Source organism: Nostoc sp., from assembly GCF_036916655.1.
In the GTDB taxonomy this organism is placed as follows: Bacteria; Cyanobacteriota; Cyanobacteriia; order Cyanobacteriales; family Nostocaceae; genus Nostoc.
Genome location: NZ_JBALFY010000107.1, coordinates 1 through 57671, shown reverse-complemented (window position 1 = coordinate 57671; position 57671 = coordinate 1). Strand labels below are relative to the sequence as shown.

Here is a 57671-nt window from a genome sequence, read left to right as displayed (position 1 = left end):
CGTAATGTTTGTGGGTGATTGGGGTTAGCGCGTACCCAAGTTTGAATTTGAGGAGTTGTAGCAACTTGGTTTTTAATTGCCAGTATCGCCGCATAAAGTGCTTGGCTTGCGTCCTGGACACATGAGGTAGCAGGTGATACCATTGCGCCACCAGTTCCATCACCAACCCGATAACGTGCCATTGTTACCTGTAATTGTTGCTGGAATTCTTCTAAAGGCGAAAGTTTAATCCCATCAAAATCATAATCTTGCGTTACCGGGTCGAATTTGATCAGAATATCTGATACTGGACGTGTTGCCAGCCAACCACGTTGTAAATTACCCATATAATCAGCCCATGTATGCGTTCCGGCAATAATTCCATCAGGGTTATGGGCATAAATTTGGTGGTATTTAGTCTCGAAGCGTAATTCTTTAGTAAACTCGTCACGGATAACTTCTGCGATTCCAAAAGCAAAATGTCCGGTGATAGTATAAGGTACTCCAACTGGTTCAGCTTTACGTCCGCCAATTCCACCAAATAGGTGTAAGACAATAGCTTTATTGCCTTTTTGCCATTTTGAAACAGATTGATTATGTGAATTTTGTGTTTCTACAGGTTTTAATAATACGGTATTGAATTTACCTTTATTTTTCTCGGTATTTCGCCAATTTACTTCTTGGATGTGATTTAGCCCTAATTTCTCACCAGTAATAATTTGAAGGGGTTCTATTTGAAATAGAGAACGAGGTGCCAGGGCGCTGACTGTAAATATGCCCTTTGCATCGGCAGCGCCATAAATATACCATCCAGCTTCACCCACAGGCGATTGTTCGATTTGCTGCGAACTTGAAGGAGCAAAATTTCGTGTATCTATTACTTGTTGGGGAATACGAATAGTTTCTTCAAGACCATCAAACTTATTGGAATTAGGGTTATAATGCTTTGTCAAAAAATAATCACTATACTGCTTTTCTTTGGGAATTAAAAGAGTTTTGGAGCTAGATTGTACTGGTTTAATTATTTTTACTAGCCCATAAAATCTACCAGTTGCTAAAATAGGTTCGCGTTCAATTTGCAAAATAGATTTTTCTTGACTTGCATCAATGATTGTACTTGCATCTAAAGCAACGATTGTTTCATCAACAGGATTTGCACCAGCCAAAGAGCGTAAAATACCTACTTTACGAACTCCATTTAGTCGAAAAGGATGAATGTTTCCTTGTTTTTGACTTTTAATCACTTCTGAAGTGAAATTTATATCTCGCGTTACCGCTCGATCCAAAGCAAGTAAATCTTTATTTTTTTTCCACTCCAAACGTACAATTTTACCTAACAAATTTTGTGCTGTAGGTGGTACATATTGTACTTCCATCCATACCCAATCTAAACCATCTTGTAATTGCTGTTTGGTTGGTAAAATTAACCTTCCTACCCAATTGCTAATAGGTTTATAAAGATTTGTAGATGGAGTTTTGGTAATGGGATAAAAACCAGATTGATTAAAATTTTGTCGAATATGAATTGCGTAATTGCTTTCTTGCTGTACTAGCTGGGGTTGTTTTGAGGAAAGTTGCCATATCACAATTACTGCGATGAACGCTAGCGGTAATAATATCGTAAATAGTAGCTTTGCTTTTCGACTCAATCCACGAAAAATCATATATTATCAACAAGTTTTAGTTGCTGATAATCTTACTCCAAATATATTGTTTTGAGTCTATGCCGTAAAGGACTGACAAATAAAAAGATTCAACTAATTCTTGTGGAGTGGGCGATACGAGAGCCATACAGACTGGGCGGGCAAGATGCCCACCCCACAAGATTGGATAATTTATTTCTTGGAAGTCTCTAATCCAGGACTATTTGATCCTAAATGTAGGCGATATATCAATACGCTTGGGTTTTCGAGACGCGATAAATCGCCGTCTCTACAAGTGTTTTGGGCGATATATGAGAATACGCTTGGGTTAAAGGTTATTGGTGTAGAGAATTGGTCTTTGAAGACGCGATTTATCGCGTCTCTACATTCTTTTTCACCAAATGAATGACAAACAGAAAGTTCTGAGCGCCGATTTCCGACGCTCAGAACTTTGGAGACAAACTTGGCGTGTGAACATGCAGTGTTTATTTGCCTAACAGCTTAAAAGCGATAGTTGCGATCGCGCACCCACATACTAACTGGCACTGCTTTACCTTGTGGATCGACTTTCGCCTTGACCACAATGGGCGGTACTTGTCCTCTGCGGGCGCGTTGGGCTTGTAAGTCGTTCCGAATCTGCTGGCGTTGGTTTTCGGGGATGTAATATGTTTCCAAGCCGTAGTTAATAGAGCCATCCTGATAAACACCTTTTAAGGCTGCCTGATTGGCTCTAAGAGTTGTGGGGCGATCGCTACTTACTCTTAACGGTCTCCAAGCTCTCGGAACACCACTACCAGAGGATAGCTGCTCTTGCAAAGTCACGTAGATATTGGTTCCGTCAGGCAATCTTCTGCCACTTCCACGACCTTTGCTGACTAGTGTTTGCCAGCCAGGTAGTCTACTTAAAGTTGATGTACGGGATATGTTGTAATCTAAGGCTAAGGTGTTACCTTCTAACACATTGTTAGGGTCTACAGGTACGGTTTGCAAAATCACCGTCTTACCTGTTACGTCTGTATAAACCGCTTGGGCTGGTACTGCCATAATTAACCCTGTTTGCAGCGCCAGGGGAGCTAGTAACCGCCAAAAAGGTAAGGGCTTATTCGATTTTTGTTCAGTTGCAATCAAGTAATCCCGAAAAGTCACCTTATTAGAGAATTCGGCTTCGGGAGACAAGGGCTTATTCTTAGATTCAGAAGAGGTATTCGTCATGAGCGTAGTCCTAAAAAGCAGAGGTGTTGAGGAGTTCAAAAGTAACGAGATTAGGACTGACGCAGAGAAACTTTAAAAATTTTGACGCACAGAGATTTCAGAATTTTGGATTTTAGATTTTAGATTTTTATTCAATCCAAAATTTAAAATTCAAAATCTAAAATTTGCCCTACTTTTTACTTGTAGAGCTACCACCAGGTAGGCGGCGTTCAAACCAGAGTCCAGCGCTAATTAAAGCAGAACCGCACAGGATATAGACTAGCGACTTAAAAAGTAAGTCGGTGTCGTACTCTTGCACGCGACTGATAATTTGCAGTGTTACTAACAGCATACCGCCCCAAAAGGAACTTCTGTTGCTTAATTTCAATCCTTCTTGAATTAGTCCCCAGGCTAATGTTGCAAGAAGTACATTGAAAATGAAAATGCCAAGTTCATCAATCCGGCTGATAGTTTGATGCCAAAAAGGTACTATTACAATGAAGACCAGAAATGTACTAATGACAGCAGTCGTGAAAATCACTTCGCGGCGCGGAGGGTTATTTCTTTGGCGCAGTAGAAACAACCATTGCAATACCGCCAAGCCGCTGAGAATCCCCAAATCGATAATCGGCAGAGACTCGAATAAGTTTGTCAAATTCGTTGGCTGATTAAAACTATAATCAGGAGATTCCCAGACCCAACGAAAAGACAGAACATAAAAGACGATGCCGAAGCTTACCAACGCTAAATTACGGGCTAGAGATTGAAACAATCTATAATTTATGGTTGGAAACAGTAAATCATCATAACTCCAGAATAATGCAGATGGGAGTGCAAAAGCAAAAGATGCCACCCAAGGGGCTATATCAGCATAATTTAGCAGTGGCAGAGGATTAAGGTTGGCTTGTAAGGAACTAGCAAAAACAAAGGCTGCTAGACCAAAAATCCAACGCGATCGACAGAAGTAGGCTAAAGGTACAAATACTAGCCATGCTAACAAAGGTAGATGCTGTACTACTAGCCGCGACCAAGTTAACTCACCTGAAGCGTACCATAAGTCTTCTAGTCCAGTCCAGTAGCCAATTTCTACGAGGACAATTGACAGAATTCCTAAAGAATTTAAGGACAAACTGAAGGCCATGACTACAACACCGAATCCCCAGGCGAGAAACAGTTGGGAAGCTGAACCGATGATGTTGAACATCTGGGCCATCAGAAGTAAATTTGCACCGAAGATGAAGGCGCTTAAAATTAGCAACCCCTCTCCCAGTAGGCGTTTGCTTCGCTCTGGTTTCTTTCCTTCAGGTGGTCTCCAACTGTAAAATCCAGTAATTGCGATCGCAAAAAACAAACTCATCATCAAAATAAATTTGATTTCTCGCGATCCTCCCTGCCAGTTTCCTGATACAAAGGTAATTATGCCTAAGCATAATAGTATGCTGCCGATAGCAATTGCGATCGCTTTGTTGCGATCGCGTGCAGCAGCTTCCAGGTTTTTAAATTGATAACGTTCTGCTATCTGTTCATACTGCGAAGAACTAATTAATCCTTCATCCCTCCATAATTGTGCTTGTTTGCGTAATTTTTCCTGAAAACTATCTAAGAACATGACCTTCTCCGGTGCAGTGGGGTAGCTTGGCCATTGCGATCCCAATGGCGGTCATTATATGAATGAGTATGAAGCCAAAAGCCTTAATTACATTGTTCTTGTGTAACAGTTTGATTTTGATTCAGATACAACGTACTAATTCGTAATTCGTAATTCGTAATTCGTAATTTATATGGAAAAACCTTCTAATTTATTACTTAAAGTCTCGCGGCGTTTGTTCGCCAATGTAGACGATCAAGAAAAATTTATTGAGGCTTTAATGAATCCTCAGCCTTTTTCACCCAGTATTCTTTGGTGTCAAGAAAAGCCAGAAATCTCGCCTTTGGCAGTAGAAACACCAACCTCTTGGCAACCACAATTTATAGACCGCTTATCTCTGGGAGAAAAACCTGGTAAGCATCCCTTACATGAAAAAGGATATTTCTATTGTTTAGATTTTTCTTCGGTGTTTGCAGCTACTACTTTCTTAGCTATTTCTCAGTCAGTGTATGTAGTTTTTGATATGTGTGCCGCACCAGGAGGTAAAAGTATCTTTGCTTGGAGAGCTTTAGAACCTGAATTACTCATCAGTAATGAAGTTATTGGCAAACGTCTGGGAATGCTAATTTCTAATTTGAAGCGTTGCCAAATTAATCCTAGTGCAGTGGTTAATAGAGATTCGAGTATATTTGCCCAAATGTTCCCTGACTCTAGCAATTTAGTAATTGTAGATGCTCCTTGCACCGGACAATCTTTACTTGCTAAAGGCGAAAAAGCACCTGGATGTTTTCACCCAACTGCTATTAACAAGAGTGCAAATCGACAAAAGCGGATTATAGCTAACTCTGCTAAACTGGTTTCACCTCAAGGCTATCTTGCGTATATGACTTGTACATATTCTCCCGAAGAAAATGAGCAGGTTTGTGAATGGTTTTTAGAACGCTTCCCCCATTTTCAAGCGATAGAAATTAGCCTTTTAGCTCAATATCAATCGCATTTAACTACGATGCCTTGTTATCGGATGTTTCCTCAAGATAGGTTAGGTGCTGGTGCATTTACAGTTTTGTTTAAAAATACTAATGAGGATGAGGATGAGCCGAAAAAAATAGATTTGGATACAATATCTTCGCTGTATATCTACCAAAATATTAAAAATTCAAGTTAGGTATAAAAATCCTTGCCCCTCAACGCGCTCAGATACCCACTCAAAATCTGCTACACTATCTTTCAGTTGGCGCTGTCGCAAAATCTCAACTCCCGCGACTGTCGCCACTCCAAAAATTCTCTTGATAAACCCAATACCTAAAGTTGCGATCGCCTTTTCAATTTCATCATTCCATCTCAGAACCGAGTTAAGAGCCTGATAACTCTAAACTTTGTCGAAAAGAGACGATCGCTTTATTCAACGCTACCATATCAATTAAAAATGCATCATGCCCGTGGGTTGACTTCAGCCACGCCAGTTGAGCATTAGGAATTAGATTTGCTAATTCTTGTTGTTCCACTGGGGGATAGAGGATGTCAGAATCAATGGCGACAACTAAAGTTGGTTGCTGGATGCTTTGCAAAACAGATTCATAATTTGATAAATTAGCAACTGTGCGATCGCGTGCAATATCGTGGCGATCCATAATCTGGGTGAGAGTAATGTAAGTATTGGCATCAAATCGTTCTGTGAGCTTTTGACCTTGATGCTGTAAATAACTGGCTATAGCAAACTGCTCAGATGCATCATACTCCCGTCCAAAGCGGTTTGTAAAACTATCCCAAGAACGGTAAGTAGACATCGCCATCATCCGCGCCACTGCTAATCCCTGATTTGGGGGCGCATCCAGGGTATAGTTGCCTCCTTGCCAGTTTGGATCGGCATAAATTGCCTGTCTTTGGGCTTCACTTAATCCAATACACCAAGCTGAGTGCCTGCCAGAAACAGCAATAGGTGCGATCGCTTTCACCTTTTGGGGATATAATAATGCCCACTCTAATGCTTGCATTCCACCGAGCGAACCGCCAATTACAAACCGCAGAGATTGAACACCCAAGTATTCTAGTAGTACAGCTTGCAGGTGAACTATATCTCGGATTGTAATCTCAGGGAAGGATACACCATAAGGGTTCCCGGTTATGGGGTTGATAGTAGTTGGCCCAGTTGTACCGTAACAGCTTCCCAAGATATTGCTGCACACAATAAAATCGCGTTCGGGATTAAAAGCCTTCCCTGAACCAAACAAAGATTCCCACCAATCATCAGCGTCAGCCGAACCAGTTAAAGCATGACAAATCAGTACTCCATTATCGCCTTGAGCATTTAACTGTCCCCAGGTGCGATAAGCAACCTGAACCCCAGTCAATGTTTCGCCCCCTTCTAGTTGAAATGGCATCGTCAACTGATAAAACTGGGTTTGCGGTGAGATGAAGTCTGAGTAGATCATATCTATCGGTGAGTGGGGAGAAATCAATTCAAAATTCAAAATTCAAAATTGAATAAAAAGACTGGGGGAGATGGGCGAGTAGGGAGAAGAATTTTCCCCTCCGCCCCCCGCACCCTGCCCCTCTGCCTCTTTTCAAGGTCCAATTCTTTATTGAAAACTAAATCCTAACTTGTTGGAATGCCTGCTGAAAATCTTCTTTGATATCGTCGATATGTTCAATTCCTACTGATACTCGCACTAAATCGGGTGTCACTCCTGCTGAAAGCTGTTCGTCATCATTTAGCTGTTGATGGGTTGTAGAAGCAGGATGAATAACGAGAGTTTTCGCATCACCAACATTTGCTAAATGACTCGCCAGTTTTACATGATTAATAAAAGTTTTACCTGCCTCCAGTCCACCTTTGATGCCAAAATTTAAAACTCCCCCAAAGCCATGCCTGAGATATTTTTTCGCTCGTTCATAATACGGATGATTAGGAAGTCCGGGATAATTAACCCAAGAGACTTGCTCTTGTTGCTCTAACCACCGAGCCAATTCTAAAGCATTACTCACATGACGATCTACACGTAGGGAAAGAGTCTCTAATCCTTGCAGTAACAAAAAGGCGTTAAATGGACTCAAGGATGGGCCAAAATCTCGCAACCCTTCAACTCTGGCACGAATAATAAAGGCAATGTTGCCAAATGTTCCATTAGGGCCAAACACTTCTTGAAAATTTAGCCCATGATAGCCGGGTGCTGGCTCAGTAAATAGAGGGAATTTGCCGTTCCCCCAGTCAAATTTACCCGAATCAACAATTACGCCACCAATGGAAGTACCATGCCCACCAATCCATTTAGTTGCAGATTCCACTACAATGTCTGCACCATATTCAATTGGTCGAGCTAAATACCCACCAGCCCCGAAGGTATTATCCACAATTAAAGGTATGCCGTTTTCGTGGGCAATGTGAGCTAAAGCTGCAAAGTCGGGGATGTTGAATTGAGGATTGCCAATGGTTTCAACATATAACGCTTTCGTGCGATCGTCGATCGCCTGACGGAAACTTTCTGGCTCATCTCCATCAACGAATTTGACATTAATACCCAAACGTGGTAAAGATACTTTAAACTGGTTGTATGTTCCCCCATACAAGAAACTAGTGGAAACAATATTATCCCCAGCCTGAGCGATGGTACTGATTGCCAAGAATTGTGCCGCCTGACCACTGGCGGTTGCTAATGCTGCTACTCCTCCTTCTAAGGCAGCAATCCGCTTTTCAAATACATCCGTCGTCGGGTTCATGATTCGGGTGTAAATGTTACCAAATTCCTGGAGAGCAAATAACCGCGCTCCGTGGTCAGCGTCGTCAAAAACGTAGGAAGTCGTTTGGTAAATCGGTACAGCACGAGCATTCGTTCCAGGAGCCGGCTCTTGTCCAGCATGAACTTGCAGAGTTTCAAAACGATATTGTTCAGACATAAGCAGTTATTTGAGTTTCCAATTATACGTATTGAAGGAGGTAGGACGCAGGGGGCAGGGGGCAGGAGGAAATCAGTTGGGGATTTACCTCGACGACTGATTTGGCAGCCCTGAACTACCGTACCCTGCGGGAAGCTAACACACCAGTGGGGGTCTTAAACCCTTGCGCTATCTGTTTCCTGCCTTCCTAGATAATACTAATTGAGTGTCGGGTTGGATTAATCAACGGTAATTTACAAGGCTTACCGTATTTTAACTGGTCACGCTCAGGATTCCCCGTCTTTACAGCAGTTTTCATGTATTTGAACCACATCTGTCATAGGGGGAATTCATGAATTGCCCCTACTGTGTGGTCTATTTAGGGACTTCCAAATAAAAAAATATCCAATTAACTCTTGTGGGGTGGGCGTCTCGCCCGCCATACAGACTGGGCGGGCAGGATGCCCACCCCACAATATTGGATAATTTCTTTCAACGATGTGAGACAAGCCATTCGGCTTTTCTTAGTGCCGAATGGCACTGCTACGTTATATTTGAATCTAAAACTTTTTGTTAAAGAGCAAATCTGGGCGGTAACTTTATCTGGAAAGAGAAAATATTGATCTCTGCTTTAGATGACATTTTCAGCTTTCAGCTAAGATTGATGGTTAGTTTTTCACTCTCACTATCTATGCCTCGAAACCACAACAGCAATTCCCGAAGATTGCCCAAAATTAAAACCACGATTGTCTACATCTTTGGCATCATTACTGTTTTAGTCCTAGCCTTTCCTTGGCTGTACGAAATTAAAACCAAGGCTGGGATTGACATATCACCTGGACGCCACGCTGGAACCTTTTTTGAAAAACATACTTACGGACTTTTCAAGTGTGAGTGGCTTTATCCTTATCATTGTGAGCGCCCCAAAGGTTAACTAAACCTCATCTATGTTGAAACCTAGAGTTTTTTAAAAGATATATTTATGTAGGTTGGGTGGAGTGAAACGCAACCCAACATTACCATCAAATTTTATGTTGGGTTACGCTATCGCTGCACCCAACCTACAAAACTACGGTTCTCAAGGTAGACAAGGTTTAAAGGAATTTAACTTTGCATACCAAGCAAGAGTATTAATTAATACTTCATAAGCATTATCTTAGCTTTCATTGATGCTTTGCTTCCGCAAGACTAGCCAAACTGAGAGCAGAGCGATCGCTACACCAGCGCTAATAAAACAATAAATGTAGCCGAAGTTATCTACAATTCTACCGAATACTGCTGCACCGATTCCTTGTCCGACAAACAGGTTGAAGGCGAACAACGAAACAGCAGTACCTCGTGCTTCGGGGGCTAGCTCAGTGGCTTGGGTTTGGAGGGTGCTGTGCATCATATAAAAGCCCAATCCCATTAAAAGAGTCGAGGGGATAAAAAGTATCCAATTCTGGAATAATGCGATCGCTAAGAAGCTGATGCACATTAAACCTCCTCCCACCCCCACTAAACCAATTTCACCCAGTCGCCTGACTAACCATTTGACTGAGCGACTGTAAATTAGTCCACCTAATCCAAAACTACTGAGCATAAACCCGATCGTTACATAACTGAGACTATAGTGATCGCGCAGAAATGCCCCAGCGTAAGCAAATGCCCCAAATAGGCAAAAGCCTTCCACAAACACCCCGACAATCACAGTCTGGGCAATTGGTTGAATCAGTAGTTGGTAATAAGGTCGAAATGTTATCCTACTCTGACCTTGGGAAGGTTGGCTATCAGGCAGATGGCGCGTCTCACGCCATAGAAGTCCAGCAATGATAAGGGAGACGATCCCAAATAAGAGAAAGATATCACGCCAGCCGATATATTCTCCAAAGATGCCGCCCAAACTACCACCGAGAATTTGACCTAGTACTAAGGCACTTAAATACTTGCCGATGGCAGCTTGACGTTCTTCATAAGGAAAATTGTCACCGATATAAGCTAGGGTGACAGGGATTACCCCAGCAGCCGCCATCCCGGTGAGAAACCGCAGCAAGGTAAGTAAGAAGATATTTGACACAAAAGCACAAACAGCCGTGCCTACAGCAAATGCCGCCAATGCGACTGTAATTACCTGAAGTTTGCCAATGCGATCGCCTAGTGGCCCATAAACTAATTGAAATAGCCCGTAGGGAATCGTATATGCCGAGATAATCACCGCAGCAACGCCAACACCGACATTAAAATTGTCAGCAATGATGTGCAACAGCGGGTCAATTACCCGTGCATCGGCAATCACCATAAAGGCAGCAGCGCCCAACAGTCCTAATGAGACAGGTGTTTTTCCTGCTATATCCTTTGCTGATCTATCCACTTTTTATAAAGACTTTGTTTTAGGGATTTATTGTATGTCATTTGTGCTTGAAGACAAAATAAGATATAGCGAATGCTTAACTGAACCGTATTGCATTAAAGCCAACTATATCTTAATAATTATTATGGGCTAACCACACCTTCCAAGTAATTATGTTCTATTTTCCAACCATAGAACTGTTATAGTACCTATTCCATAAGCAATGATATCTTTCCAATCAAATACACTTCCTAAGGCAACAGCCAAAATCTTATATTTTTGCAATCCTAAAGTATTTACAAAATTAAAATATTGAAGAATTTCTATAGTACAAGAAAATGCAAAAACTGATAAGGCAACGATGGATGATTGTATATTTGAAAAGGTTCTGACGAAGCAATAAATTAGGATAACTACTAAAAAATCACCAATAAAAGGACGGATAAAACTCTCATTGACAAAAACTGCAATACATACCTCTATTAAAAATAGTATAGCCGTCAAGTAGAAATATTTTTTATTGAAAATCAACATAGCATCGCCTTTAGGCGTGGGGAGTGTCAATGATACAAAGGTAGGGGTTGACTTCTTGTTCAACCCCAGAATGCTCAAAGCTGAATAGTTTTCGCCGACTGGTTAAATAACAAATCTCGTGATTTATCTGGATCGAGCGCTTGAGTTTTTAAAGCTTCGGCTTTCTCGTAGGCGCGAATTGTTGCCGGACGGGCTTTAATTGTCTCAAACCAGCGCTTGACGTGAGGAAAATCCTCTAGATTTTGACTTTGGCGTTCGTGGGACACAATCCACGGATAGGCGGCAATATCGGCAATGGAATAATCGCCAGCTACAAATTCTCTATCTGCTAATTGCTTATTCAATACTGCATATAAGCGTCCTGTCTCATTTACGTAGCGGTTAATGGCATATTCAATCTTTTCGGGAGCATAGCCGCTAAAGTGATGATTTTGTCCCGCCATTGGCCCTAGTCCTGCCATTTGCCAGAACAACCATTCTAAAACTTGAGTGCGATGACGTATATCTTGGGCAATTAATTTGCCAGTTTTGTCTGCCAAATATAGCAAGATTGCGCCCGACTCAAATACCGAAATTGGCGCACCTCCATTTGCTGGTTCGTGGTCAACGATCGCCGGAATACGATTGTTAGGAGAAACCTTCAAAAATTCGGGCTTAAATTGATCCCCAGCCCCAATATTCACCGGAATTATGGTATAAGGTAAGCCGACTTCTTCCAAAAAAATCGTAATTTTATGACCGTTGGGGGTTGTCCAATAGTAAAGTTCAATCATGATTATTTCTCCTAAAATTATCCAATTTTTTTGTAGGTTAATAGTGCCTTACAGACATCTCTTCATTAGGAATTAGATTGCGGTGATTTAGCGATCGCAGCCCAAACTCTATGATGAACTTCAAGAATTTGCGTAGGATATCTTGTTTCGAGTAATGTCGCAAATTCTTGGTCAAATATTTCTACCTTTTCTGGTGTCAAGCTGGCTCCCACACCGGCACTAGCACGAATTCTTCCCCGCCAAGCCTCGTGTGTATAAGGTGCAAATACATCGTAAGAAAATGTGCGGATTTCTCGAAATCCTCCTTCGCCAATATCTTGTAACCATAGGGGATGCAAGCCATTACCGCCGCCCATATTCCAGGCGGGATTATGAGCCTCGATCAGTTGTTCTGTGGCTTCAACGACATTACCTTTTAAAGGTATCCAATCAAAATGTGCGATCGCGATCGAGCCATTTCTTCTCAATATGCGAGTAATTTCCTGGACGGCACGCGGACGATCAAACCAATGCCAACACTGTCCAGCCGTGACTACATCAGCACTGGCATCTGGTAACTCGGTATTCTCAGCAGTTGCGACTCGATAATCTACTTGGAGTTGGGCAGATTCGCTTAACTGTCTGGCTTGTTCTAAAAGTGACACTGATGGATCGATGCCGATTACATAAGCACCTCTATCAGCAAAGCCCCGCGCTAGCGTTCCTGTTCCTGTACCCAGGTCAACAATGTTTTGCCCTGGTAAACCTATACCATATTCAGACAGTCTGTTAAATAATGAACTAGGAAAGCCTGCGCGGTGTTTTGCATAATCAGTAGCAGTTGCACCAAAATCAATTTTCATACCTACAAAACTATTTTTGTAACAATTGTCTGGGCTAGAAGTTCTCTACCCACGGACGTAGTTCTACTTCATAAGTCCAAGCACTGCGGGGTTGGTTGAGGATATTGAGATAAGTTTGAGCGATCGCATCTGGGTCAAGAGTACTATCAGGATTATCTGCTGGATCTTGGCGAACTGCTGAACGGATTCCACCATCAATCACGAAATGCGCTACGTGGATATTCTTTGGTGCTAATTCTCTAGCAATACTTTGAGCCAAACCGCGCAGTGCAAATTTACCCATTGCAAAGGGAGCAGACAGCGGATAACCCTTAACACTCGCTGAGGCTCCAGTAAAAAATATCGCCCCGCCGCCAAGTTGCAAAAACCTTTTGGTAGCAGCTTGGGCTACAAGAAAGCCACCATAAGCAGTAACATCTAGGGTTTTTGCCACTTCACCAGGGTCTAGATCGACCAGAGGCCCCCGCACCCGAAAACTGGGATTGTAAACGACAACATTCGGGGAACCGACTTTTTGCTCGACATCAATAAATAACTGTTCTACTTCATCCGGCTTGGAGGCATCAGCAGCGAAACTAACCGCCCCAATTTCACTGCTCAATTGAGTGAGTTTTTCAATTTGGCGAGCTGCTAAAGCTACGGTAAATCCTTCTTTGGCAAATAGGCGAGCTAAAGAAGCGCTCAATCCATTACCTGCACCGACAATTAAAGCTGTTGTTGCCATAAATTTAATTCTCCATAACTGAAGATAAGTGTGAATTGCCCTTAGTGGGACTTTGACCAATTTGCAGTACACCAACTGCGGCAATCAGACAGAGAACGCCTGATAAAATAAACGCTTGTAAATAACTACCCGTCCAGGTTCTCAAGACTCCGGCTCCGAATGCTGCTGTGGCTGCACCAAGCTGGTGTCCGGCGACAATCCAACCGAACATCACGCCGACATTTTCTTTACCGAAGATGTTGGCAACCAGACGGACTGTTGGTGGTACGGTAGCAATCCAATCAAGTCCGTAGAAGACGGCGAAAATGGAAAGTCCATAGAAGGAAAAGTTGAAACTGAAGGGCAAGAAAATCAAAGATAAACCCCGCAGTCCGTAGTACCAACACAATAAGTAGCGATTGTTCCATCGGTCAGATAGCCAACCGGACATAGTAGTTCCGAAAAAATCGAATAGTCCCATGATTGCTAAAAGACCCGCCGCCTTGACTTCTGGGATACCGTGGTCAATACAAGCAGGAATCAGATGAGTACCAATTAACCCATTTGTGCTTGCGCCACAGATAAAAAAGCTACCAAATAACAGCCAGAAGTCGCGATTACGCATTCCCAGCCAGAGGGCGTTAAGGGTGGAGGCGATGGAATTGACTTTGGGCTGTAACACTTCCACAGTTTCGCTGTTGTCGCCAAAGGGTCGCAAACCAACATCCGCCGGACGATCGCGCATAAAGACTGCGATCGCTGGAATAATTAAAAGTGCTACACCACTAAGACCTAGAGCCGCAGTTCGCCAGCCAAAGCGATCGGCGACTGAAGCCAGCATGGGTAAAAACACTAGTTGCCCCGTAGCTGTACTGGCAGTTAAAATACCTAGAACTAGACCCCGCTTTTCCAAAAACCAGCGATTGACAACAATAGCACCCAAAACCAGGGCGATAACTCCGCTACCAGAACCGACTACTACACCCCACAGCAAGACTAGCTGCCAAGGCGCTGACATCAAAGTGGTTAAACCGACACCAAGGGCAATGACAGCAAGCGAAAATACCATCATCCGCCGAATGCCGATCCGCTCCATAACGGTGGCAGCAAAAGGGCCAATTAATCCGTAGAGTACCAAGTTAATGGAGATTGCTAAAGATATAGTTGCTCGACTCCAACCGAACTCTTGTTCGAGAGGCACTATAAAAACTCCAGGAGCAGAGCGAATTCCGGCTGCTACCAGCAAGGCTAAGAATGTTAAACCTGCAACGATCCAGCCATAGTGGAACGAACGACGCGCGAGGAAGGAAGCTAGGGACATGAGTGGGGGTGGGGAGTGGGGAGTGGGGAGTGGGGGGCAGGGAGCAGGGGAGCAGAGGAGCAGGGGAGCAGAGGAGCAGTAATACCAATTGGAAAAAAGAATGCGACAAATAGACCATTTGTAGAGACGCGATAAATCGCGTCTTTACTTTACCCAAGGATGTGTTGCAATCATTAATTGAATTGGTATAAGTTTTAGTTTTTCCCCTCTACCCCTCTGCCTTTTTCCAATGCCCCATTCCCAATTTAGGAAAATTTACCCTGCATAAGGGTTGCCAATTCTGTCTACAGAGACATTAGAGGAGAATGGCAAACGACCGGGATTTAAGCGTGGCTCGGCTGCATAGCCAACAGGGACTAAAACAGCGATCGCTAAATCTGGATTATCCCCAGCACCAATTACTTGCTTTACCTGATCCTCAATCCAACCGTTCATAAAACAAGTCGATAATCCCAAACTTTCTGCTGCTAACACCAAATGGGTAGCAGCAATAATCGCATCTTTGATGGCATACTCCCGTTGCTTGTCTCCTAGCCCCTGTTGAAATTGCGGAATAGCAGTTTTAAAATAATTTGCCGTACCTTCATTCCAGGCCCCAGTTGCAAGAGCCTGTTCAATGATCGGGTTCAAGTTTGTTTCAGATGCAGTTGCATCAGCAGCAAACACAAAGGTAACTGGTGCTTGGACAATTTGCTGTTGATTCCACGATGCTGCTGATAAGGCTGCTTTTTGTGCTTCATCTTGCACGAGAATAATTTGCCAGTCCTGAATATTGAAGCTGCTGGGTGCTGCCACGGTCAACTCTACTAGTTGCTTGAGTAGTTCTGGGGCGATGGGGTCTGTTTTAAAAGTTTTGATAGAACGACGTTTAGCGATCGCACTTGGTACATCTAAAGGTTGGGTTTGGATGACGGTACTCATGAGATTCTCCTGATAGTTGGATTATGACCAAACAATTCGTAATTAGCATACAAGCGAATGTATTTATTCATGAAACAAAAATAAAAATTATTCCTTGTTTCCGAATAAACAACTTAGGGAACTCCAAGAAATAAATTATCCAATATTGTGGGGTGGGCATCTTGCCCGCCCTATGGACTGGGCGGGCAAGATGCCCACCCCACAAGAGTTAATTGAATATTTTTTTATTGGTCAGTCTCTTACCTACAGTACGCCCAAGGGACAATTACGAATTACGAATTACACGTTAGCTACAGGTTCATTAGCAGGCGACCAAAATGGATAGTCTGTATATCCCTGTTCACCACCACCATAAAAGCTTGCTTGATTTGGTTGATTTAGTGGTGCATTCAAAGCCAAGCGTCGGGGTAAATCGGGATTTGATATAAATAATGTGCCAAAGGCAACTAAATCTGCGGCTTTGTTTGCCAGTACAGCATCGCCTTTTTCACGAGTATAACCACCATTGACGATGAGTGTACCTGTAAAGCGATCGCGTATATGACTGGTGGGTACAATTATTCCGCCATGTCTGATGTCTGCCTCTGTTGCTTCATAAATATGTAGATATGCCAAATTAAACTGGTTCAATGCTTGAGCCGCATAACCAAATGTCTCCAAAGGATTGGAGTCACGGATATCGTTAAAAGTCCCACTGGGAGAAAAACGTACCCCAACTCGGTTAGAATCCCACACACTAGTTACCGCCTCTGTCACTTCCAACAGGAATCGGGCACGATTTTCAATGGAACCGCCATATTTATCTGTACGTTGATTAGTACCATCCCGAAGAAACTGATCTATTAAATAACCATTAGCTGAGTGAATTTCCACCCCATCAAACCCAGCCGCTAGAGCATTTGCCGCTCCCTGACGGTACTGTTCGACGATCTGTGGTATTTCCGATGTTTCTAAAGCACGGGGAGTAACAAAAGGTTTTGGCCCCTCAAAAGTTGAAGCTTCACCTTTAGGAGCGATCGCAGAAGGTGCTACAGGTAAAACTCCATTCGGTTGTAAGTCAGGATGAGAAATTCTGCCGACATGCCATAGTTGCAAGAAAATTCTTCCTCCCTGCTGATGTACGGCATCGGTTACTAACTTCCATCCCTCCACCTGTTCTGATGAATGAATTCCTGGTGTCGCGGGATAGCCTTGTCCTTCAGGAGTTACCTGTGTTGCTTCAGAAATAATCAGTCCAGCAGAAGCACGTTGAGCATAGTAAGTAGCATTAAGTTCGTATGGGACGTTTCCCTTAGCTGCCCTATTTCGGGTTAAGGGTGCCATTACGATCCGATTAGGTAATTCCAGATTCCCTAATTGGTAGGAAGAGAATAAGTTTATATCAGTTGTCATTGGTTATATCTCCAAATTATTTTACATTGGCCATTGCCTCGTTCCCAGTCTCCGACTGGGAATGCTCGTCGTTGAGGCTCCGCCTCCCTTCTTGGCGGCAGAGCCGCTTTTGAGTTGCATTTCCAGTCTCCGACTGGAAACGAGATTTAAAAAGGGTTTGGTCTATTGCTGTGCCCCTACGACAGATATACTTCAAATACTAAACAATCGACCGAATAACGCCACCATCTACCCGCAAAGCTGCACCATTAGTTGCTGATGCTACGGGACTAGAAAGATAAACTACGATCGCTGCTACTTCTTCATTAGTTGCAAAGCGTTTAATTAAGGAACTTGGACGCACATTCTGAAAAAATTCCGCCTCAACTTCCGTTGGACTAATGCCACGTTCCTGCGCCAGCTTGCTGATAAACTCTTCAACGCCTTCGGAGCGAGTTGGCCCTGGTAGGACTGAGTTTACTGTGACTCCAGTGCCGACAGTGATTTCTGCTAGTCCTCTGGCAATTGCTAGTTGCGCTGTCTTGGTTGTGCCGTAGTGAATCATTTCCACTGGGATCTGAATAGCAGATTCGCTGGAGATAAAAATTATCCGTCCCCAGTTTTGCTCTAGCTGCTTTTGCAGATATTGCCGACTCAAGCGGACTCCACTGAGGACGTTAACCTCAAATATGTTTAACCAATCTTTATCAGTAATATCAAAGAAAGTTTTTGGCTCATAAATACCTAAATTGTTGATGAGAATATCAACGTGAGGAACTTTTTCAAAAAGTTGTTCTACCCCTGATGCCGTGCCGGTGTCAGCAACAACACCAGAAACTTTCGCATTGGGTGTACTTTGCTGAATTTTAGCGATCGCTTGAGCTACTCTTTCTTCAGACCGACCATTGATAATTACTGATGCACCCTCTTGAGCCAACCCAAGAGCGATCGCCAAACCAATGCCTGCGGTTGAGCCACTCACCAACGCGGATTTACCATGCAGTTTCAAGTCCATTTCGCTCTTTCCCCGTTAGTTGAAACAGAATGATCTGGGTACTGGGGACTTGGAGAAAAGTCTGAGCGCCAAAAGTCAGCGCTCATAACTTTGGAGGGATAAGGGGGACAAAGAATATTGAACAAGTCTCTTCCTAATCCCCAGTCCCCAATCCCCACCCCTCAAATTAAAGATGCTGTGCTAAGGTCTTATTCAAGGTAGTTTTTGGGACTGCCCCGACGACAGTATCAACCTGCCGACCTCCCTTAAAAACCATCAGCGTCGGAATGCTGCGAATTCCGTAATGGCTAGCGACAGTAGGGTTTTGATCTGTGTTCAGCTTCACAAATTTCACCTGTCCTTCGTATTCAGCAGCAACTTCATCGACGACTGGGCCCACCATCCGACAAGGGCCGCACCACGGGGCCCAAAAGTCCACTAATACCGGAATTTCACTTTCCAAGACTTCTTGCTTGAATGTGGCTTCTGTGACATTTGTAATGGATGACATAAATTGCCTTCCTAATTAATTCTATTATTCGATATTATCGAATAATAAAAATATATGCCACCTGATGAGATAATGCAACTATGAGATTTCTTTATCATCCAGATAGAAAAAATATTTCTTTACCAGGCGTATTGTATGCATTGGGCGATCCGGTGCGGCTAGAGATTGTGCGGCTGCTGGCGACTGAGGGGGAACAATGCTGTGCGAGGTTTGATTTTGCGATCGCTAAGTCTACTATGTCCAACCACTTCAAGATTTTGCGGGAGTCGGGGATAGTCTTGACACGCAAAGAAGGGACACATCATATTAACATACTACGGCGTGAAGATTTAGAGATGTTGTTTCCAGGGTTGCTGGATGCAGTATTGAAAGCCGCTCAACCATTGCCTGTTAGCCCTGTTAGTACTAAACAAACAGCTTCAAGGGTTTAGGGGCATAGGCTGTTTAAGAATCTGCTCGTTTTTCAATTTGTGTTTCTAAATCAGCAAAGATATCATGTTGTTCTCGAAAAGTCCTTGGAGTCTGAGATAAACCTAAATCTGTAGAGAGTAAATCAATACCATCGATAATTTTGGGTATCTGAGCTTGATCGACTTGCAGACTCAGAAAGCATTTCTCTCTGTAATCTGGTCTTTCTTGAAAGAGTGCGATGTCTACGACGGGCTACGCCTACGCTCTTTTCAAAGGGCGCATAACGTGATAAGCCTTTTCAGCCTTATCAATTGATACTTGAGGGATTGGCGATCGCAGTCTGAGAACTGCTAAATCAATTAAATCTCTTGCCTCAACGCTGTCATCGGCGTAACGGTCAGAATTTGACAGCAGCTTAGAGGTAAAGCAGTCATTAAAGCTTAAGCAGGGAACAAGTGACCACTTTGGATATCTTGGTGGATCTAGTTGAAAACGAGTTTCGGCAATAATTTCCGTTTTAATCGGCACATCATCCACAAAAACGATCATCCGAATTCCATATTGGTCAGTTGTACTACGTCCAATTTGGATTTTACTTAAATCACTAAATAATGCTTCATGCCCACCATCAAATACCACTGTACGTAAATATTTGTACCCTTCTGTACCAACAGAAGCGATAAAATCAACGTCCTTACTCCAGCGATATTCTTCAAACTCAAATGCAAGAAGGGTTCCACCACCGAAGTAAGCAGAACCCTTCCTAAGTATGTCAGAATCTAAGCATTCAAGAACTGTGAGAATTTGATTATGGTGTTCTAACCTGAAGGTCATAAAGAAACTTGCAACCGGGATTTATAGCGTCTAGCGAGTTGCTTAAGGAAATTGAGTTCTTCACCCTCAAGATTATTAAATAGGTTGTGATATTGCCAACCACGCTCGTAGCGACTCAGCATTTCTTCTGAAGTGAACCGATATACATCGGCGGTCTGCCAACAAATAGATTCCAGAAAAGGTAGCTTTTTGGGGACAATAACAGGATTAATTGTTGGTGTTGCGGTTGTCATAACTCTTTTAATCAACCACTTTAGGCTTGCTTTTATTTTAGATTAGCATTATTAATTTGGAAATTAAATTATATCACAACTACAAATTATATGGGTTGGGATAAACTCTTCCTTTCCAAGCGCCGCCGCGCCCTTGCCAGTGACGTAATGCTGAGTCTAGAGTCATCAAAGTATAAAGAAAAGCGATCGCAGGTAAACTCAACGCAAACCAGGGAGAACATTTATAAAAGCGGATCGTCGGATAGTAAGCGAAAGTCATTAACAGCCATCCGAATAAACCTGTAAGTGCGATCGCCCAATTGCTCCAAATTGCACCCAGAATCACACATATAGGTGGAGCTAAATAAATCAGAGGCATTCCTACTAAAGTTCCCAATAGTAGTAATGGCGAATAATTTAGTTGGGTATAGGCAGTACGAGCAACCATATCCCAAATCGTCGCCAGGGAATCATAGGGACGCAAACTGCGAGTCAAGCTACTCAACCCCAGCCAGATACGTCCAATGGGGATTGGGTACTGGGTATTGGGTACTGGGGATTGGGAAAACTCTTCCCTAGTTCCTCTCTTAACAGCCTGAGCTAGGGCGCAATCGTCTATTAAAGCTTGGCGAATGACTTGAATACCGCCGATTCGTTCTAAAGCTTCACGGGCGATCAGAATAGATCCCCCGGCGGCGGCGGCTGTGGGATTGTTGGGATTATTCACCCAGCGAAAAGGATAGAGTTTTTGGAAGAAAAAGACGAAGGCTGGAATCAAAAGTTTTTCCCAAAAGCTTTCACACCTGAGTCGTACCATTACCGAAACCATATCTAAATCTTCCTGTACAGCTTTCGCAACGAGTCGGCGGAGATTACCAGGATCGTGTTCGATATCTGCGTCGGTCAGCAAAAAATAGTCAGGTGTAAGTTTACTCGCGCTCTTTATACCTTGCTCAACTGCCCAAAGTTTGCCCGACCAACCGGGAGGCAGTGATTCACCTGAGATAATATGCAGTTGTTGGGGTTTACCGACAGCGTGTGCAACCCCTTCGGCAAAATTTGCTGTCCGGTCTGTGCTGCGATCGTCTACCAAAAATACGTTGAAAGAACCAGGATAATCTTGGAGTAGGAGCGATCGCAAACTAGTTGGTATTAACTCAGCTTCGTTACGCGCCGGAACGATGGCACAAACCACAGGTAACGATTGTAGCTGAGTTTCTGTAACCTCTAATTGCTGGTCTGTCCGCCAAAATTGTCCCCAAAAACATACTAATCCTAACCAAATTGTCAAGGATAACAGCATCAATCCTAATACAATTACATCCATGACTGTCGCTTCGCTCCAATTCAAAATTCAAAAAAAGAATGACCTATTGCAAATTTTCAGTGACTCAGACACAATACTATGTCTACTGATATAGGAAAAATTTTTATCGGATTGCCGGATTCAAAACTAGTTTTGGGTGTTGAGGTTAAATAGGATTTGATGCAAACACAAGACAGGGTAAAAGTCAATCAAGTCGCAACAGCGATCGCAGCTAGCCAAGAATATCTGCTTTCGATTCAAAATCCGGCAGGTTACTGGTGGGCAGAGTTAGAATCTAATGTCACCATAACTGCTGAAGTCGTTCTCCTGCATAAAATTTGGGGAACAGACCAAACCAGAGCTTTACACAAAGTTGCAGCATATTTGCGTCAAGAGCAACGGCAGCACGGCGGCTGGGAACTTTTCTACGGTGATGGTGGAGAACTCAGCACCTCGGTTGAAGCTTACATGGCGTTAAGACTTCTAGGTGTACCAGCAACCGATCCGGCGATGCTTCGGGCGAAAACTTTTATTCTTCAACGGGGTGGAATCAGCAAAACTCGGATTTTTACCAAGTTACACTTAGCCTTGATTGGCTGCTACAACTGGCGTGGTATTCCCTCGCTACCAGCTTGGGTGATGCTGTTGCCAAAAGCTTTCCCTGTCAATATCTACGAGATGTCTAGCTGGGCACGTTCCAGTACAGTACCATTGCTGATTGTATGCGATCGCAAACCTGTTTTTCTCATCGACCCAACTTTCAACCTAGATGAGCTATACGCTGAAGGTGTCGATCGAGTCCGGTGGGGATTACCTGAAAGTGGCGATTGGACAGATTTATTTCTCACCCTCGATCGGGGTTTCAAGTTGGCAGAAAGCCTTAATTTAGTACCCTTTCGCCAAGAAGGCATCAAAGCCGCCGAAAAATGGATTTTAGAGCGCCAAGAGGCTACAGGTGACTGGGGCGGAATTATTCCGGCGATGCTGAATTCAATGCTGGCTTTGCGGTGTCTGGATTATGACCGAAACGATCCTATTGTGGAACGAGGTTTGCAAGCAATTGATAACTTTGCCATTGAAACAGACAATAGCTATCGGGTACAGCCTTGTGTTTCACCTGTTTGGGATACAGCTTGGGTGATGCGTGCTTTAGTAGAATCTGGCTTTGCACCAGATCATCCGGCTGTAGTCAAAGCTGGAGAATGGTTGCTGCAAAAACAAATTTTAGATTATGGAGATTGGGCTGTCAAAAATCGCCAAGGAAAACCGGGGGCTTGGGCGTTTGAGTTTGACAATCGCTTTTATCCCGATGTAGACGACTCGGCTGTAGTGGTGATGGCGCTACATTTAGCGAAACTCCCGAATGAGAAAATTAAGCAAGCTGCGATCGCTCGGGCCTTAAACTGGATTGCATCTATGCAATGTAAACCGGGTGGATGGGCTGCTTTTGATTTGGATAACGATCAAGATTGGCTCAACTCGATTCCTTATGGCGACTTAAAAGCCATGATCGATCCAAACACCGCAGATGTTACGGCTAGAGTGCTAGAAATGCTCGGTGCTTGTGATTTGTCAATTGATAGTGATAATTTAGAGCGATCGCTAATTTATCTTCTGCACGAACAAGAAACAGAAGGCTGTTGGTTTGGTCGTTGGGGTGTAAATTATATCTACGGTACTAGTGGCGTTTTATCAGCCTTGGCGTTAATCGATCCTCAAAGGCATAAACTCAGTATAGAACGGGGAGCCGGTTGGTTAGTTGGCTGTCAAAACCCAGATGGGGGTTGGGGTGAGACTTGCCGCAGCTACGACGATCCTAGTCTCAAAGGAAAAGGAAATAGTACTGCATCTCAAACTGCTTGGGCAATAATAGGGTTGATAGCAGCAGGTGAAGCCACTGGTAAATTAGCTCTTGAGGTGATTGAGCGGGGAATTAGCTATCTAGTAGCAATTCAAAAGCCTGATGGTACTTGGTTTGAGGCAGACTTTACAGGTACGGGTTTCCCTTGCCATTTTTATCTCAAGTATCATCTGTATCAACAATACTTTCCTTTAATTGCGCTAGGTCGTTATCAAGCAGTGATTCAAAAAGGTTAGTTAAGGGACTTCAAAATAAAAAAATACGCAATTAACTCTTGTGGGGTGGGCGTCTCGCCCGCCATATCAAGTGTGCGGGCAAGATGCCCACCCCACAATATTGGACAATACGGTTCAGTTAAAGCTGAAAGCATTAGAGACCTCCACAAAAATGTCATTGCGTTCGCCCCTGGCGTTCCCGAAGGGTATGAAGCGAAGCGAAATGAAGCAACCGCAAAATCTTGGGATTGCTTTGCTACACTCCGTTTCACTCGCAATGACAGCTTTTGGATCAATCATTCTGTGGAGTTCTCTTATTGATGATATGGAAATTAGGAGCCTCAACTCGCTGTCCATGTTTAGATGGTGCAGTAGCGAGAATTTGAATTTATAGAAATGGCAATAATAGAAACCCGTGGTATCTGGCTGACCACTACTGATAGTAAAGTTCTCAGATCGAAGGAACGCATTGCTGAGGCAATGGATTTCTTGGCCGAGACAGGATTTAATGTGGTGTTTCCCGTTGTTTGGAACAAGGCAGTAACTTTGTATCCTAGTCAAATAATGGGGCAGACTTTTGGAGTTGAAATTGACCCTTTATCTGTAGGTCGCGACCCCTTAGAAGAAGTAGTGGTTGAGGCGCGGCGAGTTGGGTTGAAAGTTATTCCTTGGTTTGAATACGGTTTTGCTAGTTCCTACAATTTGAATGGTGGTGTACTTTTACAGAAAAAACCGGAATGGGCGGCGCGTGATTATAACGGCAATTTACTGAAGAAAAACGGCTTTGAGTGGTTGAATGCCCTCGATCTTCAGGTACAGGAATTTTTATTGAATTTGGTACTGGAAGTTGTAAATAATTATGATGTGGATGGTGTTCAAGGTGATGATCGCTTCCCGGCATTACCCTCTGAAGGTGGGTATGATGAGGTAACTATCAATCACTATCGCCAGGAATTTGATCGCAATCCGCCACAGAATCCTAAGGATAGGCAATGGTTACAGTGGCGTGCAGATATTCTCACTGAGTTTTTGGCGCGTCTCTACCGGGAGGTGAAAGCGGTGAATCCTAATTTATTAGTAGCGATCGCACCTAATATCCATGATTGGGCATTCCAGGAATATCTGCAAGACTCGCCCGCATGGCTGAAGCGGGGAATAGTTGATATGATTCAGCCGCAGATTTATCGCCGTGACTTTAGGAGTTATTGTGCGATCGCTGATAAACTGGTAGACCAGCAGTTCACAGATGCGACACTGCCCAAGTTAGCGCCGGGAATATTGATGAAACTTGGCAGTTATTCTATTAGTCCAGAATATCTGGTGCAGGCAATTGAATACAATCGCCAACTTGGTATTCAAGGAGAGGTATTCTTTTTTTACGAGGGTTTGCGCGAAAATAATAATACCCTAGCTAAAGTTTTGCGAAATGGCCCTTATGCTAAATCTGCATCATTTCCCACTCTGTTAGATTTGAGTGCGGGTAGCGTGATTAATAAGAGTACATCTTCAATTTGGCAACGGTTGTTAAAAAAGATTTTTTAAGGGAAAATGCGCGTGGAATCTCAATTATCGGTGGAACAGGTAATTAAAACTTTAAAAAATGATTTACCAACACTTTTTGAAAAAGATATTTATTATGAAATTTATACACAGGATATTTACTTTAAAGACCCAGTAAATACATTCAAATACAAATTTAACTATCGCATTATATTTTGGACTTTGCGATTTCACGCTCGGCTATTTTTTACCCAAATTTACTTTGATGTACATGAGGTTTATCAGTTAGCCGAAGACACGATTTTAGCAAAGTGGACAGTGCGGGGAGTGTTGCGCGTTCCTTGGAAAGCACGTTTACTTTTTAATGGGTATTCAACGTATAAACTCAACCAATATAACTTGATATACGAGCATATCGACACCTGGGATAGAAAACCAGGTGAGATTTTACGGCAGTTTTGGCAAAGAGGAGACATGGCTAATTAAGTGTTAGGTATTCATTCTTTAGATGAAGAACAATTAAGATTGAAATAGGTTGTTAAATTTAGTTTAAATAACCTCTTACTCTTAACTAAAAGAATGATAAGCTAGCAAATCTTACAGATGAAGTTGTTACAACATTGGCAACAATACCACGAGATAGTGTTCCTGATATGCCTGACAGAATTATTGCAGCCACGGCTAAATATTTGGGTTTACCCCTAATTAGTAGAGACACTAGAATGCCTTTATCTGGGGTAGCTATAATCTGGTAGGATAAAAATCTTGGTAATTTGGCATTGCAAAGATTACTGAAAAAATGACCCTTACTTTTAACTCAGATATTTACAGCCAATTGCTATCTCAACATCAAACTCGGATTATCAAGACAGAAGAGGAAAACGAGAAGTTCTTAGAAACTGTAGAAGAACTGCTTTCTCGTTCCAATCTGACTCCTGAAGAAGATGCTTTGTTGTTGGTATTACCTCATTGTTTAGATTGGATGTTTAGTTTTATATAATACAATACAGTTCAGAATGAGCAACAAAATACTTGTAGAGACGGCGATTTATCGCGTCTTGAAAACCCAAAATTGTTGCCAGTAGCCCTTAACCTAAGTGTATTGTTATATAATCAACCCTACTTGCAAAAGACTAAGATTTCGTAGCCGGATACTGCTTCAAAACCTGCTTTAAATATTGCCCAGTATAAGACCTGGGATTTTTTGCAACTTCCTCCGGTGTACCCACAGCAATCAATTCTCCGCCTTTGTCGCCACCTTCTGGCCCTAAATCTATCACCCAGTCAGAACAACGAATTACATCTAAGTTGTGTTCAATTACTAATATTGAATTGCCTTTATCTACCAATCGTTGCAACACATCTAACAACTTGTGGACATCGTAAAAAGATAACCCTGTTGTCGGTTCATCGATTAAATAAAGTGTCTTCCCGGTGGCGCGTCGAGATAGTTCTGTTGCTAATTTTACCCGTTGCGCTTCACCACCTGATAAGGTAGTTGCAGGTTGTCCGAGTTGGACGTAACCCAAGCCGACATCAAATAAAGTTTGCAAACGCGCGATCGCTTTGGGTATATTCTGGAAAAAGTCTAAACTTTCCTCAACTGTCATTCTCAGTACATCAGAGATCGACTTATCTTTATACTTCACTTGCAAAGTTTCGCGGTTGTATCTTGCACCCTTACAAATTTCGCATTGCACGTAAACATCCGGGAGAAAGTTCATTTCAATCACATTCACACCCTGTCCGCTACAAGCTTCGCAACGTCCACCTTTAACGTTGAAAGAAAATTGTCCAGGTTTGTAACCCCTAGCTTTGGCTTCGACTGTTTGAGAAAATACATCTCGAATCGCATCGAAAATTCCTGTGTAAGTTGCAGGGTTAGAACGTGGTGTACGTCCAATTGGGGATTGATCGATCACGATCGCTTTATCAATCGCGTTTAATCCCTGAATTTTATCCAAATGTCTCGGTAAGGGAACTTTCTTAGTTAAATGATGTTGCAGAGATGGGTACAGTAATTCGTTAATCAGGGTAGATTTGCCAGAACCAGACACACCGGTGATGGAGACGAGTTTACCTAATGGAATGTCTACATCTATATTTTGTAAATTGTTGCGATGGGCATTTTTAATTCCCAAACTGCGCCCATTTCCTTCTCGGCGTTCTGCTGGTGTGGTAATTACTCGTCTTCCTGATAAATATGCACCCGTCAAAGAATCTTCTGCTGCTAATAACGCCTGAAAATCACCTTGGGCGATAATATTTCCGCCGTGAATTCCTGCACCAGGGCCAATATCAACTATGTAATTAGCTGCACGAATTGTTTCTTCATCGTGTTCAACAACAATTAATGTATTACCCAAATCGCGCAATTTAGTTAAGGTTTTGAGCAATCTGCCATTATCTCGTTGGTGCAAACCAATACTCGGTTCATCTAAAACGTAGAGAACTCCCGTTAATCCAGAACCAATTTGCGTTGCTAGACGAATTCGCTGCGCTTCGCCACCGGAAAGGGTCATGGCGGGACGATCGAGGGTGAGGTAATCCAAACCGACATCTAACAAAAATTGCAATCTAGCTTTGATTTCTCTCAATACTAAATCAGCAATTTGTAACTGGCGATCGCTCAACTTAAATTGCTCAATTCTCTCTCGACAATCCCGAATTGATACGGTAGTCAATTCTAAAATTCCATATTGTCCCAATTTCACCGCCAAGGCTTCCGGTTTTAACCGTTTTCCTTTACAAACTTCACACGGTTGGTCGATTAAATACTGCTCTAATTTTTGTTTAACTAATTCCGAACCGCCCTCATACTGCCGTTGCAAAATTGGAATAGCACCTTTAAAACTCTGCTTTCTTTTTGCCTCTGCGGCTCGTTCATCTTTCTCGCCATAGAGAAGAATTTGCTGCTGTTCTTCTGTCAGCTTGCCCCAATTTGTCTGTAACTCAAATCCATATATCTGTCCCACACTATAGAGTAATTCCAGATAATAAGAATTATCTTTTTCTGACCAAGGCGCGATCGCAGCATAAACTGGCGCTTCCCAGTCAGGTACGATTAAATCAGGCGCAAATCTCCTTAAAGTCCCAATTCCGTGACAGTGCGGACAAGCACCATAAGGTGAGTTAAAGGAGAACAATCGCGGCGATAATTCCTCCATCACTGCCCCATGTTCTGGACAAGCAAAGTTTTCCGAAAATACTAATTCTTCTTCTTTTTCTTGGCCGTCGTCACCAAGCACACTCACCAGAATGGCTGCAATCCCACCCGATTGCTTGAGACACGTAGACAGAGAATCAACCAAACGCTCTTGGATATCAGCCTTTTTCACCAAGCGGTCAATTACCACTTCTATGGTGTGGGTAAAATTTTTATCCAATTCAATGGAATCTGACAGTTCGCGGATCTCGCCATTGATCCGCACGCGGACAAAACCTTGAGATGCCAGACTTGACAAAAGCTTACGGTGTGTGCCCTTCTTACCCCGGACAACGGGTGCAAGAATTTGAAAACGGGTGCGATCTGGTAATTCCATGATGCGATCGCACATCTCATCGATTGTCTGGGGTGCAATACAGCGATCGCATATCGGACAATGGGGTTCGCCAGCCCGACCAAATAACAGCCGCAAATAGTCGTAAATCTCTGTCACCGTACCCACAGTGGAACGCGGGTTATGAGACGTTGATTTTTGGTCAATGGAAATTGCTGGGCTTAAACCTTCAATGGCTTCTACATCCGGCTTATCCAGTTGTCCGAGAAATTGCCGGGCGTAGGCGCTGAGGGATTCTACATAACGACGTTGCCCTTCAGCGAAAATCGTATCAAAGGCTAGGGAAGACTTACCAGAGCCAGAAACGCCAGTGAAGACGATTAGGCGATCGCGTGGCAATTCCAAGTCAATATTTTTCAGATTATGCTGCCTAGCACCCCGAATCCGAATGGTATTCTGGCTGTTGTGGCTGGGGTTGGGAAGATGGCCATTCAAGGATGCTGCTAGCTGTTTGTCTGACATATTGGGCGGCGAAGAAGGAGTTTCTTATGAAACAGTCCTTAATAATACTATCTTTAATTAGTTTATAGTAGAACAATCGTACTGTTTTAGTTACTTATTCTTCCAGATTCATGCCGCAGACATACTTAAGAGTCTGCTAATTTGGAAACATCTCGATTCAATATCCTTCGGAGGGTGAATGTATGGTATCGCAAATCCAACCGTAGAAGGAACGCGATCGCTGTAACCATTGCTGAGATGAACTTTTTGATGCCCATTTAACGCGTCACAGAAGTTCCTACTCTCAAGGTAAATAAGCGAGTTCACTTAAGAACCGCTATGCTATATGCTTGAATAAATCACGTTAACTTTATAATAATAGATATTTTAACTAACTTTGACAACGAAACTAGAAGACCTTGTAATAAAAAAATACGCCTTAGCACTACACACCACCACACCGGAATTAGGTTTGGCAATTAGTGATTTTGCTGGTGAAACTCGCTCCCAAGTTTGGAATTTGGGGCGTGATTTATCTAGCTTATTGCATCAATATTTGATTGAATTTGTCAAACCGCAAACTTGGGCAGATTTGTCCTTTATTGCAGTTGCAAAAGGCCCTGGTGGTTTTACAGGCACTCGGATTGGTGTTGTTACTGCTCGAACTTTAGGGCAACAATTAGATATTCCTGTATTTGCGATTTCAACTTTGGCTGCGGTAGCTTGGTCAGAAGTAGGCAAAAGTCCAAATTCAAAAACTATTGCTGTGGAAATGTCAGCACAACGAGGTCAAATTTTTGCTGGTATTTATGAGTTTGAATCCGATTTTTCTCAACTAAGAGTGTGTTTATCAGATAGAGTGTTAACACCAGAAGCATGGCAGGAAACTTTAGCGAATTGGCACACTAATTATCAGTTGATTCAAGCCCAATCTGGGTTAGCAGCGACGGTGACAAGTATTTTGGAATTGGCCAATCTCGATTGGCAAGAGGGTAAATTTCCTAATTGGTCAGAGGCTTTGCCATATTACGGGCAACATCCAGTACAGGATGCATAATGAATGCTTCAAACTAGTTATCTAATGACTAATTTATTCACTAAACTACAAGAAGCGATCGCCTCACAGTGCATAAATCCCACATTAAAATAGCCACAGCCAAACTGGGAGAGTAACCAGCAATCCTATAGCCCCAGCAGCTAAGGCTGTAACTGCCAAATCGCGATCGAGATTGAATGTCTCAGCAATTACCAGTGTAGCGAAAGCTGGAGGCATGGCCATTTGTAGCACGATGATCTTTGCGATCGGCCCAGTTAACCCAAATAGTGGTAAAAAACTGCCCAATATCAAGGGAACTAACAGCATTTTGATTCCCAAGCTCATCCCTGCTTGTGGTAGGCTACGCCAAGATTTGAGCAGCGCCAGTCGCATTCCAATTAACATCAAAGATAAAGCTACACTACTCCAACCAAATTTCTCTAACCAGAATTCCGCGACAGTGGGAATTGTCACCTGTCGAAACAGCAAGCCAAATCCGAAACCCCACAGGGCAGGATTAATTAAGATAGCCCTAACAATCTGCCAATGATTCTGGGCACCACCGCCAAAACGCGCTGCTAATAAAACACCGAAGGCATAAGTTCCGGGGAAGGAACCTAACAAATCGTAAAATAGCGCCCAAGCAAAGTATTCCTTGCCTACCATTGCTAAGGTAATGGGAAAACCAAGATAACCTGTATTACCCAACATTGCGGCTAATATCAAGCTAGCCTGAGTTGGTGCTGGAGGGACAGTATTTTTAAAATATGCTTGTCCTTTAATCCCTAACCAAGCTAAAAATGCTCCGAGTAAAATGGCTAGGTAAGCGAAGGCAGGTGCAATCCAAACTTGCCCTGACAAGCTAGATTGACGTAAAAAGGATACTATGCTTATGGGTACTCCCACCCAAAATAGGAACTGTCCCAAACGTGTAGGAACTGTCACAGGTAGTTTGCGTCCCAGAATAAAACCTACCAGGACTAATCCTCCCAGCTTGACGTATAGTTCTAAAAGGTTTGTCAAGATTGCGCCTAAAAACCACAGATGTAAAATGCTACCTGTTACGTCTACTTTTGTCCAGTGCAAAATCTGTTATGGTTATCCCACAAAAACAGGAGTTTACCTTTGAATAAGGCAGGGTTTTCTGGAAAACCGCAAAACTCATCAAATGACCTTGGTGATGATATTCCAGTGGCAGTACGCGATACCCCTGATGCAACACCGAAAATTTGGTTGCAACCCCGAATTGTGCTGATTGGAGGAGTAACAGGATTTATCCTGCTGGCTTTAATTAGCGGTTTTTTGTTTTTTGTCACTGCACCCAAAAAAACCGCCGATTCTCAAGCTTTACCAGCGACTTCTGCTCCTACAACTCCAACCCCAATAGCATCTAATAATTCCAGCGATACTGTGTTAGGGCATTTTCCCTACCCAGAAGCGCCTGAGTCAGAACTAGTAACCATCTCCGCAAATAGGGGCATTAGAATGCGAAAAGCTGCTGCCCAAAAATTTGAGGAGATGGTAGCAGCAGCGCGGAGTGCAGGGGTAATTATAGTACCAATTTCTGGTTTTCGCTCAGTCAAAGATCAGGAGCAGTTGTTTTTTGGTGTCGGTGCCCAACGAAATCAAACGCCAGCAGAACGAGCTGCCCTCAGCGCTCCTCCTGGTCATAGCGAACATCACACAGGTTATGCTGTGGATATTGGAGACGGAGCAGTGCCAGCAACTAATCTCCAAACGAACTTTGACAATACCAAGGCTTATCGGTGGATGCAAGCAAATGCCGCGCGTTTCAGCTTTGAAATGTCTTTTCCCAAAGATAATATTCAAGGTGTGAGTTATGAGCCTTGGCACTGGCGTTTTGTAGGCGATCGCAATAGCTTAGAAATGTTCTACAAAGCCAGAAATTTGAAACCCGCTAAGATTTCGCCATAGGAGTTACTCGATTTTAAATTTTAGATTTTAGATTTTAGATAGGACTATGGCTGTAGCGGTGAAAGTTTTACCCACAGAGGCAATTTCATAAACTGTATGTTCAGTAGCTCGAACAGAGTGTTCAATATTTGCCAATCCATAGCCCTTAACTAAAACAGGTTCACCTGACTGCACCACCGCAACAGAAAGTCCCGGAATCTGATTTTGAGTCATTGCGGCTCGAATATAGTCGTCAATCACGATTTCCAACCTCCTGCCTCCTAATCTCCAGTACCATGTCCTGAACTCTGAGTTTTCGCGTCTGCTCCTTCAGACTGAGTTTTTTGATACTTACCTGGATATTTATGCTGAAAATAAGCTTCCAGCACTTGTAAAACCATTGGGCCACAAATAGTACCACCATGTTCCCCGGAGTTTTCCCCAAAAGCCACAACTACAATTTCCGGCTTATTACTGGGGGCATAAGCACCAAACCAAGTATGATTTGGGCGACCAACGCCGGCTTCAGCAGTGCCACTCTTTCCAGATGCCGGGGGAATTGTGGGTACATTTAAGCTCTTACCAGTACCCTCACTTACCACCCTCCGCAGTCCGTCGCGGAGAACTTTGATGGTTTCCGATTTCATATTTAAGGATTCTCGCCAGCTTTTTGCTTCTTCATTATCTTTGAGCAAATGCGGCTTAACTCGATACCCACCATTGGCAGGAACAGCAAACATAATTGCTGATTGTAGGGGTGTCACTTGCAAAGCACCTTGACCAATTGACATATTAATCGTGTCCCCAACAGTCCAAGGTGTCTTCAAAACTTTCTGCTTCCAGATTTCATCTGGAACCAAACCTTTTGATTCTTCGTTGGGAAATTCAATGCCAGTTTTTTGACCAAACCCGTATTTGCGACTCCATTCGATTAAAGTTGGGCCACCGACTTTTCTACCAACTTGATAGAAGAAAGTATCACTACTCATCGCGATCGCTCTGGGAAATCCCAATGGCCCGAATCCGGCGTGGTTCCACTCACCAAATGTCACTCCACCAACAGTCAGAGAACCAAAGGTCTGTAATATTGAGTCTGGAGAAAATTCACCTGATTCCAATCCAGCTGTGGTAGTCACAATTTTGAACGTACTGGCGGGAGGAAAGGCACTCAGGGCACGATTTACTAAAGGATGATCTTTACCTTGCAAGCTTTCCCAATCTTTCTGGGAGAGTTTTTGTTTGGAGAAGATATTTGGGTCAAAGGTGGGGTAAGATACCATTGCTAAAATCGCACCATTCTTCGGATCAATTGCGGCGATCGCACCTCGTTGATTTCCCAAAGCTTTTTCGGCTGCCTTTTGTACATCTAAATCTATAGTTAGGTGCAAATCGTTACCAGCTTTTGCCTGTTTCTCGCCAATAACCCGGATTGGTCTACCAGCACCATCTACTTCCACCTGCTGACCGCCCCATTCGCCCCGGAGAGCTTTCTCATAAGCTTTTTCTATGCCCATCTGACCGATTACATCTCCCAGTCGGTAGCCTTGCTCCTTTTTGTCCTTTAACTGATCGGCGGTCAACTCTCGCGTATAACCTAGTACATGCGCCAATTCCTTGCCGTGGGGATAATAACGTACCGAGTCTGTATTAATTTCCACTTCCGGGAGTTCATTCTTATACTCCTTTAATGCCGTGATTTCTGCTTCATTTAGATCGCGGGCAACCCGAATGAGTGAAGAAGAATTAGCACCTGCTTGTTCTAATTTCTTTTCCATCTCATCTTGCGGAATGTTGAGAATTTGCGCTAAACGCGGGCCGACTACAGACCAGGAAGGTTTAGTATGTGCCATCGGCCACAAATATACAGAGCTAGGATAGCGAGTACTGGCTAAAAGTTTGCCATTCCGGTCAAAAATATTGCCCCGTTCTGGTTGTTTGGAAATCATCCGAATTCGGTTCGCTTCGGCTCTTTCCCGGAGTTTTGGCCCTTCAACAATTTGCAAATATGCCAAACGCGCCCCAATCCCAGCCGTCATTAATAGGGTAAATAGGATTAAAAATATTGATTGGAAACCACGTCCAACTGTACGGGTATCCTTTTTGCTGCCAAGTGAAGGGAATAAAGACATAAGTATCAATTACAAAATTCAAAATTCAAAATGAATAAACGCAATTTTAGCGAGCCTTTTAGAAATTGTTAATATGCAGTTTTAATGCTTAGGGACTTCCAAATAAAAAAATATTCAATTAACTCTTGTGGGGTGGGCATCTTGCCCGCCTAGTCGATAGGGCGGGCAAGATGCCCACCCCACAATATTGGATATGCTCCAACTGAGCCTCCTGCCTCCTTCAATAGCTTCATCAAAGAATATATAAGTATTAGCACGAGTATATACAATTAAGCTGATACTTTGATACTGAAGATGAAATAATCTGGCGAGTATATTCTTAAACAATAGTTTTTGGCGGATACAATGAACCAAGGTGTCAAATCTAGTCTGCCCAATAGACTACATAAAGTGACAAAATAACGTAAATCACGGCATTCTACTGAAGATTATGGCTCAAATTGTCATGCAGAATCAGAGGGGGATAACAAGTTTTCAGCCACTTGATGTTGAACTGCGTAACGTCTTCAAGTTTTTTAACCAAGAACCAGCAGTAAATGGAATCGACTTGGATGTTAGACAAGGAGAATTTTTTAGTATTTTAGGCCCCTCCGGTTGTGGTAAAACAACAACACTGCGCTTAATTGCTGGATTTGAAATCGCTGACGCTGGTAAGGTGCTGATTCAGGGTCAGTCTATGACTAATGTGCCGCCTTACCGCCGACCCGTCAATACTGTATTTCAAAGTTACGCTTTATTTAACCACCTAAATGTCTGGAATAACATCGCTTTTGGACTGCGGTTAAAAAAAATACCCAAATCGAAAATTGAATCTAGAGTCCAAGAAGCTTTAAAACTCGTGAAAATGGAAAGTTTGCGATCGCGCTTTCCCAATCAACTTTCTGGGGGTCAACAGCAGCGAGTTGCTTTAGCCAGGGCTTTAGTCAACCGTCCCACCGTTGTATTGTTAGATGAACCTTTGGGGGCGTTAGATTTAAAACTACGTAAAGAAATGCAGGTTGAGTTATCAAATTTACACAAAGACTTGGGATTGACCTTTGTGATGGTGACACACGACCAAGAAGAAGCATTATCTTTGAGCGATCGCATTGCTGTGATGAATCAGGGCAAAATTGAACAAGTTGGTACTCCCAGCCAAATTTACGAACGTCCCTGCACGTCTTTTGTGGCTGATTTTATTGGCGATACTAATTTATTCAGTGGCGAAATTGTCTCGGTAGACTCCACCAATGTGCAAATTTCCACAAAAACAGGACTCTCAATTGTCATTAGCCGCACTGAAGATACACCAACTGAATTATCACAAGCTGTAGTCGTGAGTGTGCGTCCAGAAAAAATACAGCTTTCGCTTTATCCACCAAACTTGCCAGCTAACTGCTTTGAAGGACGGCTGATCAACGTTATGTATTTGGGTACACACGTTAATTATGTTGTGGAATTAACAAATAGCATTAGGATTCATGTGTTGCAACCGAATACTTTGGGCGTTTTACCAGACCGCGATACACCTATTTATGCCTGGTGGGCAGAAACCGATTGTTTAGCGATTAGTCAATAGTCAAACAATTTTGGATTTTAGATTTTAGATTTTAGATTTACCAAAGATTTATTCCACGTAGATTCTACGGGTGTACTTCCAATACGGTTTGGTTAAGGTTTTTTGATGAAAATTCTAGATTGCAAAGACGCCATGAATCGCCGGCTCTACTAAAGACTGATTATTGTAGAGACGGCGATTTATCGAACAGAATTCAGGAGTCAGAATTCATTCTGAATTCTGTATGACTGGCGGATAGCATAAAGCCAACTCTTGGAGAGGCTGCGCCAACGGCATGGCTTCGCTTAGAGCGAGTCCGCGTACTCTTACAGAGAAACAAGCTACGCGCAGCGTCTCGTAGAGAGCGTCTTGATTCTGACTCCTGAATTCTGACTCCTGAATTCTGAATTCTTCTCCACCCAGCAATCTTCATTGCCGCACTGGAATAGCAATTACAAACTCTGTACCTTGTCCTGGGGATGAATTGCATTGTATCGAACCGCTGTGTTTTTCTACGATAATTTGCCGAGCGATCGCCAACCCCAACCCCGTCCCTTTGCCCACAGATTTCGTAGTAAATAAATGGTCAAATATCTTGTTTTTGACTTCTTCATTCATACCATTAGCGTTATCAGCAATTTTTATCTCAACCTGATGATCTTTCAAGGAAGTTTTGATTGTAATCTGGTGAGGATTTTCTTTAATCTCTGCAAAAGTCCGCCCAGTATTTGACTCATCTAAAGCATCAATAGCATTGGCGAAAATATTCATAAATACTTGATTTAATTGCCCAGGAAAACATTCAACTTTAGGTAAACTACCATATTCCGTTATCACTTCAATTGCTGGGCGTTGTTCATTTGGTTTGAGGCGATGCTTGAGAATTAAAATCGTACTATCAATACCTTCATGAATGTTGAATGGCACTTTATAATCTTTATCTGCACGGGAGAAAGTTCTTAAACTAGTGCTGATATTTTTGAGGCGATCGCACGCCATTACCATTGAATCAATTGACTTGGGTAAATCTTCTAAACTATAAGTTAAGTCAATTTCTTCTGCATGATCAATAATTTCAGTACTCGGATTGGGTAGACTTTGTTGATAAAGTTTCAAGTGTTCAACAACATCAGCAATAGTCGGTTTAACTTGTTTGAGACTCGCAGCAATAAAACCTAAAGGATTGTTCATTTCATGGGCGACGCCAGCCACTAAATTACCCAGTGCAGACATTTTCTCACTTTGAACAATTTGTAATTGCGCTTGTTGTAAATCTTCTAAGACTATTCCGAGTGCTTGAGATTTTTCTATTACTGCTTTTTCAGCTTGTTTGCGATCCGTAATATTAATAGTTGTCCCCACTACGCGATAAACTTTTCCCGTCTCATCTTTTAAGGGACTGAGTGTGGTTAAGAACCAAATTTTCTCGTCATTAAATGTTAGACATTCTTCATAAGTGATGGGTATTCCAGTTTGGAAACAATGCAGATATTTTTGCTCGACTGCTGCACTTTCATCAGGAGCCATTACTTCTTGCGGACTTTTACCCAGCACTTCCGAAGCAGGTATACCAACCGTTAGTTCGCACGATTTACTCCATCCGGTGTACTCATACCTACCATTATCCCGAATATCAGTCACAAAGATCAGACAGCCCACACCTTCGTAAATACTACTGAGGAACTTGTCTCGCTCTTGGAGGTGATTATATAACTGGGCATTTTCCAAAGCGATCGCCGCTTGAGTGCAAAGGAAATTGATCGCAGAAAGGCGATCGCTAGTAAATACCCCTTGAGTCAGTTGATTTTCTAGATAAATAATCCCTACCAAACGCCCTTGATTGATAATCGGGGTACATAATACACTCTGGGGTTGTGTTCGCTGCATGTATTCCCCAATCAACCCAATAATATCTGTTTTGCAATTGTCTATAACAACTGTTTTTTGAGTATTTTTAACGTAATTAATTACTTTTACGGGAATATCTTGACAATCATCGAGTAATTGAGATTCCAGAATGGTTTGTATTTTCTCATGATTGATAAAGGTAATTGCCCTAACTTGCCAAATATCATCTTGGGGAAGAATTAACACAGCTTTTTTCGCACCGGAGTTTTCTAGGATAATGCTAGTTAAGCTGGCAATGAGTTGATCTAATTCTAGAGAACTGGAGATAGTTTGAGCGGCTTTGAGAATTGAGGTAAAATCTAGGGCATTAGAAATACTGGTGTTAGTAGTAGAAGCGCGATGAGATGACGAAGTGCCAGAAAAAGCGATAGTTTCGAGAGGATTGAAATTAATTTGTCGCTGTTGCAGAATTGTTTGTAGTAGTTGAGGATAGCGCTTTTCTAAGTCTTCTATTTTGGCTTTTGCACCCCAACGGGCATAGCAATAGTATGCTTCCTGGATATATGTTTGGGCGACTTTTTCTCTACCCCAGTCGAGATAGAATTTGGCGGCGAGTTCGTTAGCGAGGGCTTCTTCTTGGAGATATTGGTTTTTTTGAGCCAGTTGAATAGCAAGATCATAAAGTTCCATTGCCTCTGTTTTCTGTCCGTAAACGCGATATTTTTCGGCTTCGACTAAATAATATTTATGCTGGAAGTTCATGGGAGCGTGAGATGTCCATTGTTTCAGTTTTTGCTGATTAACAAGGACTCGCTGCTGCAATCTTTCTTGTTCTTCTTCACAAGTATCAGGTAAGATAGCTAGCTGGGTTAATGAATCATAAAAATGAAAAATTGCTACCATGATACAGCCAGCTACCCCATCTAAATATTGTTGAGCATAGTCTGCCACTACAATAGCTTCACCCCATTCTTGGAACAGATGGCAAAGAATCAATTTATTGACGTACAGCGTACCAATGGCGTAAAGATCGTTAGCCGTTTGGTGCAAAGGTAGCATTTTGGCTTCATTGTAAACCACGCCTTGAAATTGCCAAGGTAGATGATTTTGACTAACTGAAGTTGACCCTAAATTCAAAGTAGATTGATAGAAAATATTCAGATAATTGTAAGCAACTTCCTGCTTCAGTTGAGCTAATGCTTGACTATAAGCTGCCATTTCTTTTTCTAAAACAGTTAGTTCTTTGCCTAAGAAAAAGGATAGAGAACAGTAATTATAAGCACAGTAAGCTGCATATTCTAAAGCACCCATTTCCAAACCACTCTGATATCCTTCCAGCAGAGGAACAAGAGATGTTTGAATGGGATATTTCCACGGTTTCACAAATGGATACACCATGTTAATCGTGCTAGCTTTAAATTCCTGACTCCGCGATTTTGCAAGGAGATCCAATGCTAATTGACCTGCCTGATTTCCTAACTCAATTTCTCCTGTAATACAAAGAATCACGCCATACCAAGCGTAAGCCAGTGTCGATACAGACGCATTGCCTTGTTGAATCGATAGGCAAACCTGTTTACACACTATCATTGGCAATAGAGGCGGAACAGCTTGATAGACTGCTGCTGTCACTACTGCCAGAATTCGGATGACTGCTAGGGCTTCAGGATCGGTCATTTCAGGCAATTTCAGCAATTCTTCTAACTGCTTTTCGTTCAAGAGTAACTGAGTTTCTTGTAAACTTTGATTAATCTCTGCTGGGCTAGGCTGGGTTGGAAACACAATTCCAAATAATTCCAGAACTGAGAGGGCGATTTTAATAGCTTCGGGTTGTTTGCTCTGCGCCACATAGGCCAGAATTTTTACTTCATAGACTTTAATAGTGTTTAGTAAGTTTTGAGCATTGTGCAACACATCATCCACAAGTTGCTCCATTAACTCAAAATCACCGCTTAGACAAGCAACTTCGGCAGCTAACTCATGTAACGCTAAAGTTATTTTATAACAATGTTGCCAACTTTCTCTAGTTAGCAATTCAATGCCTTGATTTAAATATTGCATAGCGGCTACATAAGCAGTTGAAGATTTTGCCTTTTGTCCAGCCGCAAAATTGAGCATTACTAGTTCGTAACGCTCAGTTTGAGTACTAATTAATCCGACTCCCTGATTCAACTGGTTAACAATTTCAAACAGTTTTTCGTCTCGCTCCTGTTCGGGTGTGGCATTAAGTAACCTTTGTCCAATTTTGAGGTGCGTCAGTTGTTTTTGGTTTTCGGAAATCAGAGAATAGGCAGCTTGTTGTACTCGATCGTGCGAAAATCTATATTTAGCTAATTGTTTATTGTTACTTTCATTTTTACTAGCTAATTTCTCATTATTTTCCCCTTGATAAAGTTTATACAAATCGCTAATTGGTAAAACCAACCCTTCTTGTAAAGCTTGCCATAAATCAGCAGATGTCTCGGTTTCAAGTTGTTCGGCAACAATAGCTAAAGTTACCAAATCAAACTGATTGCCAATACAAGCTGCTAACTGCAAGATATTTTGAGTAGATGACGATAATTTTCGTAATTGCAAACCCATAAAGGCAACAATATCATCTGTAATCGATTGTTCATTAATTTGGGCAATATCACACTGCCAACACCCGGACTCAAAGTTAAATTGAATGAGATTCTCGTGATGCAATGCCTTGAGAAACTGGATAGCGAAAAATGGATTACCTTGAGTTTTCTGCAATACCAATTGAGAAAGAGGTAGTGCCAAGTTTTCTGTACACTTAAGTGTCTCAGCAACTAATTGATTTATTTGCCCTTGACTAAGTGGTGCTAAAGTAATCGTATTAATTGTAGCTGCTGTTTTTTGGATATCATTTAAAGTCAAGATTAATGGATGTGCTGGATTAACTTCGTTATGACGATAAGCACCAATTAAGAACAGATGCTTAGTATCAGCCATTAATAACTGCATTAACATTAACGATGCCGAATCAGCCCATTGCAAATCATCTAAAAATATTACTAATGGATGTTTGTCACTAGTAAAGACTTGAGTAAATTTCTGGAATAATAAATTAAAGCGATTTTGTGCCGCACTGCCTGATAATTCTGTAGCGGGGGGTTGTTGACCAATGATTTTTTCTAATTCGGGGATGACTTCAATAATTACTTGTCCATTATCACCTAGAGCCGCTAAAATATTATTTTTAAACTGTTGAATTTTAACATTGTTTTCTGTTAATAATTGCCCCATTAAATCTCGGAATGCTTGCACAAATGCACTGAAGGGAATATTCCGTTGATATTGGTCATATTTACCTTTAATAAAATAACCGCGTTGTTTGACAATTGGTTTATGAATTTCGTTAACAACAACGGTTTTACCAATACCCGAAAAACCAGCTACCAGCATCATTTCTGTAGCACCAAGGCTAACTCTTTCAAATGCTTGCAGTAGGGTTGATACTTCGGTTTCTCGTCCATAAAGTTTGTCGGGGATGATGAAGCGATCGCACACATCCCGTTGTCCAATTTCAAAGCCTTTAATCTTACCATCAACTTGTAGCTGATGTAAACATTTTTCTAAATCAAACTTCAGTCCCAATGCACTTTGATATCTATCTTCGGCATTTTTTGCCATCAATTTCATCACGATATCTGACAAGATTTGCGGAATCTCTTCACCTTTGACTTCCCGAAAAGATGGTGGTATCTTTGCTAAATGACAATGTACCAATTCCATCGGGTCGTTTGATTGAAACGGTAAAAATCCGGTCAATAACTCGTAAAAAGTCACACCCAATGAATAGAAGTCAGTACGGTAGTCAATTCCCCGATTCATTCTGCCTGTTTGTTCAGGAGAAATATAACTAAGTGTCCCTTCTAACACATTGGGATTCATCAATGTTTGAGTTTCCCGTGGTAGTAGGGATGCAATACTAAAGTCAATTAATTTAACTTGTTTGGTTTCGGGATTGATTAAAATATTGGCGGGTTTGATATCTTTATGAATAATCCGTTCTCGATATAATATATCTAAGGTATTGCACAGTGCGATCGCTATTTCTAAAAACTCCATCAGAGATTCTACGCTTCTCCCCACTCCCCACTCCCTACTCCCCACTCCCCAATCCTTGAGAGAAATCCCGCCAAAATCTTCCATCACCAAGGCATAGCCATTCTGGTATGCTTCCAGGCTATAGGTTTGGACGATTAGCGGTGAGTTGAGATTTTTAGCAATGGTGTACTGATTGCGAAACGACAAGAGTTCACTGAAACTCGGATAAGGATTTTTCAGTATTTTAATGACTACAGGTAATGAGTCGGTTTCTCGATACCCTCGATAAACTAGAGTTCTGGAACCATTGTAGAGTTCTTCACTTACCTTGTATCCGGGAATATTCACAAGATTACTAACCATACTGCTAAATCTTTAAGACTCCAGATTTAGTGTTCCCAGAATATATAAGGTTATTGATAAACAAGGGACAGCGAGATGCTATGCGATCGCAACATGGCAGGTTATTCCAGTTCAGAGAATGCCTCAATTACCCAGCGATCGCCTCTGGATATTTCTTCGCTAGTCCCGACAAACAGGTGCAGGTACGAAATATATAGGGTTTCGAGGTTCAGAACCAAAAACAAGCGATCATTTCAGTAACGATTTTCCTTGCTTGTAGGTTCAGTTTGCTGGAGGATTGGCTCTATTTCTGATTACCTGCACTGTTCTGTAGAGACTACCATCGCATTACTCTCGTTGGGAACAGATATATTACTTATTATTTTTTTTTATATTTTAATTATTCACTTAACTGTCTACTTAATTATTTTCTTAACTGTCTTAACTGTCTTAACTGTCTACTTAATTATTTTCTTAGCTGTCTTAACTGTCTTAACTGTCTACTTAATTATTTTCTTAGCTGTCTTAACTATCCAATTAATGATAACTAAACGTCTTAACTGTTATTGCATTTTATTGATAAAGCTGAGATTATCTTAAAGACAGATATTTATAGCTATTTTTGGAGATAAATCAAAGATAATACTTGGCTGAAGGTGTATGAAAAACCTTCTTAGTGGGTTCGAGTTGCTACGGGGCGTGAACCTAGTCCTTCAGAAGCAGCAATTGATAGTCAATCAATATATATTCATTCAGACTCCTGCATAATGATGATATTTCACTAAAAAGCCACTTAATTTATTTAAGTAGGCACAGCAGAAAGTGGATGATCTTAAACAATTTCACGAAATTCTGGTAATAGCAATTTATGAATTTCTCGATTCAGTAAGGAGTATCTTCATGATATCAAAGATTAACCAAAAATATCAAAAAATTAACAAGAATTAAATCAATACAATGAGCTTAAACTGATAGGTTTAAATGGATAATGACTTCAAGTAAGCAACCTTTTGAGTTGCCGAGTTTTTATGTACCTTGGCCGGCACGGTTAAACCCAAACCTGGAAGCAGCACGGGTACATTCTAAAGCTTGGGCTTATGAAATGGGAATTTTGGGTGGGGCAGAGGGATCAGAAGATTATGGGATTTGGGATGAGCGCAAGTTTGATGCCCATGACTATGCACTATTGTGTTCCTATACCCATCCAGATGCCGATGAACAGATGCTCAATCTGGTAACTGACTGGTATGTTTGGGTATTTTTCTTTGACGATCACTTCCTTGAGCTTTACAAGCGTACCCAAGATATGGCGGGGGCCAAGAAGTACCTCAATGGACTACCAGCGTTTATGCCTGTACAGCCCCAAGAAACGCCGCCAGAACCCACTAATGCCGTAGAACTGGGTTTAGTAGACCTCTGGAATCGCACCATCCCTAATGCTTCCCAAGATTGGGTAATCCGATTTTCAGAAAGTACCATCAATCTTCTCAAAGAATCTCAGTGGGAACTCGCCAATATCAGCCAGCATCGCGTCGCTAACCCCATTGAGTACATTGAGATGCGCCGTAAGGTAGGGGGAGCGCCCTGGTCAGCTAACCTAGTGGAACACGCGGTTGGGGCAGAAATTCCCGATGCGATCGCGCCATCTCGACCAATGCGTGTCCTCAAAGACACCTTTTCTGATGGAGTACATCTGCGAAATGACATCTTCTCCTACCAAAGAGAAGTAGAAGAAGAAGGGGAAAATGCGAACTGTATCTTGGTCTTGGAACAATTCCTCGATGTGAGTACCCAAGAAGCGGCCAACCTCACTAACGACTTACTCACATCTCGCGTGCAACAGTTCGAGAATACCTTTGTCACTGAGCTTCCTTCCTTGTTCGAGGAATATAGTCTGACTCCTGATGAGCGTCTGAAAGTCGTGCTATATGCCAAAGGACTTCAGGACTGGCAGTCGGGGGGTCATGAGTGGCATACGCGATCGAGCCGCTACATGAACCAGACATCAGATAAATCTTCGCCAGCAAGTTGGTTTTTAGGTGGCCCCACTGGACTAGGCACATCGGCCGCCCGTCTGAGAGCCTTATACGATAGTTTGGGACTAAAACGGTTCAAAAGCTTTACCCATGTTCCCTATAAGCCTGTAGGGCCAGTAAGCTTACCACAGTTTTATATGCCCTTTTCCACCAGCTTGAATCCCCATCTAGAAGAGGCTCGGCGGCATTCTAAGGAATGGGCGCGTCAAATGGGGATGCTGGACAGACTACCAGGAATGCCCAGCATTTACATCTGGGATGACCATAAATTCGATGTAGCAGACGTAGCCTTATGTGGTGCTTATATTCATCCCAATGGGTCTAGTGCTGAGTTGAATGTCACAGCCTGCTGGCTGGTTTGGGGAACCTATGCTGATGACTACTTCCCGGCACTGTATGGTTATAGCCGCAACATGGCTGGGGCGAAAATCTTTAACGCTCGGTTATCAGCCTTTATGCCCCTTGATGAGAGTCCTGTTCCCGAAGCCACCAACCCAGTCGAACGGGGTTTGGCAGATATTTGGGCGCGGACGGCTGGCCCCATGAACCCTAATGCTCGCCGCCAGTTCCGTCGGGCGATTGAAGATATGACGGAAAGCTGGTTATGGGAACTAGCTAACCAAATCCAAAATCGCATTCCAGACCCGATAGACTACGTGGAAATGCGTCGTAAGACCTTTGGCTCCGATCTCACTATGAGCCTGTCTCGACTTTCCCAAGGGGACGAGATCCCACCAGAGATATTCCGCACCCGAACCATGCAGAATATCGATAATTCGGCTGCTGATTTCGCCTGTCTGACAAACGATGTTTTCTCTTACCAGAAAGAAATCGAATTCGAGGGCGAGATTAATAACGGTGTGCTGGCGGTTCAGAATTTCCTGAACTGCGATATCCCCCATGCTGTGGCAATTGTTAACGACCTGATGACCTCTCGTGCCCTTGAGTTTGAACATATTGTTGCGACTGAACTCCCTGCCTTGTGTGATGATTTCGGACTGGATATAAGTACCCGCAAGAAACTGTACGCATATATCAAGAAACTAGAGCAGTGGATGTGTGGGGTACTCAAATGGCATAGAGCAGTAGACCGCTATAAGGAATTTGAATTGCGGAATAACTCGACAGAAAACCGCTTACTCCAAGGCCCTACAGGCTTAGGGACTGCTGCAACTCAAATTAGACCAAGTGTCGGTCAGGAAACAACTCAAACTAATGTTCAGCCAGTGGTGCAGAACTTACTGAGTGGCCCAACAGGTTTAGGGACTTCAGCTACCAAAATCGGATCGCTGTTAAGAACTAAAGGTTAGCTCAATCTGAGTCCGTCTTCCGGTCAATTAAATAATTTGTCAACAAACACTACCAATGGAGATTTATCATGACTAATGCAGCAAATACTCCCCTAGAAAATCAAATTGAGCAACAGCCAATAAGTTTGGGGACAGAAGCGGCGCGTAATTTGGCAACAACCACCAAAACCCAACCCCAGATGCAGGGCATTACCTCACGGTGGCTCTTAAAACTGCTGCCTTGGGTAGAAACAGTGGGTGGAACCTATCGGGTCAACCGTCGCTTAACTTATACCGTTGGGGATGGACGGGTTAGCTTTACCAATACAGGCGCTCAGATACAGGTCATTCCTCAAGAACTCACTGAGTTACCTTTGTTGCGGGGATTTGAAGATGTTGGGGTGTTAAACGCCTTAGCTAATCAATTTGTGCAACAAGAATTTGCTGCTGGAGATGTCATCATTCAAGCAGGTCAAGCGGCCGATCAAGTATTGTTGATTGCTCATGGTAAAGTCAATAAAATTGGCCCTGGCAAGTATGACGAGCAAGTTGTTTTGGATGTATTAGCCGATGGCGATCATTTTGGTGACTACGCTTTAATAGAATCCCAGGATACTTGGGATGTCACTCTCACCGCCCTGACTCGTTCTACAATCTTATCTCTGCCTCAAGCAGCCTTTCAAAACCTGGTTAACCAGTCTGAGGCTCTGCAAGGGCAAGTGGATCGATTCAGAGAAAAATTGCGCCAGCCCAAAAATCAAGAAGGGGAAGCCTCGATTGATATTACCTCCGGCCACCTGGCAGAGGAAGTATTACCAGGGACATTTGCAGACTATGAACTCAATCCACGGGAATATGAGTTAAGCGTCGCTCAAACTATTTTGCAAATCAATACACGGGTTGCTGACCTCTACAACGAACCTCTGAACCAGACTGAGGAACAATTGCGGCTCACCATCGAAGCATTACGGGAACGCCAAGAACACGAAATAATTAACAATCGTAACTTCGGACTGTTACACAATGCCGATCTCAAACAACGCATCTTTACCCGCAGTGGCCCCCCAACTCCTGACGATCTCGATGAGTTGATCTCTATTGTTTGGAAAGAACCGAGCTTTTTCTTAGCTCATCCCCGCGCTATTGCTGCTTTTGGTCGAGAATGTAACCGTCTAGGACTCTATCCCGATCCTATCCCCACGGGTAACAGTGCAATTCCCTCTTGGCGTGGTATTCCCATCTATCCTTCCAATAAGATTCCAGTTACCAAAGAGCGTACTAGCTCGATTCTCTTAATCCGTGCGGGAGCAACCAACCAGGGTGTGATTGGTCTTCATAAAACTGGCATTCCTGATGAATATCAGCCTAGTTTATCTGTGCGCTTCATGGGTATTAACGAAAAGGCTGTTATTTCCTACCTGGTCAGCGCTTACTACTCTACAGCCGTTCTTGTTCCTGACGCATTAGGCATTCTTGAAGATGTAGAAATTGGTCTCTAAGTAGTCGGACATCCTCTTGAAAGTAGGGGCGATCGCTCTTTGCGTTCCCGAAGGGTACAACCCGCCTCTACCCCCCAATGCTCTCTCTTAAGAAAATGAAAGGGAGTGGAGAGTGGGGAAACTAAACCGCTTAACATTGGGCGGGGTTTCAACAACCCTTGGGATTCAAGGATTTTTTCTCGTGCGAACGCTACCGCGAACGTGCCACTTGCGGGCGTTCGCGCAGCGGGACGAAATACGGCTTTAAACCTCAATTTCGGGGCTAATTTCTTCCCCTACTCACTACTCCCGCCCCGAAGGGTTAGTAAATTTAGTCTCATGAAACGTTAACTTTATGACAGATGCTTCGATTGGGCCAAATTTAGACCAAGAAAACGGGCAACCCCAGATCAGCTTAAGCACTAAAGGGGCGCGGAATTTAGCCAAAACCACGAAAACTCCGCCCCAGATGCAGGGCATTACCCCTAGGTGGTTGTTACAGATGTTGCCTTGGGTGCAAGTCACAGGTGGAGCCTATCGAGTTAACCGTCGCTTCACCTATGATGTTGGCAATGGACGGGTTAGCTTTACCAATGTAGGGGCTGAAGTACGGGTCATTCCCCAAGCACTTCGTGAACTATCTCTACTGCGTGGGTTTGAGGATATTGAGGTACTCAACGCCTTGGCAGCCCACTTTGTGCAACAAGAATTTGCCCCTGGTGAGGTAATTGTCCAGGAAGGTCAACCAGCCGACCAAGTGTTATTAATTGCTCATGGTAAAGTTAATCAGCTGAAGGCAGGAAAATATGAGGCGGAAGCTTTACGGGATATTCTAGCTGAGGGCGATTGTTTTGGTGGCGAAGCGATTGTTTTATCTCAGGAGACATGGGAAGTTAGCGTGAGAGCTGTTACGCGTTGTATAGTTTTGTCTTTGCCAGTACAGGCGTTTCGGGAGTTGCTAAACCAGTCTGAAACGTTGCAAACTCAAGTTGATCGCTTGAGAGCTATGTTGAGCAAACCTCAGGATAGGTACAATCAAGCCGAGATCGTCACGTCTGCCGGTCATAGTCAGGAAACTGAGTTACCCAGGACATTTGTTGATTACGACTTGAGTCCACGGGAGTATGAGTTAAGCGTAGCTCAAACAATTTTACAGGTGAATACGCGAGTTGCTGACCTCTACAACGAACCGATGAACCAGACGGAGCAACAATTACGGCTGACTATCGAAGCGTTGCGGGAACGGCAAGAATACGAAATGCTTAATAACCCTGATTTCGGGTTGTTGCACAATGCCGATCTTAAGCAACGCATCTTTACCCGCACCGGCCCACCGACTCCAGATGATTTTGATGAATTGCTCTCTCGGCGGCGCAAATCCCATTTTTTCCTAGCTCACCCTCGCACGATCGCTGCTTTTAACCGGGAGTGTAACCGTCGTGGAATCTATTCCCCAAGCACGCAGGTGAACGGAAAGATTGTACCTGCATGGCGCAACTATCCGATTTTTCCTTGTAACAAAATTCCGATCACCAAGGAAGGTACTAGCTCTATTTTGGTACTCCGTGTCGGAGAAGAAAACCAAGGGGTGGTAGGTCTACACAAAACGGGTATCCCTGATGAATACCAACCGAGTTTGTCTGTGCGGTTTTTGGGCATCAGCGAAAAAGCGATCATTTCTTATCTTGTCAGCGCCTACTACTCCGCAGCGATTCTCATCCCCGATGCACTTGGCATCCTGGAAGATGTGGAAATTGGACACTGAGGGAAGGGTATTTCCCCACTCCCTTTCATATCGGAATTTCAATGATAAATTCTGTACCTTTTATAGCTGTAGGCAAATGCAAGGGCGCTGATATTGCTTGTGCCTTGCTCTTGATTTTTCATGCTCAAAAAGGTGCGGTAGATATCACACCTTTTTGAGGTTGCCTACTTATTGCTCTGTTATAGTCAGACTTGTTTATCTTAAGGGGTCAGACCCCCTATTCGCCACCTGCATCCGTAAAAGTTGTCGGGCATCTTGTTTGTAAGAAATCATTCAGGATTGTTGTATTATTGCTCTAAAAAGTTTGTCACTTTGAAATTCGATGTTCCCTCCCAACAGTGGTTCAAAAAAGCGCTTACCTGGGCATCTGCTGAATCAGCCGATTCTCTAGAAGCGTTAAATTGCACTGCTGTCACAATGTACTCAAAGATAATTACAAACTGCTTTTGGGGTGAAATTCTTTCGACTACAATTGTTTCACCTATTTTAGGGATTTGAGGTAAATTTACCACAAATGTCTCAATTTTCGGTTTATCTAGTGGATTTTTGAAATTGAAGTATTTACAGTAAACAATAATTTTCACTTAGACAACCACCAATAACAATTCAAAATTCAAAATGACGCTCTCTACGAGACGCTGCGCGTAGCTTGCTTCCCCGCAGGGGTACGTAGACTCGCTCTAAGCGAAGCCATGCCGCAGGCTTTACGCTACGCTAACAAAATTCAAAATTTAAGAGTGTATGTAGGGTGTGTTGCACTGTGCTAACGTACCCTACGTTTATTCCAAAAATCTGAATTGGAAAATTGTGAATATTTATTATAGTAGATTTTTCAAAAATATCTATTAGGTTATTTACCCTGCCATAGTTGCCGCAACGACTGAAAAATCCTTACAAATCTCTCTTCTAGCCAGAGCATAACATAATCAAGCCATTCCAGAAGTTGCTCTAAGGGATGCTTCTCATAGCCAGATGAAGTTGCTTTGGTTTCTATCCAGTCTGGCTGTGCCTCAACTTGACTGCTTTGCTGAAACTGCTGTTTCAACATTTGCCCTTTACGACTCTCGCTTTTAGTGTGAGAAATGCTGGTTCGGTTTTGTTTTGCAGAGGCGATTTTTCCAGATGTTTTTTGCGTTGAGGCAAGATTATTAGTTGGTTGTTTTCTTTGTACCAAGCCAGATCCGAATTTAGGTTGTTTTACACTCAAATTCTTTTGTGGAAAATGCCCTACTGATAAACTTGGTACTAAAGCAGGATTTGTCCTTTGAGAAAGTGTAACTGACTTATCAGCGACGGTTTCGGTGTCACCAAATAAATCATTCCATGTTAGCCAAGGATCATCTATTAAATACTGATTATCCAACTGAGGGCTTTTGGATAAGGCTTTTCTAAGGCGTGATGAGAATAGTTTACCTGGCAATCGCTCCTCATTGGTTGTTGGATCAAGTGTTTTGCTATTGCCAACACCAAAAAAGTAATTAAGTGCCGCCTCAATCAAAGCTTGAAGATTTTGTGTATGAGTTTCCAAACCATCAGCATTGGGGGCAATTTCCCCCTTACCAGCTAATTGCTCTTTGCCATAAAGAAATATGTTTAACTGAGTTTGGGCAACTTGAACAATTTCCTGGCTACGTTCTTGTACAGGTACTAAAGCATTTGATTCTAACTTAGCAAAGGCTATATCTAAAAATGTTAATAATCTATCTGTATTCAGTAAATCTTTTGATATACCCTCGGCTAAAACTGGAATTTTGGCTGAATTTCCGTCAGTTAATTTTGCTAATAACTGGTCAATCTGTGGTAATAGCTGCTGCGTTTCTTTTTTAGCTATAATCAACCGCCAATACTGCCAATACTTAGCAACTTCATTAATAATTCGTTCTTCTAATTTTGCCTGCTGTTGAGATGTCAAAATATCGAGAATTTCATTATCGGCAGTAACTAGTACTAAATTCCGATTCATTAAATTTGTGGCAATTCCCCGCACTATTGGAAGATGCTGTTGCAGAGAATTTTCCAATTGTAAAGGCTTGATATTTACAGCTTGATTCTCTGTAATAATTGATGCTTGAATAAGATTAGAGTTATTATCAACAAATTTCGGCCGAAAAATTCCCAAGAAAGCCAAGGGTTTAAAAGGTTCAGATGTTTTCACCGGAGTAGAGGCGGTTTCATCAGATGACAGAGAATAGACTGCTTCTAGTACATTTTGAATGGGGCTATCAGCATTTGGCGGAGTTTCGGGCTGGAAATCGGTGTCATAAGGTTGTAACTTTAGTCTAGTTTGTGTTTCTTTGGTGTGTAGCGTTTTCCCAGATGATTCAGATGACTGAAACAGTAGATACACTGGGTAAAGTAATACCTCCACACCCCACTTAGTAGCAACTTGCAAATGTCGGTAGGTGTGTTCCCATTGTTGTGTTACCCGCCGAGATTGCTGGTGGACAAAGTTAAATAGTCTGCTTTGATAACGACCAGAGGAACCAGAAGACATAATTAGTAATTTTTTAGTTCAAGTCTTGTTAAGTTGTGAGACTCGCGCCAAACAATAAAAACAACCAACACCTCATCTTAGCGAATATATGACCCCGACTGTCTCTCAATCCCAGACCAAATTTATCTCAGAAGTAATTGAGCAACTGCGCTCTTTTTGTCAAGTTAATCTTCAGTCTACTTGGCTGTACCAAGAATCTGACCTGATTATTACTGATGTTGTAGCTGCTGATTTGTCTCATTGGCAACCTGTCCAGTTGAATGCTAAAGAACATATTGCTTGGACGGGCGGGAAAAAGGTGCTATGGCTAGTGCAAAGATTGGTGGTTCCCCAAGATTTGCAGGGTTATCCCTTAGCTGGGTTATCTTTGCGGCTGGCGCTGCTTTGGTGGGCGGATTCTGCTGAGATTTATGTAAATGGGGAGTTAGTGCTGGAGGGTGATTTATTTGATTGTTCGCCGAGAGTGCTTCTCAGTCAGGAAGTGAGGCCAGGGGAAGAGTTTATTGTGGCTTTGCGGTTAGTGAGTCCGGGACATTGTGATGGTGCTTTGGTGCGATCGCTCCTAGTTTATGAATCTATTATTGATAATAATCCCGATCCCGGTTTTGTCGCTGATGAGTTAGCTGTGTTGCAACTTTATTTGGAAAGGTTTGCACCGGAAAAGTTGGATGTTTTGGCGGCGATGGTGAGGGAGGTTACGAACCGCAGAGGCGCAGAGGACACGGAGGAAGAAAAGGGAGAGTTAGTAAAGTCGTTTTTGTCTCTACGCCAAAACCTACTTCAATCTGACATCTTAGCCCCCCTTTTTAAGGGGGGTTGGGGGGATCAAAAATCTAAAATTTTCCTGTTGGGTCATGCTCATTTAGATTTAGCATGGCTATGGCCTGTGAGTGAAACTTGGAATGCCGCGCAAAACACTTTTGAGTCGGTTCTGAAGTTGCAAGCAGATTTTCCTGAGTTAATTTTTTGTCATTCGACTCCCGCACTTTATGCTTGGATTGAAGAACATCGCCCGGACTTATTTCAAGCAATTCAAGCACAGGTGGCTGCTGAAAGGTGGGAAGTTGTCGGCGGAATGTGGGTGGAACCGGAACTCAACCTAATTGCTGGTGAATCAATAGTCCGTCAGCTATTGTATGGTCAACGCTACATCCAGGAGAAATTTGGCAAGCTTTCAACTGTGGTCTGGGTTCCAGATACTTTTGGTTTTTGTGCCACTTTACCGCAGTTTTTCGCTAATGCTGGAATTGAGTATTTTGTGACGCAGAAGTTGCGGTGGAATGATACTACTAAATTTGATTATGGGGCTTTTTGGTGGCGATCGCCTGACGGTAGCGAAGTCTTTAGTTTGATGTCTGCACCTATAGGTGAAAGCATTGATCCGGTTAAAATGGCATCCTACGCTCTTGAATGGCAAACCCAAACTGGTTTACCAGAATCTCTCTGGCTTCCTGGTGTCGGCGACCACGGCGGCGGCCCCACCCGTGATATGTTAGAAACCGCCCAACGTTGGCAAAAGTCTCCTTTCTTCCCAGACTTAGAATTTACAACGGCTGAAAAGTATTTAGAGAAGATTAGTAAAGGAGACAGGAGTCAGAATTCAGGAGTCAGAATTCAGGAGTCAGAATTCAGAAGTCAGAATTCAGAAGTCAGAATTCAGGAGTCAGGAGTCAAGAGTTATTATTCTCCCCCTGCTTCCCCTGCCTCCCCCTCATTCCCTACTTGGAATGACGAACTATACTTAGAATTCCATCGAGGTTGCTACACTACCCACGCAGACCAAAAACGTTGGAATCGTCGTTGTGAAAACCTATTATATCAAGCTGAACTATTTGCTACCTTGGCAACTGTCAGATGTGGTGTGACATATCCTAAAGCAGAAATTGAAGCAGCTTGGAAACTGGTGTTATTTCAACAGTTTCACGATATCTTACCTGGTTCTTCAATTACCCAAGTTTACACGGATGCGTTACCCCAATGGCAGCAAGTGGAACAATTGGGAACGAAGATATTACAGGAATCACTTTTAGCGATCGCATCTCACATTACCCTATCAGAACCACCAAAACCTGATAGTTTGCCTATTTTCGTTTTCAATCCTCTCAATTGGCAACGTTCTGAGGTAGTTTCTGTAGCCTTACCCACACCAGAAGAATGGCAGATTTACGATACTTCTGGAAAACAGCTTCTCTCCCAATTATCTGAACCATCAACGCTACTATTTCTCGCCCCCGAAATTCCACCCGTAGGCTACCGCATATTTTGGCTTTCCCCCACCCTGCGGGAAGCTAAAGCTACATCCCCCTCATCCCCCTCACTCCTCCCAGACTGGATTTTAGAAAATGAATTCTTGCGAGTTGTGATAGATCCTGATACTGGAGATTTATCAAGTATTTTTGATAAAACTTATCAAAGAGAAATTTTGAGTGGGGCGGGGAATCAACTGCAAGCTTTTAAAGACAGTGGTCAATATTGGGATGCTTGGAATATTGACCCTAATTATGCCCAACATCCTTTACCCGCAACAAATCTTCAATCCATTCAGTGGTTAGAACAAGGCCCAGTGCAAAATCGTGTGCGCGTAGTGCGTCAGTTGGGTGAATCGGAATTTTGCCAAGACTATATTCTGCAAGCTGGTTCACCTCTGCTGAACATCGCTACTACAGTCAATTGGCAAGAAAATCATGTATTAGTGAAAGCTGCTTTTCCTCTCAATCTGGAAGCCGACTTTGCTACTTATGAAATTCCCTGTGGCGCGATTCGCCGCCCAACTAAACCACAAACCCCCGCAGAACAAGCAAAATGGGAAGTTCCCGCTTTACGTTGGGCTGATTTGACAGCAGAAGACACAATCCAAAATCCAAAATCTAAAATCCAAAATCATTATGGTGTTAGTTTGCTGAATGATTGTAAATACGGTTACGACAGCAAACCGAATCAACTCCGCTTGACACTGCTACGCAGTCCTAATTGGCCAGACTCCGAGGCTGACAGAGGTTTTCACGAATTCACATATACCTTGTATCCTCATGCTGGTAGCTGGGAAGCAGCCCATACAGTACGGCGTGGCTATGAATTGAATATACCGTTGCAAGTAATCTTGAATCCATCCGACACTCACGACAGGCTAAACGCCCCGCTAACACTAACAGAACTCAGAACTATTGATGGGGCGAGTTTCTTAGATTTATCAGCTGAAAATTTAATCTTGATGGCCTTAAAGCCATCTGAAGATAATCCACAGCAATTAATTCTGCGGTTTTATGAATGTCACGGAGAAACAGCCGAGTTATCTTTGCAAAGTGATTTAGGGTTGAATCTAGGAGATAGAGTAGATTTATTAGAGCGTTCTTCTAGCACTGAATTCTCATCTAGGCAACAAAACTTGACGATAGAACCTTGGAAAATTGCCAGTTTCCAGGTGATACCAGCAATAAATCCCAAGCTAGAGTAAGCCACGATAGCTGTGTCAGTGGTCAGTTGTGGTTTTCCACTGACCAATGACTAATGACTAATGACCAATGACTCTTTTAATCTTCGTGGTCATCAAATGGATCGTTCAATTGCTTGCTAGGAGGACCAAAAGAGGTATAAATCGACAGTACAGTGATGACAACCACCACGGCAGCCATAGAAATGCTAAGAACTATTGCGGGTTCCATAATTGAGAGATTGATTATGAGTGCTATTCTTATAGAATATTACAGAAGATTAAAAAAAGCTTTGGCAAGTAATCTTAGGTGAACTATGGCACAAAGGACTAGGTTGGGAGATATCCTGAAACCACTGAACTCTGAGTATGGGAAAGTGGCTCCAGGTTGGGGTACTACCCCGGTGATGGCTGTTTTTATTTTGCTATTTTTCGTGTTTTTGCTGATTATTCTGCAACTTTACAATCAATCATTCTTGATTCAGGATGTACTTGTAGATTGGCGGAGTTTAGGACGCTAAAAGATACACAGCGATCGAGTTTGGATAACAAGTTAAGTTACACCCGGTTCTTCCGGGTTTTTTTGTCAGTTGTGATTCAGAATTCATATCATGTCCGCATAATTATAGCCCAATACTCTTGTAGAGACGGCGATTTATCGCGTCTTGAGATGGCGATGAATCGCCGTCTCTACAAATGAAATTGTCTATTCAGGCGGTTAATTCAATCAAATTCAGGTGGCCACAGTTCTGCGATCGCTAATTCCCAACCTGGGAATAATTCTGGTATTGTCAGTTTGTCGTTATTTTTTAAAACTACTGGTTCAAGGTTAGGGCGATAAACTGTTACTAAAACTTTGTCAGGGTCGATGAGCATACCCACTGTAGATCCAAGTTCTAGGAATAGCTTAATCTTTTCTTGGAGGGGTTTGATGCGATCGCTCTTAGATTTGACTTCAACCATCAGGTCGGGTACTAACTGCACAAAGTCACGCTGAGTCTTCTTGAGTCGTTCGGCTCGAACAAAGGAAACATCTGGAGCGCGTAGGTTCCTTTTTTCCGGGTCGCCTCCAGTTTCATCATTTTCAATGCTGGGCAAGATAAAACCAGCACTAGAACCAGTAACACGTCCCAATTTGCGAGGCATGACCCATATATTCAAAAATGTCAGCAGACGAGAACCAATTTCGTCTGACTCATAATCGGATGGCCCCATAACGATGATGTTTCCCTCTACTAACTCCATCCGCAAATCAGGATTTTGTGACTGTAATTGTTCTAAGTCTTGAATTGTCAGAGACATAAAGCATCACTCGCTGGTGGGGCGTTAGCGTAGCTCGCCGCAGGCATCGCTTTCTATGATAGGCGATTATTGAGTAGACTACATAATAATATGCGAGTTTCTGTAGTAGTTCTATAGTTTACAGGAGACAAAAAATGAATATATTTGGTATCGGTCTGCCGGAAATGGCTGTAATTATGGTAGTAGCACTGTTAATCTTTGGCCCCAAGAAGCTGCCAGAAATTGGTCGGAGTGTGGGCAAAACAATTCGTAGTTTTCAAGAAGCTTCCAAGGAGTTTCAAAACGAGTTTCAAAAAGAAGCAGAACAGTTAGAAGAAGCTGTAAAGACCACTGCTGAATTGGAACCTAAGCAAATTTACCCTGCCAAATCTGAGCAGGATACCGCAAGTTCTTCTCAATCTAGCTAGGAGAACATAAGAATTTTGGATTTTGGATTTTGGATTTTAGATTGTTTTGCAGTTTAGAGCAACGTCTTTGGTGAACGTAACAAATCCAAAAAATGCTAATTCCGACGCTGCACTATCGTCAATCTAAAATCACTAAGCCTTGCACCCTTGCAGTCTGTTTCAATCCAAAATCTAAAATCTAAAATCTAAAATTGATTGACTGTAGGCAAAATGACAGAAGTTGTTACGCAACCAGCTTTGGTAATTCCCCAGCTAATTGTCGGGTTGGGGAATCCAGAAGCTAAGTATGACCAAACACGCCATAATATCGGCTTTGCTGCTTTAGAAACTCTCTCGCGTTCTTGGCGCATTTCTTTAGCAGAAAACCGCAAGTTTCAGGGTGAGTATGGCGAGGGTATGGCCCCAGGCGGAGGTAAGATTCGCTTGCTGAAGCCGTTAACTTATATGAATCGCTCAGGACAAGCAATACAAGCGGTGACAAGTTGGTATAAAATGCCGCCTGAATCAGTGCTGGTAATTTATGATGATATGGATTTACCTCTGGGAAAAACTCGTCTGCGTTTATCTGGTTCGGCTGGGGGACATAACGGCATGAAAAGTGCGATCGTACATCTTAGTACCCAAAACTTTCCCCGTTTGCGAATCGGTATTGGTAAACCCAAAGATGCAGCTAATAACGATGATTCCGGTGCTATCTCTCATGTGCTGGGGCGATTTTCGGCAGCCGAAAATCAGCAAGTGTCTCTTGTACTTCAGTTCGTAGTTGAATGTCTTGAACTAAGCCTCAAGCAGGGAGTAGAAAAAGCAATGAATGTTTGTAATAGCCGCACCATTAATAATTCTGAGTCTTAGGGTTCGGTGAATACTTCCCTATAAGTTTGGCAAAGGCACTTATTTTGGTTGATGGACAGCAATTTTAGCTTGTTCCATCCAACCAAGATAAAGCCTGTAACGCCTCTCCTAGAAACACCTGGGTCATTCTTACCTTTTCCTCATCATCAATAGTCTCCATTGTAATATTACCCTCAACCTGAGGAAAACCCCCCTTAGCTAAAGTCATTATTAAGAGGCTATTCGTCCGTTTGAGGCGGGTTACGTGTGCTTCCGAATCCCTAAATCAGCACTTAACTAAAAGTTAATCTAAGTGACCTAATGCACTTTCAGAAGCAATAGAGAAGATGAGAAAATTATAATACTAAATTTTTCTAGCTGTACTAAAATCTGAAAAATAATGTCATCTTAGCTACTAAGATAGATAAGAAAATATGATGATATTTGTAGATTTTAAAAGTTAATTCTGCCCTCATTAAATAATTTGTATCCAACTGTTAATGAGGCAAAAGCAACAAATAAATTCCATAAGCTAGTCGATCTAAAAAATACTCCACCACTGAAGAAAACTAATACTATGCCAATCCCTAACAAAATCCATCCAAAATTACTAGCTTCTCTCCGAAAAAAGACCAGTGTAAATGCACCTGCCATAATCGCTAATACGGCGACGGTAGCAGGTAATCTGTTAGAAAAAGGGATATAGTAACCACTCACAAATATAATGTTTTGACCAAAAAAATATAATCCTGTGAAAAGTAGGATTAAACCCAGAAATGTTGAATCCTAATACAAAACTTTACATATTTAGTTACACTAACTCTAAAAAGCCTAAAATAGTCAACATGACATCATCTCCTCAAA

48 protein-coding genes and 1 pseudogene (1 of these 49 running past the window's edge) are annotated in these 57671 nt (G+C 42.7%); 20 read left to right on the top strand and 29 right to left on the bottom strand.

What is annotated here, in order from left to right; genetic code table 11:
* The 3 genes from V7L31_RS29340 to V7L31_RS29330 all read right to left on the bottom strand — a co-directional run.
* Positions 1-1643: the 5' portion of a CPBP family glutamic-type intramembrane protease gene (locus V7L31_RS29340; RefSeq protein WP_334699487.1), read on the bottom strand. 871 nt of this gene lie to the left of the window's left edge; 1643 of the gene's 2514 nt are visible here — the first part of the coding sequence; its start codon is at positions 1641-1643; its stop codon lies off the left edge, out of view.
* Positions 1644-2123: 480 nt separating this feature from the next.
* Positions 2124-2834: a GDYXXLXY domain-containing protein gene (locus tag V7L31_RS29335; protein ID WP_334699486.1), complete on the bottom strand. Its 711-nt coding sequence runs from the start codon at positions 2832-2834 to the stop codon at positions 2124-2126.
* A 169-nt stretch (positions 2835-3003) separates the two neighbouring features.
* Entirely contained in the window at positions 3004-4422 is a 1419-nt protein-coding gene (locus V7L31_RS29330; protein ID WP_334699485.1) for a DUF2157 domain-containing protein, read from the bottom strand.
* 172 nt (positions 4423-4594) lie between these two features.
* Here V7L31_RS29330 and V7L31_RS29325 point away from each other — a divergent pair, with 172 nt between their 5' ends.
* Positions 4595-5566 carry an RsmB/NOP family class I SAM-dependent RNA methyltransferase gene (locus V7L31_RS29325; protein WP_334699484.1) on the top strand — a complete coding sequence of 324 codons (972 nt, stop codon included), beginning with the start codon at positions 4595-4597 and terminating at the stop codon, positions 5564-5566.
* A 187-nt stretch (positions 5567-5753) separates the two neighbouring features.
* Here the strand turns inward: V7L31_RS29325 and metX are convergent, their stop codons facing one another.
* Together metX and V7L31_RS29315 are read right to left on the bottom strand one after the other, a co-directional pair.
* Positions 5754-6872: a homoserine O-acetyltransferase MetX gene (metX, locus tag V7L31_RS29320; RefSeq protein ID WP_442944512.1), complete on the bottom strand. Its 1119-nt coding sequence runs from the start codon at positions 6870-6872 to the stop codon at positions 5754-5756.
* A 118-nt stretch (positions 6873-6990) separates the two neighbouring features.
* Entirely contained in the window at positions 6991-8295 is a 1305-nt protein-coding gene (locus tag V7L31_RS29315; RefSeq protein WP_334699483.1) for an O-acetylhomoserine aminocarboxypropyltransferase/cysteine synthase family protein, read from the bottom strand.
* A 670-nt stretch (positions 8296-8965) separates the two neighbouring features.
* On the opposite strand from V7L31_RS29315, the gene V7L31_RS29310 reads away from it, so the two are divergent.
* Together V7L31_RS29310 and V7L31_RS29305 are read left to right on the top strand one after the other, a co-directional pair.
* Complete coding sequence (locus V7L31_RS29310; protein WP_334699482.1) at positions 8966-9208, top strand: hypothetical protein; 243 nt, start codon at positions 8966-8968, stop codon at positions 9206-9208.
* 64 nt (positions 9209-9272) lie between these two features.
* Complete coding sequence (locus tag V7L31_RS29305) at positions 9273-9422, top strand: hypothetical protein (protein WP_334699481.1); 150 nt, start codon at positions 9273-9275, stop codon at positions 9420-9422.
* Positions 9423-9430: 8 nt separating this feature from the next.
* Here V7L31_RS29305 and V7L31_RS29300 read toward each other — a convergent pair whose 3' ends face one another.
* From V7L31_RS29300 to trxA, 10 genes are all read right to left on the bottom strand, one after another.
* Positions 9431-10624 carry an MFS transporter gene (locus tag V7L31_RS29300; protein ID WP_334699480.1) on the bottom strand — a complete coding sequence of 398 codons (1194 nt, stop codon included), beginning with the start codon at positions 10622-10624 and terminating at the stop codon, positions 9431-9433.
* Between the two features lie 150 nt (positions 10625-10774).
* Positions 10775-11167, bottom strand: a complete 393-nt coding sequence (locus V7L31_RS29295; protein ID WP_334699479.1) for a ribosomal maturation YjgA family protein — start codon at positions 11165-11167, stop codon at positions 10775-10777.
* 44 nt (positions 11168-11211) lie between these two features.
* Positions 11212-11910 (bottom strand): glutathione binding-like protein, encoded by a 699-nt coding sequence (locus V7L31_RS29290; protein ID WP_334699478.1) that lies wholly within the window; start codon positions 11908-11910, stop codon positions 11212-11214.
* 65 nt (positions 11911-11975) lie between these two features.
* Entirely contained in the window at positions 11976-12752 is a 777-nt protein-coding gene (locus tag V7L31_RS29285) for a class I SAM-dependent methyltransferase (RefSeq protein ID WP_334699477.1), read from the bottom strand.
* Positions 12753-12786: 34 nt separating this feature from the next.
* Positions 12787-13476, bottom strand: coding sequence for an SDR family NAD(P)-dependent oxidoreductase (locus tag V7L31_RS29280; protein ID WP_334699476.1), 690 nt, complete (start codon positions 13474-13476; stop codon positions 12787-12789).
* 4 nt (positions 13477-13480) lie between these two features.
* Entirely contained in the window at positions 13481-14776 is a 1296-nt protein-coding gene (locus tag V7L31_RS29275; protein ID WP_334699475.1) for an MFS transporter, read from the bottom strand.
* Between the two features lie 255 nt (positions 14777-15031).
* A complete protein-coding gene (locus V7L31_RS29270) occupies positions 15032-15697 on the bottom strand; it encodes a nitroreductase family protein (protein WP_334699474.1) in 666 nt (221 codons plus the stop codon).
* Between the two features lie 279 nt (positions 15698-15976).
* Entirely contained in the window at positions 15977-17089 is a 1113-nt protein-coding gene (locus V7L31_RS29265; protein WP_334699473.1) for an alkene reductase, read from the bottom strand.
* A 199-nt stretch (positions 17090-17288) separates the two neighbouring features.
* Positions 17289-18083, bottom strand: coding sequence for an SDR family NAD(P)-dependent oxidoreductase (locus V7L31_RS29260; RefSeq protein ID WP_334699472.1), 795 nt, complete (start codon positions 18081-18083; stop codon positions 17289-17291).
* Positions 18084-18249: 166 nt separating this feature from the next.
* Entirely contained in the window at positions 18250-18573 is a 324-nt protein-coding gene (trxA, locus tag V7L31_RS29255; RefSeq protein ID WP_012412473.1) for a thioredoxin, read from the bottom strand.
* Between the two features lie 80 nt (positions 18574-18653).
* On the opposite strand from trxA, the gene V7L31_RS29250 reads away from it, so the two are divergent.
* Positions 18654-19004 (top strand): ArsR/SmtB family transcription factor, encoded by a 351-nt coding sequence (locus V7L31_RS29250; protein ID WP_334699471.1) that lies wholly within the window; start codon positions 18654-18656, stop codon positions 19002-19004.
* Positions 19005-19242: 238 nt separating this feature from the next.
* On the opposite strand, the gene V7L31_RS29245 is transcribed toward V7L31_RS29250, so the two are convergent.
* The 3 genes from V7L31_RS29245 to V7L31_RS29235 form a co-directional block, all read right to left on the bottom strand.
* Entirely contained in the window at positions 19243-19818 is a 576-nt protein-coding gene (locus tag V7L31_RS29245) for a nucleotidyl transferase AbiEii/AbiGii toxin family protein (protein WP_334699470.1), read from the bottom strand.
* The gene (locus tag V7L31_RS29240) at positions 19815-20051 is read right to left on the bottom strand and encodes a hypothetical protein (RefSeq protein WP_334699469.1); all 237 of its coding nucleotides are present in this window, start codon (positions 20049-20051) and stop codon (positions 19815-19817) included. The genes V7L31_RS29245 and V7L31_RS29240 overlap by 4 nt, the downstream gene beginning before the upstream one ends.
* Before the next feature lie 79 nt (positions 20052-20130).
* Positions 20131-21357, bottom strand: a complete 1227-nt coding sequence (locus V7L31_RS29235) for a glycosyltransferase (RefSeq protein WP_334699468.1) — start codon at positions 21355-21357, stop codon at positions 20131-20133.
* Positions 21358-21516: 159 nt separating this feature from the next.
* Here V7L31_RS29235 and shc point away from each other — a divergent pair, with 159 nt between their 5' ends.
* From shc to V7L31_RS29210, 5 genes and pseudogenes are all read left to right on the top strand, one after another.
* A complete protein-coding gene (gene shc, locus V7L31_RS29230) occupies positions 21517-23433 on the top strand; it encodes a squalene--hopene cyclase (protein ID WP_334699467.1) in 1917 nt (638 codons plus the stop codon).
* A 375-nt stretch (positions 23434-23808) separates the two neighbouring features.
* A complete protein-coding gene (locus tag V7L31_RS29225; RefSeq protein WP_334699466.1) occupies positions 23809-24954 on the top strand; it encodes a glycoside hydrolase family 10 protein in 1146 nt (381 codons plus the stop codon).
* A 12-nt stretch (positions 24955-24966) separates the two neighbouring features.
* On the top strand, positions 24967-25398 hold the full coding sequence (locus V7L31_RS29220) for a DUF2358 domain-containing protein (RefSeq protein WP_334699465.1): 432 nt from the start codon (positions 24967-24969) through the stop codon (positions 25396-25398).
* 113 nt (positions 25399-25511) lie between these two features.
* Positions 25512-25667, top strand: a pseudogene (locus V7L31_RS29215) (PIN domain-containing protein); the annotation flags it as partial.
* A gap of 44 nt (positions 25668-25711) precedes the next feature.
* The gene (locus V7L31_RS29210) at positions 25712-25912 is read left to right on the top strand and encodes a hypothetical protein (RefSeq protein ID WP_334699464.1); all 201 of its coding nucleotides are present in this window, start codon (positions 25712-25714) and stop codon (positions 25910-25912) included.
* 133 nt (positions 25913-26045) lie between these two features.
* Here V7L31_RS29210 and uvrA read toward each other — a convergent pair whose 3' ends face one another.
* The gene (gene uvrA, locus V7L31_RS29205) at positions 26046-28934 is read right to left on the bottom strand and encodes an excinuclease ABC subunit UvrA (protein ID WP_334699463.1); all 2889 of its coding nucleotides are present in this window, start codon (positions 28932-28934) and stop codon (positions 26046-26048) included.
* 376 nt (positions 28935-29310) lie between these two features.
* Here uvrA and tsaB point away from each other — a divergent pair, with 376 nt between their 5' ends.
* Positions 29311-29970, top strand: a complete 660-nt coding sequence (tsaB, locus tag V7L31_RS29200; protein WP_334699462.1) for a tRNA (adenosine(37)-N6)-threonylcarbamoyltransferase complex dimerization subunit type 1 TsaB — start codon at positions 29311-29313, stop codon at positions 29968-29970.
* Between the two features lie 84 nt (positions 29971-30054).
* Here tsaB and V7L31_RS29195 read toward each other — a convergent pair whose 3' ends face one another.
* Positions 30055-30972, bottom strand: coding sequence for an AEC family transporter (locus V7L31_RS29195; RefSeq protein WP_334699514.1), 918 nt, complete (start codon positions 30970-30972; stop codon positions 30055-30057).
* Between the two features lie 102 nt (positions 30973-31074).
* Between V7L31_RS29195 and V7L31_RS29190 the strand changes: the two genes are divergently transcribed.
* Positions 31075-31884, top strand: coding sequence for a M15 family metallopeptidase (locus V7L31_RS29190; protein ID WP_334699461.1), 810 nt, complete (start codon positions 31075-31077; stop codon positions 31882-31884).
* A gap of 27 nt (positions 31885-31911) precedes the next feature.
* Here V7L31_RS29190 and V7L31_RS29185 read toward each other — a convergent pair whose 3' ends face one another.
* Together V7L31_RS29185 and mrdA are read right to left on the bottom strand one after the other, a co-directional pair.
* Positions 31912-32124, bottom strand: coding sequence for a serine hydrolase domain-containing protein (locus tag V7L31_RS29185; protein ID WP_334699460.1), 213 nt, complete (start codon positions 32122-32124; stop codon positions 31912-31914).
* Between the two features lie 20 nt (positions 32125-32144).
* Positions 32145-33992 (bottom strand): penicillin-binding protein 2, encoded by a 1848-nt coding sequence (gene mrdA / locus V7L31_RS29180; RefSeq protein ID WP_334699459.1) that lies wholly within the window; start codon positions 33990-33992, stop codon positions 32145-32147.
* A 430-nt stretch (positions 33993-34422) separates the two neighbouring features.
* On the opposite strand from mrdA, the gene V7L31_RS29175 reads away from it, so the two are divergent.
* Entirely contained in the window at positions 34423-35550 is a 1128-nt protein-coding gene (locus V7L31_RS29175; RefSeq protein ID WP_334699458.1) for an ABC transporter ATP-binding protein, read from the top strand.
* 408 nt (positions 35551-35958) lie between these two features.
* On the opposite strand, the gene V7L31_RS29170 is transcribed toward V7L31_RS29175, so the two are convergent.
* Complete coding sequence (locus V7L31_RS29170; RefSeq protein ID WP_334699457.1) at positions 35959-41796, bottom strand: AAA family ATPase; 5838 nt, start codon at positions 41794-41796, stop codon at positions 35959-35961.
* Positions 41797-41849: 53 nt separating this feature from the next.
* Between V7L31_RS29170 and V7L31_RS29165 the strand changes: the two genes are divergently transcribed.
* The 4 genes from V7L31_RS29165 to V7L31_RS29150 all read left to right on the top strand — a co-directional run bounded on the left by V7L31_RS29165 (position 41850) and on the right by V7L31_RS29150 (position 48343).
* A complete protein-coding gene (locus V7L31_RS29165) occupies positions 41850-41993 on the top strand; it encodes a hypothetical protein (protein ID WP_334699456.1) in 144 nt (47 codons plus the stop codon).
* A gap of 770 nt (positions 41994-42763) precedes the next feature.
* Positions 42764-45121 (top strand): family 2 encapsulin nanocompartment cargo protein terpene cyclase, encoded by a 2358-nt coding sequence (locus tag V7L31_RS29160; protein WP_334699455.1) that lies wholly within the window; start codon positions 42764-42766, stop codon positions 45119-45121.
* A gap of 68 nt (positions 45122-45189) precedes the next feature.
* The gene (locus tag V7L31_RS29155; protein ID WP_334699454.1) at positions 45190-46599 is read left to right on the top strand and encodes a family 2B encapsulin nanocompartment shell protein; all 1410 of its coding nucleotides are present in this window, start codon (positions 45190-45192) and stop codon (positions 46597-46599) included.
* Between the two features lie 334 nt (positions 46600-46933).
* On the top strand, positions 46934-48343 hold the full coding sequence (locus V7L31_RS29150) for a family 2B encapsulin nanocompartment shell protein (protein WP_334699453.1): 1410 nt from the start codon (positions 46934-46936) through the stop codon (positions 48341-48343).
* 287 nt (positions 48344-48630) lie between these two features.
* Here the strand turns inward: V7L31_RS29150 and V7L31_RS29145 are convergent, their stop codons facing one another.
* Entirely contained in the window at positions 48631-48927 is a 297-nt protein-coding gene (locus tag V7L31_RS29145; RefSeq protein ID WP_334699452.1) for a hypothetical protein, read from the bottom strand.
* Between the two features lie 266 nt (positions 48928-49193).
* The gene (locus V7L31_RS29140; RefSeq protein ID WP_334699451.1) at positions 49194-50837 is read right to left on the bottom strand and encodes a hypothetical protein; all 1644 of its coding nucleotides are present in this window, start codon (positions 50835-50837) and stop codon (positions 49194-49196) included.
* Positions 50838-50925: 88 nt separating this feature from the next.
* Between V7L31_RS29140 and V7L31_RS29135 the strand changes: the two genes are divergently transcribed.
* The gene (locus tag V7L31_RS29135) at positions 50926-54291 is read left to right on the top strand and encodes an alpha-mannosidase (RefSeq protein ID WP_334699450.1); all 3366 of its coding nucleotides are present in this window, start codon (positions 50926-50928) and stop codon (positions 54289-54291) included.
* A gap of 76 nt (positions 54292-54367) precedes the next feature.
* On the opposite strand, the gene psbN is transcribed toward V7L31_RS29135, so the two are convergent.
* Positions 54368-54499, bottom strand: coding sequence for a photosystem II reaction center protein PsbN (gene psbN / locus V7L31_RS29130; protein WP_179068265.1), 132 nt, complete (start codon positions 54497-54499; stop codon positions 54368-54370).
* Positions 54500-54584: 85 nt separating this feature from the next.
* Here psbN and psbH point away from each other — a divergent pair, with 85 nt between their 5' ends.
* Positions 54585-54788, top strand: a complete 204-nt coding sequence (gene psbH / locus V7L31_RS29125; RefSeq protein WP_179068264.1) for a photosystem II reaction center phosphoprotein PsbH — start codon at positions 54585-54587, stop codon at positions 54786-54788.
* A 202-nt stretch (positions 54789-54990) separates the two neighbouring features.
* On the opposite strand, the gene V7L31_RS29120 is transcribed toward psbH, so the two are convergent.
* On the bottom strand, positions 54991-55569 hold the full coding sequence (locus tag V7L31_RS29120; protein ID WP_334699449.1) for a Uma2 family endonuclease: 579 nt from the start codon (positions 55567-55569) through the stop codon (positions 54991-54993).
* Between the two features lie 134 nt (positions 55570-55703).
* Between V7L31_RS29120 and V7L31_RS29115 the strand changes: the two genes are divergently transcribed.
* Positions 55704-55976, top strand: a complete 273-nt coding sequence (locus tag V7L31_RS29115) for a TatA/E family twin arginine-targeting protein translocase (RefSeq protein ID WP_179068263.1) — start codon at positions 55704-55706, stop codon at positions 55974-55976.
* A gap of 210 nt (positions 55977-56186) precedes the next feature.
* Positions 56187-56828, top strand: a complete 642-nt coding sequence (pth, locus tag V7L31_RS29110; protein ID WP_334699448.1) for an aminoacyl-tRNA hydrolase — start codon at positions 56187-56189, stop codon at positions 56826-56828.
* A gap of 64 nt (positions 56829-56892) precedes the next feature.
* Here the strand turns inward: pth and V7L31_RS29105 are convergent, their stop codons facing one another.
* Together V7L31_RS29105 and V7L31_RS29100 are read right to left on the bottom strand one after the other, a co-directional pair.
* Positions 56893-57036, bottom strand: coding sequence for a hypothetical protein (locus V7L31_RS29105; RefSeq protein ID WP_334699447.1), 144 nt, complete (start codon positions 57034-57036; stop codon positions 56893-56895).
* Positions 57037-57260: 224 nt separating this feature from the next.
* Positions 57261-57524 (bottom strand): hypothetical protein, encoded by a 264-nt coding sequence (locus V7L31_RS29100; RefSeq protein ID WP_375494950.1) that lies wholly within the window; start codon positions 57522-57524, stop codon positions 57261-57263.
* Between the last annotated feature and the right edge of the window lie 147 nt (positions 57525-57671).

Bases quoted from the DNA above. Each gene is read 5' to 3' on its own strand.
- psbH (WP_179068264.1), top strand. From the start codon at position 54,585: ATGGCACAAAGGACTAGGTTGGGAGATATCCTGAAACCACTGAACTCT.
- V7L31_RS29160 (WP_334699455.1), top strand. From the start codon at position 42,764: ATGACTTCAAGTAAGCAACCTTTTGAGTTGCCGAGTTTTTATGTACCT.
- V7L31_RS29325 (WP_334699484.1), top strand. From the start codon at position 4,595: ATGGAAAAACCTTCTAATTTATTACTTAAAGTCTCGCGGCGTTTGTTC.
- shc (WP_334699467.1), top strand. From the start codon at position 21,517: ATGCAAACACAAGACAGGGTAAAAGTCAATCAAGTCGCAACAGCGATC.
- V7L31_RS29285 (WP_334699477.1), bottom strand. From the start codon at position 12,752: ATGAAAATTGATTTTGGTGCAACTGCTACTGATTATGCAAAACACCGC.
- V7L31_RS29270 (WP_334699474.1), bottom strand. From the start codon at position 15,697: ATGAGTACCGTCATCCAAACCCAACCTTTAGATGTACCAAGTGCGATC.
- V7L31_RS29120 (WP_334699449.1), bottom strand. From the start codon at position 55,569: ATGTCTCTGACAATTCAAGACTTAGAACAATTACAGTCACAAAATCCT.
- V7L31_RS29170 (WP_334699457.1), bottom strand. From the start codon at position 41,796: ATGGTTAGTAATCTTGTGAATATTCCCGGATACAAGGTAAGTGAAGAA.
- V7L31_RS29280 (WP_334699476.1), bottom strand. From the start codon at position 13,476: ATGGCAACAACAGCTTTAATTGTCGGTGCAGGTAATGGATTGAGCGCT.
- V7L31_RS29330 (WP_334699485.1), bottom strand. From the start codon at position 4,422: ATGTTCTTAGATAGTTTTCAGGAAAAATTACGCAAACAAGCACAATTA.
- pth (WP_334699448.1), top strand. From the start codon at position 56,187: ATGACAGAAGTTGTTACGCAACCAGCTTTGGTAATTCCCCAGCTAATT.
- V7L31_RS29275 (WP_334699475.1), bottom strand. From the start codon at position 14,776: ATGTCCCTAGCTTCCTTCCTCGCGCGTCGTTCGTTCCACTATGGCTGG.
- V7L31_RS29105 (WP_334699447.1), bottom strand. From the start codon at position 57,036: ATGACTTTAGCTAAGGGGGGTTTTCCTCAGGTTGAGGGTAATATTACA.
- mrdA (WP_334699459.1), bottom strand. From the start codon at position 33,992: ATGTCTTTATTCCCTTCACTTGGCAGCAAAAAGGATACCCGTACAGTT.
- V7L31_RS29315 (WP_334699483.1), bottom strand. From the start codon at position 8,295: ATGTCTGAACAATATCGTTTTGAAACTCTGCAAGTTCATGCTGGACAA.
- uvrA (WP_334699463.1), bottom strand. From the start codon at position 28,934: ATGTCAGACAAACAGCTAGCAGCATCCTTGAATGGCCATCTTCCCAAC.
- V7L31_RS29115 (WP_179068263.1), top strand. From the start codon at position 55,704: ATGAATATATTTGGTATCGGTCTGCCGGAAATGGCTGTAATTATGGTA.
- V7L31_RS29140 (WP_334699451.1), bottom strand. From the start codon at position 50,837: ATGTCTTCTGGTTCCTCTGGTCGTTATCAAAGCAGACTATTTAACTTT.
- V7L31_RS29225 (WP_334699466.1), top strand. From the start codon at position 23,809: ATGGCAATAATAGAAACCCGTGGTATCTGGCTGACCACTACTGATAGT.
- V7L31_RS29155 (WP_334699454.1), top strand. From the start codon at position 45,190: ATGACTAATGCAGCAAATACTCCCCTAGAAAATCAAATTGAGCAACAG.
- V7L31_RS29240 (WP_334699469.1), bottom strand. From the start codon at position 20,051: ATGACAACCGCAACACCAACAATTAATCCTGTTATTGTCCCCAAAAAG.
- V7L31_RS29290 (WP_334699478.1), bottom strand. From the start codon at position 11,910: ATGATTGAACTTTACTATTGGACAACCCCCAACGGTCATAAAATTACG.
- V7L31_RS29245 (WP_334699470.1), bottom strand. From the start codon at position 19,818: ATGACCTTCAGGTTAGAACACCATAATCAAATTCTCACAGTTCTTGAA.
- V7L31_RS29335 (WP_334699486.1), bottom strand. From the start codon at position 2,834: ATGACGAATACCTCTTCTGAATCTAAGAATAAGCCCTTGTCTCCCGAA.
- V7L31_RS29250 (WP_334699471.1), top strand. From the start codon at position 18,654: ATGAGATTTCTTTATCATCCAGATAGAAAAAATATTTCTTTACCAGGC.
- V7L31_RS29235 (WP_334699468.1), bottom strand. From the start codon at position 21,357: ATGGATGTAATTGTATTAGGATTGATGCTGTTATCCTTGACAATTTGG.
- V7L31_RS29310 (WP_334699482.1), top strand. From the start codon at position 8,966: ATGCCTCGAAACCACAACAGCAATTCCCGAAGATTGCCCAAAATTAAA.
- V7L31_RS29150 (WP_334699453.1), top strand. From the start codon at position 46,934: ATGACAGATGCTTCGATTGGGCCAAATTTAGACCAAGAAAACGGGCAA.
- V7L31_RS29175 (WP_334699458.1), top strand. From the start codon at position 34,423: ATGGCTCAAATTGTCATGCAGAATCAGAGGGGGATAACAAGTTTTCAG.
- V7L31_RS29210 (WP_334699464.1), top strand. From the start codon at position 25,712: ATGACCCTTACTTTTAACTCAGATATTTACAGCCAATTGCTATCTCAA.
- psbN (WP_179068265.1), bottom strand. From the start codon at position 54,499: ATGGAACCCGCAATAGTTCTTAGCATTTCTATGGCTGCCGTGGTGGTT.
- V7L31_RS29135 (WP_334699450.1), top strand. From the start codon at position 50,926: ATGACCCCGACTGTCTCTCAATCCCAGACCAAATTTATCTCAGAAGTA.
- trxA (WP_012412473.1), bottom strand. From the start codon at position 18,573: ATGTCATCCATTACAAATGTCACAGAAGCCACATTCAAGCAAGAAGTC.
- V7L31_RS29265 (WP_334699473.1), bottom strand. From the start codon at position 17,089: ATGACAACTGATATAAACTTATTCTCTTCCTACCAATTAGGGAATCTG.
- V7L31_RS29260 (WP_334699472.1), bottom strand. From the start codon at position 18,083: ATGGACTTGAAACTGCATGGTAAATCCGCGTTGGTGAGTGGCTCAACC.